Below are 57,671 nucleotides of genomic sequence, written 5' to 3'. Positions count from 1 at the left end.
TTGGGATAAGTTTACCACAGGATTGGTGACAGTTACAATTGTTCTAACAGTAATCATTGCTTTATTGATTTTACTGTGAAAAAGCTATATATCATAACAGGAGAAGCTTCGGGAGATTTGCATGCAGCAAATTTAATGAAGGCAATTCTTCAACAAGATAAGAATGTTGATTTTCGCTATTGGGGTGGAGATAACATGGCCGCAGTTGTTGGTGAGCCTGTCAAACACATTTCGGAACTTGCTTTTATGGGATTCATAGAAGTAGTTGCCAACCTGAAAACGATCTTAACGAATATCAAATTCTGTAAGAAAGATATTCTTAAATACAAACCTGATGCTTTAGTTTTAGTGGATTATCCTGGATTTAATTTAAGGATTGCTAAATGGGCAAAAGCGCAAGGAATTCCTGTAATTTATTATATATCACCACAAATTTGGGCATGGAAACAAAACCGTGTGCATACGATTAAGAAGGTGGTGGATAAAATGTTAGTCATTCTACCATTTGAAAAAGATTTCTATGCGAAATTTGGAATGGAAGTAACTTTCGTTGGACATCCATTATTAGATGCTGTTGAACAATTTATAGCTAAAACGGATAAAGTAGATTTATACGCAAAACACAATTTGGATAAACGTCCTGTGATTGCGCTTTTACCGGGAAGTAGAAAACAAGAAATCAATACGAAACTGCCAATTATGTTGGATAGTTTATCAGCGTTTGATGATTATCAATTTGTAATTGCGGGAGCTCCAGCTTTACCGGCTTCATTTTATGAGCCTTTTTTGAAACACTCAAAAAATGTTCATTTAATTCACGGAGAAACCTACGATTTATTGTCAATAGCAACTGCTGCATTGGTAACTTCTGGAACAGCTACTTTAGAAACAGCTTTGTTCGAAGTTCCTGAAGTGGTTTGTTATAAAGGTTCTTCGATTTCATATCAAATTGCCAAAAGATTAATTAAAGTCGATTACATCAGTTTAGTCAATTTAATTCTTCAGAAAGAAGCGGTTAAAGAATTGATTCAGCACGAATGCAATGCGAAGTTGATTGAGAAAGAGTTGAAGCTCATTTTGCCTGGTCAACCAAAGAATGCACAAATGAAGAAAGATTATGCGGATTTGTTGAAGATACTTGGACATGGCGGCGCTAGTGAGACAGCGGCTGCACAAGTGCTGCTGTCAATTGATAATTTATAATTGACAATTGACAATTGATAATTTATAATTGACAATTGATAATTTTGACTCGCAAAAAAAAAGGTTTAAAGTTCTAAAATGATAAGGTTTTTTTGGCTCCTTCTTAAAGGATAAATTGTTTAAAAATAAACGAATCGAGAGGGAGCGACGGAGAGGACTTTTGATAATTAACTGTTACTTTTTACAATTAACGATTATTTCAACACCTTTGCTAAATATCAATTGGTCATTATCAATTAACCTTTATTTGTTTCGTAATTTTTTAAGTATTGAAATGAGAAGCTTGAGTATTTCTGACAAATCTTTTGTTAAGGATTTATAATGCTTTTCATCTATATAATTTGATTGATAAAGTAATTCTAACCAATATTCAGATTCATTTGCTTCTTTTAATCCTATAGATAATTTATGAATAAAGTCAGCTTTACTTTCAGCATGTTCAGATTCTCTAACCATTGCTCCAACGGAAGTGGCAGAACGTAATAGTTGTTTTGACAAAACATATTCTCTTTTTGATTCTGTGAAGAACTGATAAAACTTTACAATTCGGAGAGCAAAAGCAAAACTTTTGTTTTTGATGATATTTTCTTTCATATTCAGATATTTAGGTGTATTAAATATAACAAATACTTTTAATTAATCCGATAAGTTTTTTTATTACATCAAAATCTATAAAGACCATTTTCCAACACCATCTGACCACTCCAAGAATTATCAATTGTGAATTATCAATTATCAATTATTTCTCCAATTAACAATTACGAATTGATAATTAATCCTCTCACTTAATTCTTCCATACTTACTTATCTTAAATTCGCAAGATGAAGTTTAAAGCCTTCCTTTTATTTCTATTTTTAACTTCATTTTCAGTACTTGGGAATGATATTCAAATTGGTGTATATCGTGGTCATAACATACAGCGCATTGACTTTTCTTACAATGAGGGAAGTTATATGATTTATGGTGATTCAACTGCTTTTGGTGCGTTATTGCCGAATGAATTTGTTTCACTGAATAAAGTTGGAAGTAAGATTGAATTGAAAAAAGGAGTTAGAGTGTTAGGGACTTTTAAAAAAGTGACTTTAAAGCCAACCTCAAATGAGAATGTTTTGCGTTTACGTCCAAGAGCTCCAGTTCTACATGAGAGGAAATACAACGATGGATTTATCATCTTTTCAGGAACAAAAGGTTTGACAATCGTCAATGATGTTTCTTACAAACACTACTTGGGAGGAGTGGTAGAGTCTGAAGGTGGAGGAGGAAAGCACATTGAATATTATAAAGCCCAAGCCGTAATCTCACGAACTTACGCTTTGAAATACTTGAAAAGACACCAAAAAGAAGGTTTTAATTTGTGTGATCAAGTGCATTGTCAAGCATATCACAACAAGTTAATTTACACAGACGATATTCGAAAAGCAGTGAATGCCGTTGATGGAATTTATATTATTGATACAGTTTCAAATAGCTTAGTTGAAGGTTTTTTTCATGCGAATTGCGGGGGACAAACCAGCAGTTCTGATTATGTTTGGAAGGAAGAGATTCCCTATTTACAGCCTTTTAAAGATACGTTTTGTATTTATACGCGTCAAGCTACTTGGGAAAAGCGGATTCCAAAGATTGAATGGAGAAAATTCTTAGTCAATAATTATTTCTATCCTATAGAAGACAGTTTGTACAGATCTATCATTTACACTTTCGATCAAGTGGATAGAAAGGCATTTTATTTGAGTCCGCATTTGGGAATTCCATTGCGTGATTTACGTTATCAGTTTAAATTACGTTCCACTTATTTCTCCTGTTCTCCCGATGGTCAAGATGTTCTTATCAAAGGAAAAGGATTTGGTCATGGAGTAGGACTTTGTCAAGAAGGAGCAATGGGAATGGCGAATCAGGGATTAAATTACCAACAAATTTTGTCTTTCTACTTCGAAGGGATTCAATTTAAGCATTATTTTGAGAAGCTGTTTTTTAATCAATTGCCTTATAAAGTCGGAGACCTTTGATCAATTACGAATTTTTAGATTTGAACTTTTCAGTATTTAGTTTAAAGAATTTTCCACTATTTTTTTGATTGACCAACTATTTTACCTTTCATCTTACTATTTCTAAAATTTAATTTTTAGAAATAGTAGGATCTCGTTACTTAATAATCATCTAAACATGTCTTTAGATTTAAGTTTTAAAGCAGAATTCGTAATTCGTAATTTAAAATTCGTAATTATTTTTTTATACATTAGAAAAAACTCCCTCCTTAAAGTTAACCAAATCCACATCCATCATCCAGTTTAAAACACCTACTAAATAATGTCTTTCAACTCCTTTTATTTCATCTTGTAGTTGATCTAGTGACATGTCTTTTTCATTTAACAAATTATCAATAATTCCTTGAAGTTCTTCGGCGCTGTAATTCGATTTGTTTTCTGCTAAACAAACATCGCATTTACCGCAAGGTTTTCCCTTCTGTCCAAAGTATTCTAGAAGTAGAATGGATCGACAAATTGGTTTTTGAACGAAATTCAGCATGCTTTCTAACTTCTTCTCTGCAACATCTTTCCTTGTTTGATAGACTTTTTTGTCAATCTGCATGTAATTGTCAGGTAAACGTTCATGTAATAAAGTGACTTGAGGAAGTTCAGATTGCCATGAAATATCGGCTAAACCTTGTTTTTCTAAGTATTGAAGTTGCTTGTGAATTAATGTTTTTGGCTTTTTCAATTTTTGTCCTACCCTTGTTTCATTGACTTCATAATAATTTTCAAAAATTCCAGGATGACTTCGGGATAAATAAGAAATCAACGGATCATAATCGTCATTCCTTAATTGAAAGTTGTAAAGTGTTTTGTTACTGACAATAAACTTAATTTTGGTTGGATGAAAAACAGCTTCGTTAAAGAGAATAGAACCATTCAACTCTAAAATCTTTAATGCGTTATATGTAGGCAATGGTTCAAAGCCATATTTTTTCACTAAATCTTTAATTGATAGACCATAGCTTTCATTTGCTCCAGATCCAATTGCAATTCCAAAGTGATTGCACAAAGCGCGATAAACGGTTTTTATTAAATCAATAGGAGGGAACTGCTGTTCTATTCTTTGGCGCATTCTTACTAAATCTATTTGCGAATAAAATGCCATGTTTCTAGATGCTTTCCCATCTCTTCCAGAGCGTCCTGCTTCTTGAAAATACGCTTCTAAATTATTCGGAATTTCATAATGTAAAACGAAACGTACATCAGGTTTGTCAATTCCCATTCCGAAAGCATTTGTGGCAACTACAATTCGTATTTCATTGTTCAGCCAAGCATCCAGCTTTTTATTTCTTTCATCACCCAACATTCCACCATGATAAACTCCAGCAGAAAAGCCATGAGCAATCAACATTCTTGCAATATCTTTGGTTTCTCGTCGGGTTTGACAATAAACAATTCCCGTAGAACCAATAAATCGCTGACATGCTTTTAAAATCGCATTTCTTTTATTTTCAACAGCATAAACTTCATATGAAATATTATCTCTGGCAAAACCTCCTTCAAAATAATTTGGATTTCGCATTTGAAGTTGCGTGATAATATCCGCTCGCACTTCATCAGTTGCAGTTGCCGTAACAGCTATGATAGGAACATCCGCATGAATTTCTCTTAGCTTATAAATTTCCATATACGGCGGACGAAAATCGTGTCCCCATTGAGAAACACAATGCGCTTCATCAATAGCGATGAGAGAGATTTTCATTTGCTTAAATCTTGCAATAAAAATATCCGTCTTCAATCGTTCAGGGGAAACATAAAGAAAATCTAGGCCACCAAATTTTGCATTATCAAGAATAATATCGATTTCTCTTCTTGACATTCCAGAAGTAATTGCCGCAGCTTTTAGTCCTCTAGATTTAAGATTCTTTACTTGATCTTGCATTAAAGCAATTAAGGGCGAGACCACTAAGCAAATCCCTTCGCGAGCAAGTCCAGGAACTTGAAAACAAATTGATTTTCCACCGCCAGTTGGCAACAATGCAAAGGTATCGTGTCCGTTTATAGCGCTTTGAACAATTTCTTCTTGCTGCTTACGAAAGCTATCAAAACCCCAATATTTTTTTAATATCTCGACTGCTGTCAATGGCTTGTTTCTTTAAAGAACAAATGTAATTAAAATAACACCAAATTTGCTGAGCGGTTGGTTTGTCTATCGAAAAATCAGTATATTCGCAACATATCAAAAAAACTATGGAAACATCAAAATATACAATTAAAGCTACGCGTACCAAAGAAAGTAAAATCAATGAAGTGGATTGGGATAACATTCCTTTTGGAAGAGTTTTTTCTGATCACATGTTGGTTATGGATTACAAAGATGGTAAGTGGGGAGAGCCTGAAATCATTCCTTTCGGAGATATGGGTTTACATCCAGCGACGTCAGCAATTCACTATGGACAATCAGTTTTTGAAGGAATGAAAGCCTACAGAACCGTTGATGGTGATGCAGTTACTTTTCGTCCAGAAATGAATGCTAAGCGTTTTAGAAAATCGGCACACCGCATGTGTATGGCAGATATTTCTGAAGATCTTTTCTTGTACTGTTTGGATGAATTATTGAAATTCGATGACGAATGGGTACCAAAGAAACATACTAATTCAATGTATGTTCGTCCATTTATGTTTGCTACTGACGGATACACAGGGATTAAGCCATCTGAGACTTATCGTTTCATGATTTTCACTTGTCCAGTTGGATCTTATTATACAGAAGCAATTAACTTGAAAATCGAAGAGGAATACTCTAGAGCAGCTGAAGGTGGAGTTGGTGCAGCAAAAGCAGCAGGAAACTATGCAGCTTCATTATATCCAGCAAAATTAGCACAAGACAATGGTTTCCACCAATTGATTTGGACGGATGCGCAAACTCATGAGTATGTAGAGGAAGCAGGAACAATGAATATCCTTTTTGTAATTGACGGAGTTTTGGTTACGCCAGCTGAGTCGGATACAATTTTAGCTGGAATCACTAAACGTTCGGTTATTGAAGTAGCGAAAGATTGGGGAATGCCAGTTGAAGAACGTAAAGTTACAGTGAAAGAAGTAATCAAGGCTATTGAAGAAGGTAGAATGTCAGAAGCTTTTGGTGCTGGAACAGCAGCGACAATTGCACCAATCAAAATGATTGGATTCAGAGGGAAAGAATACCACCTTCCAGGAGTAGAAAAACGTACTTTCTCTAAGAAAGTAGTGGAAGATCTTGATAATATGAAATACGGTAGAACAGAAGATAGATTTGATTGGGTTCACAAAGTCTAATCAACTAATATATAATTTTAAGGAACGACTCAATTTATTGGGTCGTTTTTTTTGTTTTATGGCTTTTTAATGAAAAGTTTTAAAAGGAATTCCTCTTCAATGTCCCCAAAAGAAATTGTTGACCTTTCTGTCGAGATGATTATCCATTGGATTTGCGATTCGTTTGAAATGATGCGGCGGAGCGGAATCATTTCAAACGACTTAACCAAAAAACCTCTGTCATTCCGACAGAGTGCAACGACGAGGAATCTCTTTTAAAAATGAAGGATATACTATATTTTTATTCGATTGTTTCATAGTTTTTGTTTATGCCATAAGCAGGTTTACATTCTCAAAAACCTAAATCCCAATATTATCATTTCGTTTTACTACAGTCATTTGCCAAACCAAAAACTTTCTTTACTTTTATTATGGAATAATTTGAGAATTGCATCTCAACTTTAAACGATATGAGAGTACTTACCTACATATTTATTTTCTTGACTTTTGGGACAACTGCCCAAGAGTTGAATTTGCAATTTAGTTTTGAGGATGGAATGACAAATACTCCAATAGATTCAGTAGAACTAAAAATAGCTACAACTTCTAATCAGATTTTAATAAATCAATGGACACAGAACAATGAAATAGTTAAAACTGCTATTCCAAATAATCAAATGATTAAAATTAGAGCGCAGAAGACGGGTTTCTTTACTTTGGATACCATTGTAAATTTGAGTTTGTATCAAAGAGAGATTAGAAAAGACAAGCCTGTTGTAATTCATTTGACATTCCGTTATGATGGTCAGATATCTGGAGGATATGATGTCAGAGCAACTTACCAACCTGAAATAGCTTTTTCTTCAGAATTAATTAGCGTGAGTGATTTTGTTGTAGTGGACGAAAACACGATGGTACTTTTGACTTATCCTAAAAGATTGAATGCAGGAAGCGAATTAATTTGGTATGTAAATGACAGTATTGTTTCTAGAAGAAATGTTCCTGAAATAGCGATTCGACTTGTAACCGATTATAGAAATAGAATTTATTTACGCTGTGAATACACAGATTATATGTTAAAAAATGAGGAGTTATTAAGTCTGGTAAAAGTGCCTCGTGAGGAATTAGACAATTATGTTCGACCGATCTTAGACACTTTGCAAAACGAACAGTTGTATTTCACAACATATAAATCTCATTATCCAGCTTTTGATTTTTTTAAAGTTCAAATGCATGATACAAGTCACGCGGTGCTGCACCATGTTGAAGATACAGAAATGATGGAGTTTTATCGTGCTGAATATAAGTGGGCAGATGTGAGAACAAAGCTTTGGGCTTGGGATATGGAAGCTGAAACTGGAATTGACCGTGAAATTTGGGTGGGCGCAAATGTTTTTACAAATTCTATTTATTATGAAGCACCTTACAGTGAGTTTTTCTTGGTTGGAGATGAGGTTTTTGTTTTTGACTTCTACAGAGATCATTTATACAAATACGATGCAAATTCTGGTGAGCAATTAGACAGTTCGTCAATTGTATTTCACAAAGATGCTAGGAAAACAGGGTGGGAGAGAAGAATGGTTCAAGATCCAATCACTAAGAAAATCTATACGATGTACGACGAAGCTGGTTATACGAATGTGTACGAAATCAATTTAAGTGATGGAACAAGAAAAGACAAATTCACTTTGTTTTATCGCTATGTTGAGAATGTTCAAGTCTACAACGAAGAGCTATTTTACATTTATCGTCCTTTTGAAAGTCTACAGAAAAAATATCTTTACAAAGAAGGGTATCAATTGATAATTAATAATTGACAATTGATAATTTTGTTGATGTAGATTCGTTACAATACAAAGAATCTACATCAACAAACAAACCATTATTAATTACGCAAATCGCGTTAACCATTAATAATTTACCATTAATAATTATCTAAATATTTCAATAAAAATCTCTCCATTCGGTTTCGCATACGCCCTAAACATTCCACTTGTATTAAACGGCATTGCTATATTTCCTTTGTTGTCTAGCGCAATTATTCCACCATCACCTTTAATTGTAGCCAAGTGTTCTATAGTTGCTTGGGCTGCTTCTTTTAGTGATGAATTTTTATATTTCATTCTTGCTGCAACATCGTAAGCTACTACGTTTCGCATAAAAAACTCACCATGTCCAGTTGCTGAAACTGCACACGTTGCATTGTCAGCATAAGTACCGGCTCCTATAATTGGGGAATCACCAATGCGACCATGTTTTTTATTGGCCATTCCACCAGTAGAAGTTCCTGCGGCTAGATTTCCTTGTTTGTCGAGTGCTACAGCACCGACAGTTCCCATTTTCAGACCTTTAATTTTTGAATCATAATAAGCACTTTGGGTATTTTCTTCCTCCAAAATTTTATTGATTCGTTTTAAATTATCGTTAGTAATAAAATAGGAGGGAACCACCATTTCTAAATTATTTGACTGAGCAAAACTTTCCGCTCCAGCTCCTGACAACATAACATGTGGAGATTTTTGCATGATAGTATAAGCCAATTCTATCGGACTTTTTACAGTACTAATTCCTGAAACTGCTCCTGCTTGACCTGTTGCACCATCCATAAATGAAGCATCCAATGAAACAGTTTTTTCATGTGTAAGAACTGCGCCAATTCCAGCATTAAAAAGTGAATCTTTTTCTAGAATTTGAATAGTTGTCAATACAGCTTCTGAACTTGAACCGCCATTTTCTAATATCGAATACCCAGTTTCTAGCGCTATTCTTAAAGCATTCTCGTAAGCTTCAATTTGAGCTTCCGTAAAGTTTTCTCGTAACATATATCCAGCGCCACCATGAATAACAAGAACTGGAGCTATAGTTTCTTTAAAATCCTTACTTAATGATTCTTGTTCAATTTTATTTTCATTGATGTTTTTAGAACTTTCCTCATTCGAACAAGAAAATAGGAATAAAAAAGGCAAGCATAAAGTGATTTTGGTAAGTATTCGTTGATTCATTTTATATTTTTTTATAAATGTAATAATGTTTTTATTATAGCTGACTTAAAAATTAGTTTAAGTATATGATTTTGAGTTTTTAACCATGTAACTCTTCACTCTAAAAAAAGAGACATCAACTAGATTTTCTGAAAAAAAAAGAATAAAATCAGAAATTAATAAAATCATATAAATACCCAGAATGACTTTTGTATAAAAAGCGACTTTATCCTTTAAGTAAAACCCACGTTAACCCTTAAACATTACTACACCCCATCTTAACGTTCACCACGAAAAAAAATAAACACATTAACCCAAATTTCTAAAAAGCTACTTTATCCTTTAAGTAAAACCCACGTTAACCATTAATAATTAACCCTTAAACATTACTACACCCCATCTAACCGTTCACCTCGAAAAAAAATAAACACATTAACCCAAATTTCTAGAAAGCTACTTTATCCTTTAAGTAAAACCCACGTTAACCATTAATAATTAACCATTAAAAAATATTCTCCTCCGCTATTTCCAACAAAGTCGTAACATCAACATCATGATTTCCATCAAACGTTTTAATTTTAGTTTTAAACTTTTGTTTTTCGAAAAAGGATTTTACTTCCTCCATTTTTCCTTGAAAGAACTCATCTGCATCACCAATTACAAAGTAATTGTTTGAATTTAGCATTCCTGATTTTCCATCTTCAATTGAAATGTCTGATGGGAAAACACTCGCCCAAAGTACAAAGTTGTCGGCGTTGAAATTTCCACTGTTGTGCCATCTTGATGCTGTTGCTCCACCTTGTGAAAAACCCAAAAGAAAACGTTGTTTGTAGTTTTTGTTTTTCAATAGTTGGTCTGCCAGCTGATTCAGATAATTATGGTTGTCTTCAATATCATCTAATCGTGCTTCCTTAGTCATCCAAGATGCGCCAACTCTTCCGCTAGTTCCTTTTCTATAAAACCGATGAAATCCTTCAGGTGCTACTACAAAGTTCTTTTCAGGATCTAATTGTTGAAACTTACGAATAAAGAATTCAGCTAATTGAGAATATCCATGAAGTACAATCCAGATGTTCTCTGCTGTTTCTGGATTTCCATGGGTAAAATAACGAACTGTTTTTGAAATTGTGATTTTATGTTCCAAACTAAAGTATAATTAAAAATAAACGAGGAATATTCCCTGAAATGGTGCGTATGATATTACTGGAGTTAGTCGATTTACCTTTGTAAAGATAAGTACTGTCTAGAGTAAAAAGTATATTACTTGAATTTGTAGACTTTCCTTTTAAAATATATTCGCCATCAAATGTGTTGAGGATTTTCGAGCTATTGGTGCTTTTTCCTTCGTAGAGATATTCACCATCAAACGTAAAAATTACATTACTACTGTTGGTAGAATTTCCTTTGAAAATATATTCTCCATCAAAAGTATAAAGTATATTACTGCTGTTAGTAGAGTTTCCATTAAACAAGTGCTTCCCATCCCATGTGAATAGAATATTACTGCTATTTGTCGATTGCCCTTTATAAATATGCGCTGCCATAGGAGTTGGTTTTGGTTAAAGATAATTGATTTTCTCAAATGATTCTTGAGCTAGTTACTTTAAGAAGGGATTCCTCAAATTTCTAAACCTTTGGTTTAGTAAATTTATTCGGAAGGTCAATGTGGGAGTGTTTTATTTAGGAAAAGGAAGATGTTGCTTTCGTCATCTTCCTTTTCCCAACGTCCACCAAAAAATCTACTGCGTTGCGCAGAGTGAAAAGACGTGGAATCTCTTTTTTATACTGAGATTAAATAAAATGGTAAACTACTATAAAGTTCAAAGACTACTTAATCTTCAAATTCATCAACTTTTCCTCGCCGATATATCCTTCTAATAAATCACCGATAGCCACTGGACCAACACCTTCTGGAGTTCCAGTAAAAATTAGATCACCAATTTTTAAAGTCATAAATGTTGAAACATAAGCAATGATTTGATCTACTGTGAAAATCATGTCTTTACTGTTACCTTTCTGAACCAGTTCACCATTCTTTTCCAAACGGAAATCGATGTCTTGAATTTTCTTTCCTTCTAATGGAACCCAATGAGTTCCTAAAGGTGCGCTGTGTTCAAAACCTTTTGCTATTTCCCAAGGATGACCTTTATCCTTACAAATTTTCTGTAAATCTCTAGCTGTAAAATCGATTCCTATACCCACATGATCGTAATATTCGTGTGCATATTTTTCAGAAATATTTTTACCCAGCTTATTGATTTTCACCACCAATTCACATTCGTAATGCAGGTCTTTGGTGAAGTTCGGATAATAGAAAGGATTCTTCTTTGGCAAAAGAGAAGTCTCAGGTTTCATAAAATACATTGGAACCTCAGGAATGGGAGATTTCATCTCTATTGCGTGGTTCGCATAATTTCTGCCGATGCAAATAATTTTCATACTTGACTATTTTCCAAATTTGCTTTTTAACGCCTCGATTTTATTCTCCATGCGTTTCTCTTCTTTCTCTTTTAACACCTTTTTATTCTCTTGGCGCTTAGATTTTATTTTATCTAACTCCTTTTTAAGAACTGCCTTTGTATAACGAGGGAAATTGCTGTTCATCATCCAACCATAATAGCCAGGCTCATTTTTATCCACTTCTTCAAGTGTTTTGCCTTTGTGCTTTCCGAAGTTGTAAACAGGATGACCTTCTTCATTTTCTGCTATTCTTCCAGCAAAGTCAATGATCTTAAATTTATTGTGAGTTGAAAATTCAGCTAAGAATTCCATGTCATTTTCAAGTTCTTCATAGCGTTCAACTTGTGCTTTTAAAACTTCATAAGTTGCAATTACATCCGCTTCTGCGCTGTGTGCATTTAGTAAGTCTTTATCACAGTAGAATCTATATGCTGCTACCAACGTACGTTGTTCCAATTTATGAAAGATATTTTGAGCATCGATAAATTTACGATCTCTCATATCAAATTCATGGTTCACTCTCAAGAATTCTTCTGCTAACATTGGTATATCAAATTTGTTGGAATTAAATCCCGCTAAATCTGAAGTTCCAATAAACGCAGCTATTTGATCAGCAGCTTCTTTAAAAGTTGGCTTATCTTTAATATCTTCTTGATAAATCCCATGAATTTCTGAGCTCTCTTTCGAAATCTCAATCTCTGGATTTATTCGTAATGTTAAGGTAGTCTCTTCTCCTTTAGGATCGATCTTTAACATTGAAATCTCTACAATTCTGTCTAGCGAAACATCTAATCCTGTTGATTCGATATCAAAAACGCAAAGGTCATTCTTTAAATTTAAGCTCATAAAAAATTAAATAAAAAAAGTGGATTAAGATAACCCACTTTAAAGTTACTGTTTGGCAAATATCAATTCTTTATATTTAAAATCCAAGCCGATTGAATAACTTCCTCACGTGCTTCATTTAATATTCTTATTGCATCTTCTCTCAAAGGACTTTTTCCAGCGGTAACAATATATAATCCAGTTTGTTTTTCAATGATTTCAGCGTCAAAACCTTTTTCTTTTGCTTTGGAAGATAGGTTTTTAGCAAAATCACTATTTTGGAATACACCAATTACAATATGAAAGTCATAATCGCCTTCAATCATTTCCCCACTCGTAAATAAATCTCCTTGTTGGTCAATATATTTATGTAATGTAGAAGTTCCATCTTCATTTTCCACCAATTTGGTAACGAAAATAGATTTTGGTCGCATTCCTTTAAAACTATTAAATCCAGCCAAACTCACTTCAACAAATTGGAAAGGTAAATATTTATCAAGATTTTTATAGTCAGCATCGTATTCCGGTCCATCAACTATTATGTTATTAACATTGATAGTAATTGAACTTGTCAATCCAATTTCTTCAAAGTAATTAGTCAAAAAGTCCTTAACACTATTCGCACGTTTCTCAGCTAATTCAGCATTGTTTTTATACGATTGAGTCGGTACTTTAGAGGCTGATGCATTAATTCGAATTTCCATTGTTGTTCTACCAATTTCAATTTGCTTATTCAATGAATCTAAAAACACCTTTAAAGCACCCTTGGCTGGATCTAATACATTTTTATTGTATCCAAAATAATGCTTAATTGAGATTGGATCATAAGCTTCCAATAGCGATCTAGGATCAACAAGGTTTTGAGTCAAGCTATCTAAAATAAATGATCTAAATATTTCTTCAGAAACATCTTCACAATGCGTTTTGATGATCTCTTTAGAAATTTCAGTTTCACCATTATTTCTAGAAAGAGTTAATTCGTATTCATGACATGATGTTAATGAAGTAAGAAAAGTTCCATTTGAAAGTTTTGGATAAACGCTAAATTCATAAGGAGTTTCACAGTCTAAGCATTTTAAATTCAATGAAATATCTTCACTAATTGCAGATCCATTGTTATTTGTGACTTCACCAAAGAATACACCTACTCCTTCAATTCTTTCATTTTCATTTATTACTTGATAGATATCCTTCTCACCAAAACCTTTTGGGCGATAAGATGAAAAATATCCAACTGTACCATCGAATATAGATGTGTAGTAAATTTCATCACTCGTCGTATTTAAAGGATAACCTAAGTTTTCAGGTGTTGACCAACTCCCTTTATTATCTCTCTTTGATTTGAAAATATCAAAACCACCCATACTTTTATCTCCATTATGAGAGAAATACATAGTTTTGTTGTCAATAGAAATAAAAGGCGAGTCTTCATCGTACTCAGTGTTAATCGTTGGACCTAAGTTTTCAGGATCGCTCCATAAGTTCTCTCCTATCTTTTTAATCATGTAAATATCTCTACCTCCATAACCACCTTCACGATCAGAAACAAAATACTTTCTCATTCCATCTGGAGATTCTGACATGTGTGTTTCCCAAGCGTCTGTATTGATTCCGTTGTCTTCTAAAATTTCTAAGTCTTGATAAAGGTTCGATTTTAATGTTGATGTGTATAGGTCGCCATTTCCAGTTTGGTCAATGTAAGCGAAAATTCTTCTTTCATCTCCACTCACAGCCACCGTTGCTTCGTTATATTCAGGTTTACAAAATTCTAAAACTTTAGGTTTTGACCATTCATCAGATTCATTTTTATAAGAAACAAAAATATCTTCCAGGTAAAGATTTGTGCCGGGCTCTTTAAAGTTCTTATTACTTGAGTCTTCTAATAATCTTCTAGATGTAAAATAAAGCGCTGTACCATCAATAGAAATAACTGGACTATATTCAGGATTGTTAGTATTTATTGTACTTCCAATGTTTTTAACTTTAAAGTTTTTAGGCGATTTAACTAAATCCTTAGCTATATTACATTGTTTAATACCTAAAACGGCATTTTTAAAATTTGCATTTTTGACATTAGTTACTTTGATAAAGTCTTCGTAGTATTTAATTGCCTTGTCAACTTCACCGGCCAAATGATACGCTCTTCCCATATAGAATAGTGCCTCGAGTGGAGCATCTTTTTCACGTGTTGAAACCATCTCAAATCTTTTAGTTGTGCTGCTTACAGCCTTTTCTAAATAGGGGATTGTTTTCGTGAAATCATCTGAGATACTCAATAATGCATATCCTATTCGGTAATTGTAGTTTGCACTTTGAGGGTTGAAAGTCAATAGCTTTTCGGCAGTTAAAAACGCATGATAATTACTTTCATTAAGCATTAAGCTTGTGTTCATTTCAAGTACTTCTTTTTCAGAACCAAGTTCTAATACTTCTTTTAATTTTGCTTCTGAGAGGTCTTGTGAGTTTCCAATAAAGGAAATAAAGAATAAAAAAACTATAAGTTTAGCACTAAGATTTACCGTTTTCATATTTAACTTTTAATTCAGTTTATGTTTATATTATGAATAGGAGTAGGAAGGAATATCTATTATCAATAATTGAAGATCTCAATGAAATGTGATTCAGATATTTTAGATAAAGGTACGAAAAAGCCCGATTAATATAGTATTAATCGGGCTGAATGATATTAACAATCGTTTCTTAATATTACAATTTTGTATTCACATCAAAAGCTTCTAAGTAATCAGCAACTCTTTTTACAAACATTCCTCCTAAAGAACCATCTACAACTCTGTGGTCATAAGCGTGGGATAAGAACATTTTGTAACGAATTCCGATGAAGTCTCCATCTGGTGTTTCAATAACAGCTGGTACTTTTCTAATTGCACCGATTGCCATAATAGCAACTTGTGGTTGATTGATAATAGGTGTTCCCATTACGTTTCCAAATGTTCCAACATTCGTTACAGTATATGTTCCTCCTTGAATATCATCAGCAGTCAGCTTGTTATCACGCGCGTTGTTTGCTAACTCGTTTACTTTTTTAGCTAAACCATAAAGATTCAATCTGTCCGCATTCTTAATTACTGGAACAATTAAGTTTCCAGAAGGAAGTGCTGCAGCCATTCCGATATTGATGTTTTTCTTTTTGATAATTCTATCTCCATCAACAGTAATGTTGATCATTGGGAAATCTTTAATTGCTTTCGCAATTGCTTCAATGAAAATTGGCGTGAAAGTGAAATTCTCTCCTTCTTTAGCCTTGAATTCATTTTTGATTTTATTTCTCCAGTTCCAAATATTAGTAACATCAGCTTCAACATAAGAAGTTACGTGAGGAGAGGTTTGTTTTGACATAACCATGTGTGCTGCGATCATTTTACGCATACGGTCCATTTCAATAATCTCATCACCTTCCATAAGTGGAGCACTTGATGGTTTTGGAGCTGGTTTAGCAGCCGCTTGTGGTGCAGAAGGTTGAGCAGTTGGTGCAGCAGCTTGTTGAGCTGGTGCATTTTTGCTTCCTCCGTTTTCTATGTAATCGAAAATATCTTTCTTAGTAACACGTCCACCTTGACCTGTTCCAGAGATATTCTCTAATTCATTCATTGCGATACCTTCTTTTTCAGCGATGCTTCTCACTAATGGAGAATAGAATTTTCCGCTTGGTCCATTCTTATCTAAATCAGACGCTCCGCTAACAGTTGCAATTGCTTCATTTACGCTATTGTCAACTTTATCAGCAGCAGCTGCAACTTCTTTCTTTTCAGGTGCTGCAACTTCTCCATTTGTTGAAATCAAAGCAATAACATCACCCACTTGGGCAACTTCATCAACCTCAAAAAATATTTTTGCAACAGTTCCAGATACTTCTGAAGGCAATTCATTGTCAACTTTGTCAGTTGCCACTTCTACAAGTGGTTCGTCCATTTCAATCGTGTCTCCTACACCTTTTAACCAGTTCGTAATGGTTGCTTCGGTAACACTTTCTCCCATTTTCGGAAGGCGAATTTCTACTTGTGACATATATTAGTTTATAGAATTATAATCAATTTAAGAAGCACAAAAGTAATCATTATTTCAGTTATAACAAACGAAAACCCCTCATTTATCGGTCTAGTCCTCTCCAATACTTTCTTATAATCAGTATGTCTGTGAAGGTTGAATAATCGCGTGCGTATATTAAATTGAGTTTAGATCGTAAAGAATTATTTTCATTATCAGCGCGTTCTTCTGCTGGTGTTAGAATCCCATTTTTAATTCTCGGAAGGTTTCTATGTGCTGGTTTTTCTTCATATGAATAGCCGACCCACGACTTTTTGCCTATTAAGACAGACCAGCAGTTCTTGATGAATTTCCCTTTGTTTTCAAAGAAATAAACTGATATTGGGAGTAGAATTAAAAGCATCAAAGCCAAGATGAAATCAAATGTTCGCTTATTTCTTTTACTCGCTGGTGTGGAAATATTGTCAATTTCCATGATGTACAAATCTCCCGCTGTGTCAATTGAATTACTTCCAATTAAATACATACTGTTGGGTTGAGCAATTTTAAATTCTACTTTATTGGTCGCTGTTCTTGACATCCAGTTTATAATAGACTCAGCTGTTGTGTTTTTAGCACAAAAAATCACCTCGTCAATTTCATGAATATCAATTATTTGATCCAGCTGATTGATTACTCCACTGTCATGTTCTGATTTAGATTGAGTAGGAGAAACACTATGGATGGTACTGACTTTATTAGCTGTGTTTTTAAGAATTTGCTTAACTCTTTCTACCTCATCTGGTTCTCCAACAATTGCGAAATTCTTATTTCTAACGCCTCGTAAATCGAATTTCTTTCCTAAAGTGAGGTGCAACAGTATTCTTGACAATAAATAATATGATAAAACCATTAATGCGCCAAGCAAAATGAATAACCTAGAAAATTGCAGTTCTTTTGGAAGTAGGGCATAGGCGACCAAAATAATTCCGGTTCCTAAAAGCGTTCCTGTAACGTAAGATTTTAATTTAATCGGTGTATCGTAAGCACCAGAGTATAAATTTGTAATCAACCAAGTGATTGCATACCCAGGAAGTGCATATTTTATAACATGCATAGGGAAATCAATACTTTCAATCGACCACAGTTGTTTAAGTGCATATAATCCTAAAACAATAATTGTAAAATCGAATGCAGGTAAAATGATGCGTTTGATGAATCGGTTTAAGAGTGCTAATCCGGCCCTAAAATATATTGCTAAATTGATGAAGAAGGAGAAGAGCTTAGCGTTTTTCTGTGAGAAATGCTTCTCTGCAAAAATAACCATAGCACGGTAGAAAACGAAAACATAGTTGATGCTGCTTTTCTTTGTACTTTCTCCTTTATAGTGTATAATTTGTGTTTCGGGGAAATAATAATTTTTGTATCCACCTTTTATAATTCTGTAAGATAGATCGATGTCTTCTCCGTACATGAAAAATGCTTCGTCCAATAAACCAACTTTGTCCAATGCTTCTTTTCGCATTAACATAAAAGCACCGCTTAAAATTTCGACTTCGTTGGTTTCATGTTCGTCTAAATAACCTAAATGGTATTGTCCGAAGGTTTTACTTTTTGGGAATAATCTTGAAAATCCGAAAATCTTATAAAATGCAACTGCCGGAGTAGGTAAACCTCTTTTACTTTCTGGTAAAAATTGTCCTTTTCCGTCAATCATTCTTACTCCTAAACCTCCGCCTTCTGGATGTTTGTCCATGAAGTCAACACATTTTTGAAATGTATCTTCTTCAACAACAGTATCAGGATTCAAAAGCACCACATAATCTCCTTTTGAGATGCGCATGGCTTGATTATTTGCTTTCGAAAAACCAACATTGTCTTTATTAGCAATGAGCGTGGCTTGCGGAAATTGTCGACGCACCATTTCCACGGAACCGTCAATTGAATTGTTATCAACCACAAAAACTTCTCCTTGAACATTCTTTAATGCGTCATATACTGAGTTAAGGCACTGTTCTAAAAAGTACTCAACATTATAGTTGACGATAATTACAGATATTCTGATAGCTTCTTTTTCCAAGGTTTTTCTGTCGTAAAGTGTAATTTAGAATAAGATTAACGTATAGCGATACAAGATATTTCAACGGGAACATCTAAAGGTAATTTAGATACTTCAACTGTTTCTCTTGCTGGAGGATCAACTTGAAAGTAAGAAGCATAAACTTCATTTACCTCAGCAAAATCACTCATTGATTTCAAAAATATTGAACATTTCACAACATCTGTCATCTTCAATCCTGATGTTTCAACCAAAGCTTTTACGTTTTCCATCACCTGTTTTGCTGCTTGTTGAATTGTTTCAATTTGCAATTCTCCAGTTTTAGGATCTAAAGGAATCTGACCGCTTACATACAAAGTGTCGTTCTTTAGAATTGCCTGACTATAAGGTCCAATTGGAGCAGGAGCATTGGGAATTGTAATGACTTTCTTCATTTACTTTTTGATTTGTACAAGTTTAAGGATTTTTTTTTAATAACCTCTCACCACTCTGTGGCTATGTATCTGGTTTTGGATTTTGCACTTAAAAAAACATTCACCATTAGAAATGTACTTTGATATTCGCCATAAAATTAATGGTTTTACAGTGATTTTAGGAGTGTACAATTAGTAGTTGAGATGTTTAGAAAAAATGATAAATTACAGTAAAAAAAAATAAGATGAGGGTGTTAGGTGTTGTAACTGTTTCCACGAGATAAAATCTCGCGGCAACAGTATAGGTATAGGGTTGGAAATCAAAAAAGAGAGATGAAAAATAATGGCGTTTTAACGCCATTATTTTTCATCTCTCTTTTTTGAACAGACTCTACTAAAAATCAGCTACCGCGAGATTTTATCTCGTGGTAGCTGATTTCACACCAATAAACTCCGATAAAAGCATAATTATAGAATTTTATCTCGTGGTCTGATTTTATCTCAACACTACAAATAAATCCAAAAAAAAAATGCGATCCCGAAGAACCGCATTTTTAAAATTTATTTTGAATTAGAAAATTACTCTACTTCAAACATTTTTTCATCCACTTTACCATTAAATTCAATTTCTTTAATTGTTGCAGTCATTCCAACTGATTCAACAACTTGTGATGTTTTCGTTGGGAACAAGAATCCTTTGTAATCAGTAAATTGACTATAAATAGATACAATACTTTGTGGACCTTCTTCTGTAACTTCTAACGTTTCAGAATAGGCTTTTAAAGAAGTTTCCTTGTTATAGTGTGTTGTTGTAGTTGTTTTACCAATCGTATATTTGATTACATACATATCCACTCCATCTCTACTTTCAATTCCTAATAATTCGAAATCTTCCTCGTGACATAGCAAGCTATATTCTGGGAAAATTGATGCTGTTTTGTTTTTATCAGCGATTTCTTCTTCAGTTAATTCAACTGTATCAAAACCTCCTTGCTGATTCATCATTTTTGTAACACCTTTAGAACCATCGAATTTTTCTTCTTGAAGAACCATTCCATTGAATTCCATTTTAGATGCCATCTTATTTGGAGCCATAAAGTATGTCGTCATTTTCAACTCCATTGGAGCTTGATTTGGAACAACAACTGCGTCTCTTTTCATTGATTTAACTTTACTGATTTTCTTGTTAGCTTTCTTCATTTTAGAAGTTTGCGTAACAGCCATCAAGTAGTTTTCAAAAACTTCTTTTTTAGAAATATCAGCTGGCTTTAAAGTGTTTTCAACTTTAGGATCTCCGAAAGCATCAAAAATTTCGATATTTCCATCAGCATCAAATTGTTTTAAGCTTTCCAAAACATCTTTATTCCCAACAACAATAATGTTTAAGTTGTTTGGAGTGATGTATGCAGTAGCCATTTTCATGATGTCATCTTCAGAAACTTTACTTAATTTTTGAAGATAAGTTTGGTAATAATCTGATGGTAATTCATTTCTGTAAGTGTTTAAAGCAAAGTTTGCAATTGTACGTGGAGATTCCAATGTACGTGCAAAACTACCTGCCATAGATGCTTTATTTAAAGTTAATTCCTCTGCTGTAACCATTTCCTCAGTAATTCTGTTGAATTCATATAGGAATTGAATGATTGCAGAATCAGAAACCTCATTTCTAAAACTTCCTTCTGCAGAAATGTAACTTCCTTTTCTGTCAACATCTAAACTAGAATATGCTCCATATGTGTAAGCTTTGTCTTCACGTAAGTTTTGCATCAAACGTGTTCCAAAACCTCCACCACCAAACAATTTGTTTAATGTAGATAATTTGATTTGGTTTTCATCACCTGGAATCATGTCTATTGGAAACGCAACACTAATTACCGACTGAACAGCACCTGGTTTTTCAACAAAAATCACACGGTTTCCTTTTGGAGAAATACCTTTGTTATAATCTTTCTCGAAAGGTACACCACCTTCCCATTCTCCAAAACGCTCATTTGCAATTTTCTTAGCTTGTGCTTCATTGATATCCCCAACAATCACTAAGTAACTTCCTGCTGGCGTATATTGTTGTTTGTAAAAATCAATAACGTCTTGACGTTTAATGTTGTTCAATGTTGCTTCTGTCATTACTTCACCATACGGATGATTGCTAGAAAAGATAGCTTTATTCATTGCATTTGAAATCATTGAACTTGGATCAGTTTTCACTGAGTACAAACCTGATTCATATTGCTTTTTGATGCGTTCGAATTCACTTTCTGGGAAGTTTGCATTTTTCATAACATCTGTCATCAAATCCAAACCTTTCTCCATGTGCTTTGTCAACACGCTCAAGTACATTCCAGAACTATTTGCTGATAAATATGCGCCAATGAAGTCTGTTTCATTATCGATATCATCTTTTGATCTTTTTGTAGTTCCAGACATTAATAAATCTCCAGCCATGTCAGAAAGACCTGCTTTTTTTCCTTCCAATCTTGGATCTGAACCCATTACTAAATTGAAAGAAACTTTTGGAATTTTATCGTTTGGTGAAAGAATTACTTTCATTCCATTGTCTAAATCAAAGACAATAGGTTCTGGGATATTAATTTCTGGAGCAGGACCTGGGACCGGTGCTTTTGAACGGTCAACTTGACCAAACGCAAATACAGATGTAAGAGCAAATGCTGTTCCTAATATTATATTTTTCATTTTCATTTTATTTTGAATATTGTTATATAACTAACTCTGTTATTGCTTTGGTAAATAGTACAATACCAAACGTGCATCTTTAGTGAAATACTTTTTCGCTACTTTCATTAAATCTTCACGTGTGATGTCGTCATAAACGCTCAACTGCTCATTAATCAAGTTTGTATTGTTGAAATACACATAATTATCAGCCAAAGATTCAGCTTTACCAGCTACAGAGCTATTTGCAGAATAAAAGTCATTCTCGAATTGATTTTTTACTTTTTGGAATTCAATTTCTGAAACCAATTCAGTTTTTGATCTATTGATTTCTAAATCTAAAGCATCTTTCAAATCATCAATTTCAACATCTTTTGCTGCAATTCCTGCGAAAAGAGCAATTCCTGGATCTTCTAATGGAAAAGCGAAAGAGAATGCTGCCATTGCTAATTCTTTTTCTTCAACAATGTTTTTGTTCATTCTTGCACTTGTTCCTCCTGAAATAATTGCATTCAACATTTCTAAAGCATAAGCCTCTTTTGTGTTTTGTTTTGGAGAATGGTAACCGATAAATACTGCTGGCAATTGAATGTTGTCATAAACTGTGTCTACGATCTCTTTTGTCATTTTTGGCTCAACAATGTTTGGACGAGGAATGATAGTTTCTTTTTTCTTGTACTCGTTAATCATGGCCATTCCATCTTTCGATGTAGTATTGAAAAAGTCATCTGAATTAAAAATGGCTTTTCCTTTTCCATATTGAGCTGTAAAAGCATCATTATCCAAATTCAAATAATCACGGTATAAGTTGATTGCTTGACCTTTTGGAATTGTAGCAAAATACTTATCGATTAATACTTTTGCTTCTTCAATGTTGATGTCTCCAGCAATTGAAAGCGTTGCATTTGAAGGAACATAGAAAGTTTTATAGAAATCAATAAAGTCTTCTTCCTGCGCTGCATCAAGGTGCTCCATGTAACCAATTGGTGTCCATTTATAAGGATGCTCTTGATATAAACGATCAAATGCGGAAGCCATAAAAGAGCCATAAGGCTGATTGTCGACACGCTGTCTTTTCTCTTCCTTAACAACTTCACGTTGTGTCTCAATACCTTTATTGTCTACTTTTGCGTGCAATAATCTTTCAGATTCTAACCAAAGGCCTAATTCTAAATTATTAGATGAAAAAATCTCATAATAGTAAGTTCTATCTTGAGAAGTGTTTGCATTTAGCGTTCCACCATTTTTCTCGATGTATTGATCAAATTCACCTCTTTCGATGTTTTTACTTCCTTCAAACATTAAATGTTCAAAGAAGTGAGCAAAACCAGTGCGGTCTGGATTTTCATTTTTTGAACCTACATGATAAAGTACAGAAACTGCTACAATAGGTGTGGAGTTATCTTCGTGAAGAATAACGTGCATCCCATTATCGAGATCGTATTCAACGAAGTCTATTTTACTTTTTTGAGCATGTAAACCAAACATAAATGTCGTAGCTAATGCTGCAGAAAATATTCTTTTCATTATATAATTTTTAGATAATTTGTTCAAAGTAACATAAATTTTATGATTTCATAAATTTCTAAATGATGAAATACTCAATTAGAAAGATGAATGGCAGTTATACTTTAAAAGTCAAGCTATTTTTTTTAGCTTTGTTAACATTATAACTTCATAAATTGAAAAATAAAATGCGTTTTACATTTTTATTATTGTCCGTATTTACATTGCTTATTGGACAAAACTCATTTGCTCAAGATTCGCTTAGAGTTGGATATGTAAATTCTGCACCTTTTATATATGAGGAAAATGACAAGCTCCAAGGTCCTATAAGTTGGCTGTGGTATAATGTTTCAGAAGACAATAATTTTCATTGCGAATATATTCGATTAGAATCTATTGAACTGCTCCAAGAATTAGAAAATGGAACTATAGATTTGGCACTTTACCCATTAACCATTACCAGTAATAGGACTAAAGTTATAGACTTTTCTGTTCCTTTTTATTTAGCCCATAGTGGATTGGTTACCAAAGAATCATCTTCATGGGACAGAACCATGCTGTTTCTAGAATCTTTCTTTTCATTTAACTTTTTTAGTGCTTTAGGTTCCTTGATTTTAATATTATTTATCTTCGGGTTCTTAACTTGGAGATTTGAAAGAATAGGTAATGAAGAAGAATTTGGGGATGGAATTAATGGATTATGGAGTGGGTTCTGGTGGGCAGCTGTTACCATGACCACGGTTGGATACGGTGATAAATCTCCAAAAACAACAGGTGGTAGAATAGTGGCTTTAATTTGGATGTTTACTGCAGTAATTATTATTTCTGGATTAACGGCAAGTATTGCTTCGTCTTTAACGGTTACGGAATTAGAGAGTCGTTCTAATGATATAGCAACTTTTAAGAAAAGAAAATTGGGGACAGTTCAAACTTCTAGTTCTCATGAATGGATGAAAGATAATTTTTATAATAATTCGAAACTCTATGAACGAAAAGAGGATCTTTTACCTGCCTTATTGAATGGAGAAGTAGAAGCTGTGGTTTATGATTTACCTCTTCTGCGTGAAATGGTGAAAAGTGATACCGCGAACAAATTTGATGTGCTCCCATTGACATTCAATCCGCAATATTATGCAATAGGAATGAAGCCAAACATAAATGATACTTTGAAGAAAAAAATCAATACCTTTTTATTGAAACATACCGAAAGCCTAGAATGGAAAGTTGTTTTGGGTGAGTATGATTTGATGGTTGAGTAATTCAAGGATTCGAAAAAATCAAAAATTCAAAATGAAAATACAATGTAAGGACGTTTTGCAAACGTTCTTTCCATTGTAGATAAATTGTAGAATTAGAAAAATCATCCCCAAAAAAAAAAGGACGTCCAATTTGAACGTCCTTCATTAATATATCTATAAATTCTTAATGACTTTGTAACTTCCCTAATAATGAGGATAAACTACTGATCATTTTTTTTGTTGCTCCACTAATTGCTTGTTCGATAGTATCGTCTTGACTTGATACTGCAACTGGTTTTAAACCTTGAGGACGTACTTCCAAAACACATTTTTTATCATTTGCTCCTCCTTTGTCGCCATTTTCATCAGAAAGATGAACTTCAACTCGCGTTACTTTGTCATCGAATCGACTTAAATCTTCTTTTATTTTTTTAGTAAAGTAAGCCTCGATTCTTTCTTTACCTTCAATGTTGTTGTCTGTGTTAAATAATACTTCCATGTTAATTATTTTATGAACGCTGCAAACGTTCGGTTAGTAATAAAAAGTAAAATAATTACCTTTAATTTGATAACACAATATAGGGTTTTTAAATTTACAAAATACGAATTGAGTAAGAATTTTATAAAACTTTGTGGATTCAAATTTTGAAAAAAGTTTTCATTAAAACTTCAAACATTTATATACAATAAATATAGAATTGTGAAGTTGTTTTTGAAAGGACGGTTCTACCCTGATTTTAATGGTTAAACCATTAACCTTTCCATTTGATCAAATCTAGTTTTATATAGATGTTTCCATTTTTGAGTTCAAATAACTGCAATACAAAGGTTTAATATTTTCAGTTCCAGAGGAACGACATATTAGTAGAGATGAATGAAATCCATCTCTATACAAACCCACCGAAATCGGCATAATTGCATGCAATTATGCCGATTTCGGTGGGTTTGTTTTTTGTTTATTAATAACCAAGTAAACTAGTGTACTTGGTTATTAATATGTCGCTCCTCTGGAGCTAGTTATTTAAGGAATGAATAATTATTGATAAATATTTTAGAATCCATATTGTATGAGTTCCCATTAAAATAGTGGTAGAACCGAAAAAACTATTTATGATTAAACGTCGATTCGAAAGGCAGTCTTTGGAGAATAGATCTTCCCAGAGTTAATTCATCGGCATAATGTAATTCTGAACCCACTGAGACTCCTCTTGATAAGGTTGTTACGGTTATATCTGAAGGTGATATTTTTTTGTAGATATAGAAGTTAGTCGTATCACCTTCCATTGTTGAGCTCAAAGCAAATATGATTTCATCAATTTTATCATCTTGAACTTTTTTCAACAAAGTAGGGATATTCAAATCTTCAGGGCCTTGTCCATCCATAGGAGAAATTACACCACCTAAAACATGATAGATTCCCCTATAACTTCTTGTCGCTTCAATAGCCATGATGTCGCGAATATCTTCAACTACACAAACTGTTCTGTGCTCTCGGGCAGGATTTAAACAAATCACACATACTTTGTTGTCCGAAATATTTCCACAACTTTCACAGTAAACAATATTCTCCTTTATACCTTTAATAGCATTAGAGAAACGATCGATTTCTTCTGGAGAACGCTTTAGAAGGTCAAGTACCAATCGCAAAGCACTTCTTTTTCCAATACTTGGCAAAGAAGCAAACTGTTCAACAGCTTCGTTTAAATATTTTGAAGGTAAATCCACAGCGACAAAGTTAGTTAGCTTTTCTTGAATTTGAATGTTTTTTGACGAAAATTGAGTGTTGGATTAATGAAAAAACAATGATTTGTCTCACAGAATTGTCTTAGAGTAATTATTTCAATTAGAATTGCTTATTTTTGCCGACTTATTGAAGAATATGGAAAATTTATGTGGCATTCCAGTTGAGAAATTACCCTTTGAATTTATGGGGTTATGTCTGCAGGAGCCAATGGCCTTGGTAACAAATATGTTGATTGCAATAACCTGTTTTATCATTTACTCAAAAATGAAAATAACGGAAACTAATTTTCAGAAGAATTGGAAATTGTTTTATTTGTTTTTTGGTTTGAGCACATTTTTTAGCGGATTCGGACACATGTTCTTTAATTATACTGGTGTTTATGGAAAATTTCCTACTTGGACTTTAGGATTGGTTTCAGCATTCTACGCAGGAAAAGCAATGATTAGCTTAAACGTAATTAATCCGAAATTATACAAAGGTTTAATTCGTTTACTTTATGTGAAGTTTATCGTGTTTACGTCTCTAGCGCTTTCATTACAGTCATTTGTCTTTGTAATGGCTGATGCAACAATTACCTATTTATTCTTTTGCATGGGATTCGGGATTTACTATTGGAGAAAAGGTTTAACATCATTTAAATATACTGTTTACGCAGTTTTAGTTCTTATTCCTTCCATTTTTATATTCACGATGCAACTCAATCCACATCTTTGGTTTAATAAGGAAGATTTAAGTCATGTTTTGATGACAACTACAATTATTTTCTTTTACTTTGGGGTAATACGATTAAATCAGATTGATTTAGATCATCTAGTTTCAACAAGAGAAGTTAAATATGTCAACAAATAAAAATCGAATAAATATAGTTAACAAACGTGCTCGTTTTGAATATCAGCTACTTGACAAGTACGTTGCGGGTATTCAATTGGGAGGAACGGAGATTAAAAGTATTCGCTTAGGTAAAGCGAGTATTCTTGAGGCATTTTGTGTGATTGAAAATAACGAAGTTTTTCTTCGAAATATGCACATTGCTGAATATGGAAACGCATCATTTTACCAACACAAAGCCAAAGCCGATAGAAAATTATTATTGAATCGAAAAGAAATCAATAAGCTGGATAAAAAAATGAAGACCAAAGGTTTTACCATCATTCCTCTCCGACTTTTTATCAATGAAACTGGATATGCAAAAGTAGAAATTGCTTTAGCACAAGGTAAAAAACTATTCGATAAGCGTCATGATTTGAAAGAAAAAGACGATCAAAGAGCAATGGACCGTATCAAAAAAGCTTACTAACCTTTTATGTAAATGCAGACATTCCTAGACTATTTATTGCCAGTTTCGATTGCTGTGATAATGTTTGGAATTGGTCTAGGACTCACCGTAAGTGATTTCAAGCGTGTTCTTATTTCCCCAAAAGCGGTTCTTTTTGGATTGTTTGGACAGTTGATTCTTATGCCACTTATTGGCTTTGGAATTGCTTTTGCATTTGATCTAGATCCCATTTATCAATTAGGAATTATTTTAATAGCAGCATGTCCCGGAGGAACTTCTTCTAATATTGTCACCTACATGTTGAACGGTAGAGTAGCGCTATCCGTTTCAATGACGGCTTTCAATAGCTTTCTAATCATCTTGACAATACCATTTATTCTTGATCTTGCATTTTCACTTTTTTGGACATCAAGTCGAGAGATTAACCTTTCCATGTTAGATACCTTTAGAGATGTAGCATTAACAGTGTTTATACCTGTTTTAACCGGATTGGCAGCGCGACATTATTTCCCAATTATTGTCGAAAAAATTAGAAAACCACTGCGCTTTATTTTGCCTGGAATTATGTTCGTTGTGTTTTTATTGGTCTTGATCAACGAAAAACAAAGTGGAGATAAATCTTTGGTTGAATATTGGGATTTATTGTTGCCAGCACTCTGTTTAAACGTCTTGGTTATGTTTGTTGGATTCTTCTCTTCTGGAGCCGCAGGAATAAATCACGAAGGAAAATATACGATAGCCATAGAAATGGGACTTCAGAACTCTGCATTGGCTATTTTCTTAGCAAATAATGTAATTCAAATCGATGGACTTTCATTGATCGCGGTGTTGTATGGAAGTTTTTCTTTCTTTACTACTTTGATAATTGCTTGGTTGATGAAGCGATTTATGAAGAAGAAAGAGGCGATTATTAATCCTTAATTGACTCATTCGACTTAATCTTTATTTTCATCCCATCCATCTTCCTCCCAGTTTTGATCTTCATTTTCACAATATAAATCTTCCCAATCTTCAATTTCAAATTCTGCTGATGTTTCATCAATCAACCCAGTATTAATCTGGATACTTAAACAAATAGAGAAAATCTTTTTCTTATCAGTTTTACCTTTTATTTCTTCTATAATTTTTAATATATGTGCTCCGATAGCCTCTTCTGAATAGGAGAAATAATTATCCAATGCTATTAATGCTTCATATTGTTCCTCTTGATTACTACTTTTCATTGATTCAACAAATACCTTTTTGATATTCGGAATATTGTAATGTGTTGAAATATTGCCCAATAGGCTCAGAGAACCACTCCTGCGAATTTCACTGGCCTTCGTTTTGTTATCTTCCAAAGCCAATATATCCATGGCTAGTCCTGCTACTCTGGAAATTAGCTTCTTAAACTCTTTATCATAATCAGTGTGAGAAAGTAACTCCTCATTCTCTTGAATATCCGTACCGTATTCCATCAATATTGCAATTGGAAGACGATCTATATAGCGCCAAAAGTTCTTTTCAATTTCTCTTAATTGCTTATTGGTTGTTACAGCAATTTTTAAAATTGTGTCACAAGTCATTACTATATCAGCATAAGAAATTTCTTTCGGAGATATCGAGTTTAATCTATTGAAAGTTAATTTATTATCAATAAAGTTCTGCTTTCCTGCAATAATCAAATCAACCTCTTGACTGATTTCTTTTATATTATTTAAAACTATTTTAGCCATTTTTGTTGTGTTGAGGAATGTATTCAAATTAAGCAAGCTTTTAATCTTGTTAAATCTACTGCATCCAAATATTATTACCAACTAGTTGTGTGAAGTTGGATGAATAATTTAACAACTATTAATGTATTGAATTTTCTTTCTTTAATGAATTCAGCTCATAAGTAATCAATACTCCGATTACAATAAATTCAAGTATGAAATAAATCCATCCAAGTACAGTCAGCGATTCAGAATGTTTAATTATTAATCCAATGGAAAGCAACAAATAAATGCTGTTGAAAATGATTAATATTCTCAAAAAGTGTTTCCAATTGGATTTTACAAAACGATTACAACTCAAAGAGTAAATAAATAGTCCGAACGCTATTCCGGCCAATAGATAAAGAACGTCTTTTGGCATTCCAAAATATTGTTCTAATTGTGCTAAAACACTAAATAATAATATTGTCGTCAGTAAAGCACCGAAAGCGTCAATCAGAAAAATGCGTTTTGGATTCAGCATAGATTGTTCAATAGTTTAAGTATGCATAAATCTATTCACACTTTTTACAAAGCGTATAAGTGGCTAATCCTTTTTTAGATTTCAAACAGCTGGTATTGTTTTTAACTTTCCATTTTGTAAGTACCTTCTTGTCATTTGACGAATCGATTAAATTGATTTCTTCATCAATCACAGACCATTTTCCAGTAACATCTGTTTTTTTGTCATTTATTACTCGAATATAATGAAAGGTTTGATCCTCATTTAAAATCAACTGATGAATGAAAGCTTCACCATAAGTGCCATTTAGGTTGTCTTTAGATTCTGTTTGAGCTATTGAAAGTGTCGAGATCATCAAAAGTCCAACTAAGCTTGTAATAATTTTTAAGGTTTTCATATTAATTGTTTTTTAGAGTCTGATTCTCGAAGCTTCAAGGTGCATTACTCTCGTTTTTATAGCGTTTAAACGATGAATTTACAATTAATTTTGTTAATGGTTTGAAAATGAGTTCGTTTAAATACTTTGGTTTAAGCTTTCAGTAAGGAGACATATTGTCTTCTATAGATATAAAGCATGATGATGTTAAAGCCTAAAAGGGTAAGTGCACCAAATATTTTAGGTAAATCCAAGGCAATATGAAAAAGTACAGCATTTACCGAAACACTCATTAAAATAACAGCCATCAGCGCGCCATATTTGTTTAAAATGAAGGCCAAAGCTGCTGCTATTTCAACTAATCCGACTAATTGCATAGCACCAGTTGAAGATAAATTCCCGAAATATGCCGTGGCTTCGGGTGCCATCTCTGGAAATGGGATGTAATTAAAGAAGTGATCGAATCCAAAAAAGAGCAGAAAAACTCCAAAGATGAATCGGATAACTATTGACATTTTTCTCTTCTTTTCTTTTAATTCAGACATAATATTTGATTCTAATTTTTCTAAATGTAGTTTTATTCTTTAGAAGAATGTTATTCAATTGGATATAGTTTGATTTTTAATGAGAAGCTCATTTAATGCGAATTCAAAATAGGCTAATTGTCCTGAAATGAAAACAAGAACAAAGAATTCTAATAACTCTTTCTAAACTTTTTCTCTACTGAAAAATTAATCAGATTCATAAAATTTTCATGAACTCCTAAAGTAATATCCAATTTAAGTTGTTCTATGAGTTTTAAAATCTGGTCGGACTTGAATTGTAAATCTGGAATAGAAACATATTTTTCGAAAAGTCCACCAATACTTTTATAGTACAATTGCTCAAAAGTATTCAGATTCTCAGGCATTTCTTCAACATATTCATAAGAGTTGATATTGAAAGATTCTAAAACATCTCCAACATAATCTTTGTGCAATATTTGTTTAGGATTTACGATGTTCAATTCCTTAATCTCTGGATTCAAGTAAGCATATAAAATTGCTTTGGAAACGAAATCTACCGGAACGATATTTAAACCACTCTTTTTGTCAATCCAAATTCTGAAATTGTCCACTTTTTTGCCTGCATATTTATCCAAAAATATAGCCCAAGAATAGAATACATCAAACTTTGGTGTTTCATAATATGGCTTGTCTAACAGTCGACCACAAATAATACTTGGTCTTAAAATTTGATATTGAATACTTTTCAATTCGCAAGTTTTCTTTACGTAATGCTCGCTTTCATATTTGGATTTCTCGTAAGCATTTCTAAAATCACTTACATCATAATTTCCAATTGAATCGTTTACTTTTCCATCTTGAATTCCAAATGAATAAGCAGTACTGATATAAAGAAAACGAGAAACAGATTTTGGTAACTGCTCCAAAAGTTGTTTTGTAACCAAGAAGTTTTGTGTATGAACCTTTTCTTTTGATTCTTTAGTGTCTAATAAACTCGTTGAACCTGCGCAATGAATAACAGTATCGAAATCGTAATTATCCAAAACTGATTGAGAAATTGTAGATAAGTCTTGAGAAAGAACGGTTACTTTTTCCAAGCATTCCTCCAAAGAAAACTGATCTAAAAAAACCGGACGAGATTTATCTTGTAGAATATCGATTAATCGTTGTTGAGCAGATTTCTCACTGTCTCTTATCACCACAAAAAGATGGTTAACAGTTTTCTCAACAAGTGCTTTGTGCACCCATTCAAAAATGATGTGACTTCCAACAATTCCAGCTCCTCCAGTTAATAGACAATTCATATAATTAGTAATTGTAATGTTTTAAAAAGTTGAATCTCGTTAATTCGAGATATAGGATTGATTTTTACATAAATCCAGTTCAACGCCGCAAAATTACGCTATTAAAATAAGGAAAAGATATATTAAAGGTTAAAAGTGGTTTAGGATGTTTAATTGAGTCAAATTCATTAGTTTTAATTCTAAAAACAAAAAATATGATCAAAGAATTCGAAAAAAACATATATCTAAAAATTAATTATGCTGAGAGGTATTTGAAAATTAGAGATAAGTACGTTAGCAGCGCAATTGAAAGTAAGGTTCATAAGGTACCTGAAATGAAAAAAATAATGAAAAAAATAGAAAATCATTCATACGAGTATAGAGGAGAAGGATCTCACTTAATCTCAAAAGAGGTTGAAGGCTTTATGGTCACTTATAATATAATTATGAGCCGTGGAATTTTACATTTTTTTATTTATGTATACGAAGACGGTAAGATAATTGGACCATCAGAATCGCATATAAGTTGGGTATTGCATGAAATTCCTTATGATAAAGAATTTAATCAAAAGATTCAAGCAAAATTTGGTCATGATACATTAGAAGATGTTGAGAATTATATTCATGACATTATCGCATTGTTAGATTCTTTTACAATAGAGTATTGTGCAGCATTGAAAGAACAAGGTAAATAGGATTTTGATGTTTTACAGAGTTATTCTTCTTGGATTGAGCTTCAATTATTCTGCCTCAAAAACTAGCAGATGATTACAAAATCAAGCTTGTTTTTGAAGCAGAATAATTAATATATCTAAAAACAAATTATATGATTAAAGAATTCGAAAAAAACATTTACCTAAAAATTAATTTTGCTGATAGGTATTTGAAAATAAAAGATAAATACGTCAGAACCGCACCTGAAAGGAAGGTTCATAAGGTGCCTGAAATGAAAAGCATAATGAAGAAAATAGAAGGGCATTCTTATAAGTATAGAGGAGAAGGATCTCATCTGATTTCAAAAGAGATTGATGGTTTTAAGGTTACTTATAATATAATTATGAGCCATGGAATTTTACATTTTTTTATTTATGTTTACGAAGACGATAAGATAATTGGACCATCAGAATCGCTTTTAGGCGGGGTATTACATCACATTCCATACGATAAAGAATTTAACCAAAGAATTCATGAAAAATTTGGTTACGACAGATTAGAAGATGTTGAGAATTATATTCACGACATTATTGATTTGTTAGATTCTTTTACAACAGAGTATTGTGCAGCATTGAAAGAACAAGGTGAATAGGATTTTCAAATATAAAATAAGGAAAAGATATATTAAAGGTTAAAGGTGGTTGGGGGTATTTAGGTATTGGATTTTTTCAAACTTTATTAATAGGGGAGATACAATTAATTAATCTTCTCAAAATCTTTAAATTCTTTTAGAATCTCTCTTGCTGTATCATATTCTCGGGCTTTATTTTTAATCAATTCTATGTTTTTATTAAATAGAACACCTACTTGAATCCATTTGTCGTTATGGTCTTTCCAATAGTCTACGTCGCTTGTCAAAACAGATTTCAGCAAATCGCCTTCATAAAAATCACCTTCGATTAATATGTTTTCTTGTAATGCTTCAATCGCTAATGGTATCAAATAAGGAAGCCCAATGTTTTGACCTATCATTATTCTTAAATCTTCAGTTTCAAAATCCTTTAATTGCTTTTTTCTTAATTGATGACAAGTTTTTACCAAGTGACTATCAGAATCAGGCGCTCCCCAATAATCCTTCTCCAAAGCTTCTAAGCTTTTTGTCATCCAATTCTTTTCAAGTATTGATTTACTTGAATTATTTTTCGGTTTGGCCATCTTGAATTTTAATATTTCGAAGGTTATTTAAGTAAAGTAAAAATATTTTTATTGTTGCACTTTAACAAGTGGAGTTTAAATAAAAGTTGATTTGAAGTGCTTAAAATAATTTAATTAATTCCCAATTTTCAAGAGTTCTTTATCTAAATCACTTTTCATCTCTTGAGGAATAAAATTCATGCCTATATAAAGTTACTTTCCATCTTTTGAAACAATTTTGTAAGCGCTTTTCTTTGAATTATTTCCTTTACATTATTGCGATTCATTATTGTTTTTTGCAAACCAGAATAAACAATTATTTGCTCATTCCTCTGTAGCAATGGTTTTATTATTTCTCGACCATTCACTCCAAGAACCTACATATAGTTTTGGGATTTCTAATCCTGCGTAATCTAATGCTAAAAGTGTGTGACAAGCTGTGACACCAGAACCACAGTGAACAATTACGTTTTCGGATTTAATATCGCCAAATAATTTCTGATATTTTTGCTTTAATAAATCAGGTGATAAAAACTGTCCATCTTCGGCTAGATTAGTGGAGAAAGGAACATTTATTGCGCCCGGAATATGACCAGCAATTAAATCAATTGGCTCACTAATTCCTTTGTACCGATTTGATTCTCGTACATCAATTATTATATGGTTTTCATTTAGGGAGTTACTTTCCACTTCGGCCATATCCGCAATCTTTAATTTCCAGTTTTCATAATTGTAATCTTCAACTACTTTTGGAGTTTCGGTTTTATCATTTATGGGGAAATTAACTTTTATAGCTTGTTGCAATCCGCCATTCAAAACTTGAACTTTCTCATGACCAATAGATTTTAACATCCACCAAAATCTCGCTGAAGCATTTGCTCCATTCTTGTCATCATAAACGACAATATGGCTCTCTTTCGTTATCCCGATATTCTTTAAAGTTTCAGCAAAATTTTCAATTTCGGGCAATGGATGTCTACCGCCAATAGCAAAGTCTTCTTTAATATCTGCTAAGTCAGAATTTAAGTCTACAAATACAGCAGTGTCTAAATGACTTTTTTGGTAAGCTTCTTCGTTTCTTGCATCAACGAGAATTAAATCTTTTGATGGGTATAGTTTCAATAATTCGTCTGCTTGAATTATTAGTGAGATTTTGTTTTCCATGGTTCGTTTCTTTTATAATAGGCTTATGACTTTTTAATCTGTCAAAGATTGTCATGTCTATTGCTAGAAATCTATTTCTATCCAATAAATTTACATTTTTTCTTAGTCTTTCATTGACTTTTTAAAATTTTGTAAATCTTTGATGAGAAGCATAAATGTTTTGAGTTTTCATAAATGTAAATTCGAAGTCTAAAACCCCACCCCGACGGAGACTGATAGCTTTATGCAGTTGTTTTTGATTGCAGACAAGCTAATTTGAGTAGAGACCTTGTGAAGCTCACTTAAATAGCATTGTTTGCCAAAAAGAACAAATAAACTAAAGGTTGCAGGCGGAAATGGTGGCCAAAAAAGAAAGTAAAACTCTTAGCTCATAATTCTTTTAAATATGGGTATCCAGTTGCAAAGTATGTAATTCCCCAATTCGTAATTATTTATACAATCCCTCAATTTCTTCCTTATATTTCTCAATTACCAATCGTCTTTTTAATTTTAAAGTTTGTGTCAATAATCCGTTCTCAACTGTAAAAGACTCATCTGTGAAAATGAATTTTTTTGGAATTTCATATCCACCGTATTTCTCTTTTAAACTTTTTCTTATTTCAGTTCCAATAAATTCTTGAACGTTAGGTAAGTGAATCAATTGAGCGACATCTGTTTTTACATTTAGATGTTGTGCTGTCTTGCGTAAAACGGCTTGGTCTGGAACGATAACACAAACATTAAATGCTCTTCCATCACCATAAATCATTGCTGTTTCCACATAAGGCAACAAAACAATGTCTTCTTCAATAGCTGATGGAAATACATATTTTCCGTTTTCAAGTTTGTATTGTTCTTTGAATCGACCTGTGACATACAAAAACCCATCCTTATCTAATTTTCCACGATCTCCAGTTCTTAACCAACCATCATCAGTGAAAACCTCCTTTGTTTCCTCTGGTTTATTGTGATAACCTACCATAAGATTTGGTCCTTTTACTTGTATTTCACCGTCTTCGCTATCATCGTCAACCATGGATTTGTCAATGCGGATATCAATAAATTCTAAAGCACTTCCAACACTTCCAATTCTATTTGTTTCTGGACTATTCATTGTAATTGCAGGAGAAGTTTCGCTTAATCCGTAGCAATTATAAACCCCAACACCAATGTCGGCAAAGAAACTCGTTACTTCATTATTCATTTGAGCACTTCCAGTAATACTTCCCTCTAATTTACCTCCAAAGCGGTCTCTTATTTTCGATAAAACAAGTTTATTTCCAATTCCATACATTAGTTTTGTACCCAATCCAACTTTACCTTCTTTAAGGCGATATGCTCTGGCTGCTTTTAATGTTTTATTGAATAGTTTTAGCTTAAAACCACCTTCTTCTTCCATTTTTTGATGAATTCCAGCATAGATTTTATTAAAAACACGTGGAACAGCAATGACGAATGTTGGCTTTACTTTTACAAAATCATCTGCAAGTGTATCCATGCTGTGCATAAATCCAATCGATCCTCCAAAATATAACCAGTTGTACAATTCAGCGGTTTGACCATAGCTGTGCGCCCAAGGTAAAATTGATAAACTTACTGAAGTTTGATTGAGCTGATTAATATAGCGTCTATATCCTGCTCTTGCATTGGAAGAAAAATTTCCATGTGTAAGCAAAACTCCTTTTGGATCTGAAGTGGTTCCCGATGTATAAATAAGTGAGGCAATATCGCTCGCTTTTGGAATTATGGAAGGAATAATATTCTTTTCACCTATAATTTCAAGGTGACTCATACTTTGTTCTCCAGTTGTTTCAATAATGAAGATATGTTCTAATGAATCTATTTTGTCTTTGAAATGTTTTATTTTCTCATAAATAGCAGGGGAGGAGACCAATAAAAATTTTACGCCTGCATCTTTAACAATATATTCCCAAGTACTTTGATTTTCACTTTCGTACATTGGAACAAATCGCGCAACTAATCCATAAGTTGCAAAAGCTGCTACTGCCCATTCTACTCGGTTATTCGAAATAATTCCAACAGCCTCACCACTTTTGATAGCTAAAGAAGCCAATGCACTTCTGAAATTATCGACACGTTTGGAAACATCGCTGTAGGTAATCCAATTAAATTCTCCGGACTTTATGTCTTTTGTACCAAAAAGTCTATTGTTAGCGAATTTTTCTGCAGCCGACTCAAAAAGTTCAACTAAATTATCAGGTTTTTCTATTGTCATTTTAGTGTTTTGTATTTTTATAATTGCTTATTCAGTTAAAAATAAGAGCAGTAGTATAATAAAAATTCAGCTCTTCATTTATCCTTAAGCGATGCGTAAATATTAGGATTACGTCCATTGATAAATATAATAAACTTTTGTAAGTATTGTGAGTGCTAGACTGATTTGTTGGTAGTTTAAGTTAATTTGTCACCTATTTATTTGAATATTATTAGATGGAAAGTTTAGATGTCCATAGCTTTAGTACAAATAGATGATAGTGATATTACTTTTGTTTCTAATTAAATCAATTAATTGTTTTATATTAAAACATTATCTATCTTTGATAAATATTATTAATATCAATGGAAAGAAGATTAAATCAAAAACTAATCGGCAAAAGACTTACTGAACTTAGAAAGTTGAAAGGGTTATCGCAAGAAGATTTATCAAAGAGTGTTGATATTTCACGACCCTCTTTAGCGCAAATAGAACTTGGAAATAGGAATGTGAGTATTCTTGAAATGCAGTTACTATCAATTGAATTAGAATTTTCATTAGATGATTTTATGTCCAAAGACTTTAAAATTAATCAGGAGATTTTGAATGAAAATAAAGAATTGCATAATGAAGTTGAAGAACGAGCTTCAGAACCTATTTTGAATGTTGGAAAATTAAAAAATGTCTTGTTGTATATTCTTGAAAAATGTGCTGGAAAACCCAATGTAGGTGAGACTGTACTTTATAAGTTATTGTATTTTTCAGATTTTAACTATTTTGAATTGTATGAAGAGCATTTAACTGGTGCTACTTATAAAAAGCTTCCTTTTGGACCTGTTCCGCAAAAACTAAATTCGATTATCAATCAAATGGTGGAGAGTGGACAATTGAAAAGGATCAAAACTAAATATCATGATTATCCGCAAATTCGCTATTTACCTTTAGTGAAAGCAGATTTAAGAAAGTTAAAAGCTAGTGAAAAAGAAGTTTTGGATAACGTGATTGAGCAAATGAGTGATTGGTCTGCCGCTTCAATTAGTAGTTATTCCCATAAAGATTTGCCTTGGTTGGCCTCAAAAGAAGGTGAGGAAATTAGTTATGAACTGACTTTTTATAGAGAATTACCTTTCTCAGTAAGAAATTACGGAGATGCAATGGAACAAGAATGATTTTCGAGGAACTATCAGAGTTTAAAAGGGACTTGAAAAAACTCCTAAAAAAATATAGAACCTTAAATAATGATTTGGATGTTTTGAAAAAGGTGTTAATGTTTTCTCCTAATGAAAGACCTCCTTTTAGTTTTCAAATTGATAATTTGGGTTTAACAACATGTGTAATAAAAGTAAAGAAAATTGCTTGTCGATCTTTAAAAGGTAAGGGAGTGAACTCGGGTTTACGATTAATTTATGCTCATTTTAAAGAAGAAAGTAAGATTGTATTTATTGAAATTTATCATAAAAATGACAAAGAAATTGAAGACCGAAAAAGAATTACTGATAATTTTGAATAGTGATTGAAAAATAAAATAGCTTGTTATTTTAACTCAAAAAAAAGCGTTCAACCTTTCGGCTAAACGCTTTTCAATATCAAAATCAATTATTTCTACTTCTTAAAAGTAGCGATAATTTTATCAGCTAATTCAGTTCCAATTCTTGCTTGTGCTTCTGCAGTTTGACCACCAATATGCGGAGTACTTGCAATTCCTGGATGATTCAATAAGTCAGTTCTTGGAGATGGTTCGTTTTCAAAAACGTCTAATGCTGCAGCTGCAACTTTTCCGCTGTTTAAAGCTTCAATTAAATCATCTTCATTGATAACACCACCACGTGCAACGTTAAATATACGTACGCCATCTTTCATTAATGCGAATTCAGCTTTTCCAATTACAGATTTGTTACCATCTTGTTTAGGTACATTCATTGAAATAAAATCTGCTTGTCCAAGTGCTTCTTTAACATTGGTTGTTGTTTTCACTTTCGCTATAACTTCACCTACACCTTCAATAGAAATTGGAATATCAACTTCTTCATCATAAAGAGAAAGTCCAATAACTTTCATTCCAGCTCCCAAAGCGTAGCTTGCCAATGTTTGTCCGATACGACCAAAACCATAAATCAAAAGTGTTTTTCCTCTTAACTCAATACCTTTACTGTATTTCTTTTTTAAGCTTTTAAAATCATTTGCACCAGTTTTTGGCATTTCTTTATACGAATCGTAAGTAGAACGTGCCAAAGAATACATTGTACCCATTGTTAATTCAGCAACAGATTGTGAAGAGGCTCCTGGTGTGTTTTCAACCGTTAAACCTTTCTCTCTTGCATATTCAACATCAATATTGTCCATTCCAACTCCACCACGACCGATGAATTTAAGATTTGGACAAGCATCAATTAGGTCTTTTCTTGCTGTTGTTGCAGAACGAACTAGTAAAGCAACATAATTTTCTTTGTTTATTGCATCTATTAGTTTGTCCTGAGGAACATTTTCTGTTACAACTGTAAATCCAGCTGCTTCCATTCTTTCTATTCCTTCTGGAGAAACTCCGTCATTTGCTAATATCTTCATTCTATAATTTTTCTACTATTAATTTTATAATGATTTCATAATGTCAACCAAAGCCTGAACGCTCTTTAACTCTAAAGCATTGTACATTGAGGCGCGGTATCCACCAACAGAACGGTGACCTTTCAATCCAATGATATTTCCATCATTCCAAAGTTTATCAAAACGCTCTTTTTTGCTATCATCTGTTAAACGGAAAGTAACATTCATTAATGAACGGTCTTTTACTTCTGTAGTTCCTTCGAAATTTGGATTGCTATCGATTTCTCCATAAAGTAAATCTGCTTTCGCCTTGTTCTTTCTTCCCATTTCCTCAACACCACCATTTTTCAACATGTGTTTCAAGTTTAAGTTTGAAACAAATACAGAAAATACAGGAGGAGTATTGAACATACTGTCTTTTTTAGCATGAATTGCTAAATCTAAGTAACTTGGGATATTCAAAGAAGATTTTCCTAATATGCTATCTTTTACGATGTATAACGTTGCTCCAGCAGGACCTAAGTTCTTCTGTGCACCAGCATAAATTAAATCAAATTTAGAAACGTCTATTGGTTGTGAAAATATATCAGATGACATATCACAAATCAATGGAACATTTGTCTCAGGAATTGATTTGAATTGTGTTCCTACGATTGTATTGTTTGAAGTATAATGCAAGAAGTCAATATCTTCTGGAATCTCATCAAATTCTGGAATATAATTGAATCCTTTGTCTTCTGAAGAAGCGATTGAAACAGCTTCTAATCCAGCATTAACACCTTCCTTGATAGCATTTGTTGCCCAAGTTCCAGTATTAATATAAGCTCCTCTTTTATGTTCTCCAGCTAAATTGTAAGCTGCAATTAAAAATCCTAAACTAGCACCTCCTTGTAAGAAAAGAACTGTGTATCCCTCAGGAACATTCAATGCTTTTTTTACGTTTTCGCGTGCTTCTTCCATTACTTTAACGAAGTCAGCACTTCTGTGCGAAACTTCAAGAATAGATAATCCATTAAAATCAAGAACTGCTGCTGCAGCTTCTTTAAATACCTCTTGAGGTAAAATACATGGTCCGGCTCCAAAATTATGTTTCATCTTGCTTCTTTTTTTTACAAATATGTTAATAAATATGCGTTTTCTTTTAGGATTTGATGTTTAAAACTGTGAAAAATCAAATAAAAAAAAGAGCCGACACGAATGACGACTCTAGGGATATATTTATGAAATTATTTCTCTTCTTTTTCTTTTTTATCAGCAGCTTTAGCTTTTGGCTTTTCCTCTTTTTTAGCTGTTGTTGCTTTTGCTTCAACTTTAGTTTCTGTTTTTTTAGCAGTTGCCTTTGGTGCAGTTGCTTTCTTTTTAGCAGGCGCTTTATCTTCAGCTTTCTTGGTTGTCGCTTTTTTTGCTGTAGTCGGTTTAGGAGTTGCTATTTTTGGTTCCTTAGTTTTCGTTACAGGTATGTTTACTCCTGTCCCTGCTTTTTTAGGTCTAGATTTACCAAATGAACTTCTAAATCGCTTTCCTTTTGCTGTTTTAACATCACCTCTTCCCATGGTATAATATTTTAATTAGTTCGATTGCTAAATATACGAAAAATATGATGTTAAAATCAATTTTAGTTTTTTTTAATTTACTCTGTTTTAAGGAAACTTTGGGTATGAAAAGAAAAAGCTAGTACAAAATGAATAGACCAATTTGAATTAGCTATTTCTTAATTGTTCATTATTACAATATTTTATGGAGCTTGCTATGATCTTTTAATCGAAATATTTGTAATCATTTTCTATATAAATGCTTGTACATAATATAGTAAGTGAGATATGGATGTTGAATGTTGTAAGAAGTTTTTATTTTTTGTTAAGTGTATATTTTTAATTCTAAATTCACATTAAATTTGATTTATAAGTTATGTTAATTTTAAAGTAATTTGACCCACTCTATAAAAAGTCAAGATTTAACCTGTTGAATTGATTAAAATATTTGTAACTTTATTACTATACCTAAAGTTTTAATCGTGAATGGTTATCGTTTTTATTTTTACAGTAATGAAAATGGGGAGCCAGTTCACATTCATATTTTAAAAGCTGAAGGGAATGCAAAATACTGGTTGAACCCGCTAGAAGAAGCTTATAGTTATGGTTTTACTTTACAACAAAGAAAAGATATTTTAAAATTGCTAAGTAAGCATAAAGAAACATTAATAAAAGCTTGGTATGAATACTTTAAATAAGGAAACCGATAAAAAATCGAATGACTCAATAGATCGTTTGATTTTTGAACAAAAGCTGCGAATCAAAACCTTACATATTGATAAGGACCTTGATTTACTATTGCTTATTTTTAATAATGGAAATGTTTTAAAGGTGAAATTGTCCGACTATCCTAGATTAAAAGAAGCAGATAATTCTCAACTTTTAGATTGGCAGTTAATTAATGGAGGAGTGGGGATACATTGGGGAAGTTTAGACGAAGACTTATCTCTCAAAGGTTTTATTAAGACTTCAGCTTTAAATAAAATGATGAGAAATTTGATGGGACAGGATAATGATGAAAGCTTTGTTGTTTAATTTAAGAGAAATAATCTGTTGAAATAGATTCAAGTTCTTATACTGTATTATTAAATTTATTTATACACATGTTGAGAATTTGAATAAAATTGATTAAACCTTAGTAATTAGGATGGTGATAAAGGTTTTAAATTTGACTAGAATCTATTAAATTACTCATCATAATCCTTCCCATCCTCTAAAATCCGCTTTCTTTCACTTTCAAAATTAGCATTAACAATACTGTTCCCTGGTTTCAGCAATGGCGTTTGTATTCTTGCCAAATCAATTAAGGTGTGAAGTAAATGGTCTGTAACATAAGGAGCGTTTTTTCTACTTTCAGCTACTTCCGAAAATTTAAAATTTGTATTTTTATATTCATCAGAAAACCAGATAAAAAATGGAATTTCAACATTAGATTTCGGTAATCTCCCAGCGTAATCATGACCCAAATTTCCTCCTTCATCATAAACATTTTCACCATGATCAGCAGTGTAAATAACAACTGCATTTTCTGTGTTTTGATTTATAATTTTTAAGAGAGAATCTAAAACATAATCATGGTATAAGATACTATTATGATATTCTGCAATCGTTTGCGATTTACCATCATTACCTTTGAATTTATTGAATTCTGATGGATATCTACTTTTGTATGAAGAGTGATTTCCCATTGTATGAATTATAATAAACTTTAAAGAATCCTCTTTTTGAAGGACTTTCTCGATTGGTTCAAAAAGCAATTCGTCATAAGAACTCATCAGCGTCGATTCCATAGAATTACTACTGGAAAGATTTACGAAAATCGGGTGATTGGCCTTTCTCGCAAATACGGTTACAAGATTTTCCCAAATTCCAATTGGCGATTGATTCGAAACCCAATAATTGGTATATCCAGCTGAAGAAAATACATCCATTATATCTGCTCCTTCATTTAAAGAAATAGTATTGTCTAAAGCTGTTTCGGATAAACTTGTTAAAACGGATGAAATAGTATTAGAGTAGGAGGAGATCACATTGTCAAAAACATATAAATCATCTCGGTTGCTCAATAATGGTGTCGTAGCATTTTCGTTACCATACAATTGCATGTGATTTCTATTGCAAGATTCTCCTAAAATCAAAATAACTGTTTGCTTTTTGACTACTGATTTTGCATCAACGATTTGAATGGCTTTACTTTCTTTTGCGGTTTTGAATTGATCTAATTGTTGCTCGAAGGTAATGGCAACTTTTATGAAATTTGGAACGCCCTTTCTAACTAGTCTATTATTCACTGCATTTTCTAATACGAATCCCAGAAAGATTAAAAGGAAAATCCCGTAAAAATATGGATTATTGGAATACTTTTTATGAATTGGTCTGTGTTTCCAAGCTAAAATACTAATCACCAATAAAGGGGCAATTAATAGCAGGTTTAAACCAATTTTTATACTTAAGAAATCGATACTTTCTTGGTAGTTTGTTGCAGAAATAACAAACAAGCTTGATGTAGATAAAGGACCTTTTAAAATTATCCAATGCAGGCTTTCAATAATTACTATTATGCTGATAATAAAAACTCCTGTTCTATAAATTGAATAACTTTTAGCGGTTCTGTATAGAATTACAAACAGGGTTTGCCATAGAAAATTGATTATAATTAATCGAAGAGAAACCAAGTCACTATTTATGAAAAGCCCTAAAATTATTGGGAAGTTAACAAGTAGTGTAAGGTAAAGTGGAAATATTTGATTGAGTGTAGTAAGTATTGCTCTCATATATTTAAATGAATTTCATAATCCTGTAATATAATGATATAATAACTTCTCTTTCTTCTTTCGAATAAATCATGTGTTGCCAACTCAAAGGTCGTTTTTCAATATTCCATTTAAATTGTTCAACACGTTCTTCTTTCTTATCAATATCCGAAATCGGGTAGACGATGCCTTCTGGATTTTCTCGATAGGTTGCTGTTTCAATATCTCCATCAACAAATCCTAAACTGATATTCGATGAGTAAATACGATTCATTCCTTGACGATTTACAACAATAACTGTATCATTTTCTTCTTCATCTTCTAAGAAATACAGTGTTTTTGCATTTCCCTCAATATCAACTCTCCGAATTTGTGTACTGTCAAAATACGCATTCATAAATGTTCCGGCTACTTGATTGTAATAATTTGTTGAATCTACAGGAGTAGCAACTAGTCCATTTTTACGTAAAAATGCACGATGAATGCGATTGTCTTTTTCAAAAATGGTAATTGTGTCGCTTGTCAATTGTGCATTTTGAGCCCATAAAGTTGGATCAGTATACATATTCATTTCTCCTTTTACTTTATCGTAAATTAGAGAATCACAAACTCCTTGCATATCTCCACGAAAAAGTTTTACATTCTTGTACGCTTGCATTAGCATTGGTTTTCCAGCAGAATCAGAATAATTGTACAATGTATCCGCGTGAATGTAAAGCGTGTCTTTATCTTCAAATCTTTTCGCTAAAGCATGACCAGTTATAAAAGCATAATTTTTACGTTCATCATTAACAGCATAATCTCCTTGAAACCCAATTTTATTGGTCGTATCAATAATGTGAACATTGTTTTTAGCAATGTAAATACTGTCTGCTGAGGAATAGTATAAACTATCTGAACTGATACGAAGCTCCTCTTTTTCTATGTAAGCGTTATTTTCTAATACACCAGCATCATTATTCAAATCGTACCAGCCTTTCTCACAATACATTTTAATGTCTTGATTTGTGATGTAAGTAGGACCGTAGAAGTATGCTTTTTTTGAATTAGCGTTAAATTGAAGCGTATCCGATTTAACAGTAAATTCATTGCTGGTATAAACAACGTTTTTTCTAAAATTAAACTGTTTAGAGTTAGGGTAGAAATAACCAATATCACTACTTAATCTATCACTTGAAGAAATACTGGTTATTACTCCTTTGTTTTTATAGATTCCTACGTTGTTTTTTAAGTCATAATCAATAGAATCTGTTGTGAGCTTGTATTCATTATCACGAATTCGAACATTTCCATATAGTTTTGCATAATCCTTCTTTGTATCGAAGAATAAAGAGTCACAAAACATATTTAAAGTATCTTCTTTGTTTAGGTGAATGTTTCCAAAAGCCCTGACAGTATTGCGGACTAAATTGTAATATGCAGAATCACAATACAGTTTGGTTTCTTCTTTCTTAAAAACAACATTTCCTTTAACGATATAGTTTCCCGTTTTCCCATCCAGTTGGATCTCTTCGGAACCTTCTAATAATTCAATATATTTCTGAGCAGACGATGTACCTGTAGACAAAAAAATTGCGCTACCGATTAGTAGCGCAATTTTTAATATGTTGAATTTTGTTTTCAATTATTTTCTATTGTTCAATGTTTGACTACGATCTGGACCTACAGAAACTGTTGCAATTGGAACTTCTAATTCTTTTTCCAAATAAGTAACATATTCTTTCAGTTCTTTCGGTGCATCAGCAAAAGAGGTCAACTTTGTTGTATCCGTATTCCATCCTTTAAATGACTTATAAACAGGTTCAATCTCGATATCTGTTATATCAAACGGAAGATAATCAACTTTCTTGCCATCAATGATGTAATGTGTACAAACTTTAATTTCTTTAAATTCGTCTAAAACATCAGATTTCATCATTGAAAGTTCAGAAGCACCATTAATCATGATTGCATATTTCAATGCTGGTAAATCAATCCATCCACAACGTCTTGGTCGACCTGTAGTTGCACCAAATTCACCACCAGCTCTCCTAATTTCCTCTCCAACTTCGTCAAATAACTCAGTAGGGAATGGTCCAGAACCAACGCGTGTACAATATGCTTTGAAAATTCCAATTACATCACCAATTTTTGTTGGAGGAACACCTAATCCAGTACAAGTTCCTGCTGTAATCGTGTTTGAAGACGTTACAAAAGGATAACTACCAAAGTCGATATCAAGTAAAGTTCCTTGCGCTCCTTCAGCCAAGATAGTTTTACCTTCTCTCATCGCTTGATTGATATAGTGCTCACTGTCAATAGTCGTCAATGATTTCAATAAGTCAATTCCTTCAAAGAAAGCAGGCTCTAATTCTTCAACATTGTATTCAAAACCTTCGTAATGATCTAACATTCCTTTGTGTTTCGCAACAAGATTGTCATACTTCTCTTTGAAAGTAGAGGTGAAAATATCACCCACTCTTATTCCATTACGACCTGTTTTGTCCATGTAAGTTGGTCCAATTCCTTTCAGTGTTGATCCAATTTTCGATTTACCTTTTGCTTGCTCAGAAGCAGCATCTAATAAACGGTGAGTAGGCAAAATCAAGTGTGCTTTATTAGAGATCAATAAAGTTTCTTTGATTGGGAGATTGAATTTCGCTAAGTTTTCAATTTCTCTTTGAAAAATAACTGGGTCAATTACTACACCGTTACCAACGATATTTAAAGTATCCTTTCTAAAAATTCCAGATGGAATAGTATGTAAAACATGTTTAATTCCGTCAAATTCTAAGGTATGTCCTGCATTTGGTCCTCCTTGAAAACGCGCAATGATATCATATTTGGGAGTCAAAACATCGACAATTTTCCCTTTTCCTTCATCACCCCATTGTAATCCTAATAATACGTCTACTTTACTCATGCCTCTGGTGCATTTAATTGGTTAATGGCAGTTTGTTTATCCGCCGAAATATTAAAAACTGTATTTAACTTAGATATTTTAAAAAGTTCGCTAACCGTTTTGTTAGCCTGAACGAGAATCAATTCTCCTCCTTTATTTCGAATGTGTGTAAATATCCGCAATATTAAATTCAAACCACTGCTATTGATTTGTTTTAATGCTTTTAAATCAATTATGAATTTTCTTTGACCTTCCGCCAATTCATGATCCACCATTTCTAGTGTTTCATCCACTTTATCTTTCGTCAGAATTGTTCCTGAAAAAGAAAGAATGCAAATTGATGATTGTATTTCTGAATTGATAGAAAAGCTCACTGCTTATGATTTATCAGATGTTTTTTTTGTTGCGTTTTCGTCTCTTACTCCATAGAAGTAGAGTGAGTGGTGATTGATTTTTACACCAAAAACTTCCTCGATAGTAGATTTAATGTTTTGAATACGTGGATCACAAAACTCAATCAATTCACCAGTATCTGTTAAAACTAAATGGTCGTGTTGTTTAAATCCATGAGATTTTTCAAATTGAGCAATATTCTTTCCAAATTGATGCTTTCGTACAAGACTACAAGCCAATAATAAATCAATTGTGTTGTACAATGTAGCACGTGATACACGATAATTTTTATTTTTCATTTTGATATAAAGTGATTCTATATCAAAGTGACCTTCGTAATTGTAAATTTCCTCAAGTATGGCAAAACGCTCAGGAGTTTTCCTGTGTCCATTCTTTTCCAAATACGCCGAAAAAATATTCTTAACTGTTTCTTGTACGCTTTCCATGCATTCAATTCATTAAAAGACAAAAGTAAGGAAATTGTAAGACTGTCCCATTCTTTTCATGAGATTTATAATTAAGTTATGCACAGCTTTCAAGGATTTTACCTGAATTCAATTTTAAATCAATTTATTTTTAATTTACCTTACTGGTATTTAGTATTGTAATGTCTTATTTTTTGTAGAATAGATTCAGATTTTAATTCCAATATAATCTAGACTCTATATGACTTATAGAGGTTACTAAAGATTAATAATCAGATTGATTTATAAAAGTATAATTTATAAACGCTTGATTATAAGTTAAAAATATTTGGTTTGGTTTTATATATTGTTAACTTAGTTATCTAAATTTATATGAAACCAGTTTAGAACACTATTTACTCACTACTGAATTATCTCCAAATAAATCAGACAAAACGCATAAAATATGAAATGTAGAATGACCTATTTTTTCATTGTTATCATGTCGATTTCAATGTCAATTACTTCCTCTTTAAGTGCTCAAGAAGCAAAAGAAGGAATGAATATCAAAAAGAACAACTATCAAACACTTTCCGAACAAAAGAGAGAAAACATTCAGTTTTGGAAAGACCAAAATGATGAGGAGTTTTACATTCACCCAGAATTTGGTTTACTTCCCTCAAATTCTCCAAACGGAAATATTGTAGAGGACTTATCCAAAAGAACAATTGATACACGTTATTTTATAGATGTAGACAATCCATCTGAGTTTCATGTTCAGAAAGGATATTTCCCGATTAATTATTTAGATTCTAATAACCATTGGAGAGCAATAGAGACAGAACTGGCTTCAATTGGAAATAGTATTTATGAATCTAAGTATTATTACGAACCAGCTGGTTTTGATGTGAATTCTAACAATTCTTATATAAAAACAAGAACTGGAAAGATTGATTTTAATCAATGGACATTGTACAAAAAGGTTGGGAATGAAATAAAATTCCTAGCTAAACCAGATTGGTCGGATTATTCAGCAGGATCAGATGGCATACTAATAAAGAATGTCTTTCCTGGAATAGATGCAGAAATGCAAGTAAGAAAAGGATCAATTAAAACAGACTTTATTATGAAAAGTAATGAGTTTGGAACATTTGATGAATTGATTTTTAGAGAGAATTTTAAATCAGATCAAGATTTAGACCTCTCTTTCTTTACAAACCCCAAAGATGATTTTGGAAGTGATGATATTGACATTAAAAAAGATGGGAAGTCTATTTTGAAAATGCATCAAGGCGTTGGATTTTTAGTTTCAAATCCTGAAGTAAGAAATTCATTATTATATGCTATTAATGGGCAACAGGTTGATGTTATTGTCCCTTTCAAATGGATTGCTGACAATATTGGTGAATCGGCGTTGGTTATTGATCCACTTGTAACAGGAGTAGAAACGACATTGTTGGCAAATATAATTGGTTCAATGTACAGCGCAACCTGTACTTTTAATACTTCATGTGATTATGATATGGATCTTACATTTCCACCTTTTGCAACGATAATAAATACCACAACTGATTTTAGTTTTGAGACGCTTGGAACTTGTTTGCTTAATGATGGTGCTACTCGCTATTTATCAGGAACCTGTGTTAGTCCTCCTCTAGCAAACTATTACTGGTTTTGTAATTCACCCCAAACAGGAGATTGTACAGGAAATCAAATCCCTATTTATAACGATGTAGCGGCTTGTCTTCCACCTCCTTCCTGTAACGCACAAATTATTCCATTTCAACTTCAATTTTTTAGAACTTGCGATGGAGCAGTTGGATGTTCTGATGATTGTATAGCTGCAACAACTGATTGGGTAGTAACAGTAACTGGAAAAACAGTAGAATTTAATAATCTTTCAAGCAGTATAAATTTATCTGAAACACAAATATGCTTAGGAGATACAATTACAGCATCTACTTTAGGTAAATTTGGAGTCCCGACTTATACTTATAATTGGAGTTTTTCACCAAATGGAATCCCGTCTGTAGGTTCTTTAAGTACCGAAGAAATTATATTTACTAGCGCAGGAACTCAATGGTTATATGGAACTGTTACTGATTTTTGTAATCAAATTGTATATGATTCTATACAGGTTGTTGTTAGTGATACAATAGTTCCTGTTTTCCCTACGCTTGGACCTTATTGTATGGGCGAACAAGTTACTTTACCTACTGTTTCCGACAATGGAATTACTGGAACATGGTCTCCAGCATTAAGTACGAATACTTTAGGATCGAAGACTTATACATTTAGTTCTGGTGTTTGTAATCCAAAAGTCTTAGTAGATATTATTGTTCTCAAATCGCCTTATGCTGAAATGTCTGCAAATGTTGAAGCGTGTGAAGGCGATACAATATTACCAGAAATAATATTCACAGGACAAAATACGTATGCACCTTATACTTTTGTTTATGTAGTGGACGGTGATACTTTGCAAATTTCTTCATCTAATAATGAGAATACCGCAACAATTACATTTCCAACAGATGTGAGTGGAGTTTTTAATGTTGAATTAATTCAAGTTTTAGATACTTTGTGTTCGAGAGATTTGAATAGTTCTGCAACGGTAACAATCTATGATACACCATTTGCTGATTTTACTGCAAGTACCTATGAAGGACAATCTGGAGATGAAATTTTCATGCAAAACAATTCAAGTGGTGAAAACGCTATTGAGTGGTATCACTTTAAAGACTCTTCATCCTTCTGGGGAGATTTATATGATATTTCACACGTATTTACTGAGGTTGGTGAGCATCAAGTTACATTGATAGCAAAAAATGATCATTGTGAAAGTTCGATTACAAAGATAATTACAATTATTCCTAATGTAGCTTCCTATGAGTTACCCAATGTTTTCACGCCTAACGGAGATGGTATTAATGACTTCCTAGATTTTCATTTTGAAAATGTACAAGAATTAGATTTTGTATTGTTGAATAGATGGGGGAACGTTATTTTTGAATCAAATAATCCAGCAGAACCATGGAACGGAAAAAATAAAAATTCAGGAACCGAATGTTCTGAAGGTACTTATTTCTACAAATTTACAGTTAAAGGACTTTCTGGTGATGAAAGCATAGAACATGGTTTTGTTCATTTACATAGGAAATAAATCTTCAAATAACGAAAGTTAATTATTGATCAAAACATAAATACTTCTGAATATCCTTCAATCGATAAAACTTCTGGTTTTGTAGATTGAAGGATTTTTTGTTTAATGTATTTCTAGCGATGTATCGGATTGTAAAACTCGTTTTTCAAGATTTCAAAAATACCTTGTCGAATTATTAAAATTCAATTGGTTGTTTTTAGTGAGTTCATTGCTAACATAGCTTAAAACTGATTTATGTCAGTGTTGTAAGTACAAGTATCGGGGATATAAGGATTATCTTTATTAGAAATGATTTAGGATAGATTATTAATTTAAAATAATTAGTTATGGGAAAGAAAGTAATGTTAATAACTGGTGGAGCAGGAGGTTTAGGTGTTGCCACAGGAAATAAATTAAAAGATTATAAAATTGTTGTTGCTGATTATTCAGATGAGGTAGTGAATAAAGCGGTAGAAGAATATAAAAACAATGGTTTTGACGCTGTCGGATTCAAGAGTGATATCACTTCTAAAGATGAGGTGAAAAGCCTGATAGAATTCACCAAAAAACAAGGTGAATTTGGTGGACTTGTTCATACTGCCGGAGTGAGTGAAACTGTTCATGATGTAGATAAGATTTTCAACATCAATCTTAAAGGTACTGCCTTGATTGTTGATGCAGTTTATGAAATTGCTGAAAAAGATTCTTCTATCGTATTGTTTTCTTCAATGATGGGGCACACAATTCCTCCAAATGACAAATATGATGAAGCGCTTAGAAACTCACTTGCGAGTAATTCTTTGGATATCGTGAAAGAGTTTGTGAAAGACGATTCAAGTATTATGTATAATTTCACTAAACGTGGCGTTATGTTAATTGTAGCAGATAATGTGATGCGCTTTGGTAAAAAAGGAAGTCGAATCAATTCCATTTCTCCTGGTGTTATAATGACAAAAATGGGATTAAAAGCAGCTGAGGAACATCCAGAAATTATTAATCAAATGTTAAGCATGACTGCCTTGGGAAGAACAGGAGAGCCTGATGATATTGCGGACGTTGTAAAATTTATGGTGAGTAAAGAGTCAAGGTTTATGACAGGAACTGATATTTTGGTTGATGGAGGATTGATACCCTCAATTAAAAAACAAGCAAAAAAGTAAATTTCATTAATCGGTGGCAGTGAAGGGATGTGTAGGGAAATAGTAACTTTAAATATTAATCCTTTATAACACCGAATTTTAGTAAAGATAAAAGCATCTTCACTAAAGCTATTTTATATGAAATAGTTTTAATAAGGATGCTTTTTTATTGGGCTCCATATGAAATACTGTGGGTAATCAATTTTAATCCTTCGAAAAATTAATGGTTCTACTACGAATTTAACTGTAACCTACACGAGTTGTATTTTAAAGTATTTATCAGAATTATCATTTCATTTTTACAAGAAAGCACATGGTGGTCTGTATTTCAATTGATTAGTCCCGGCGGGACGGCATATTAATAGCCAAGGACGTAAGTCCATGGTTTAAAACAAATAGATATAATAAAAATCCCCACAAAATCGACCTAATTGCATGCAATTAGGTCGATTTTGTGGGGATTTGTTTCGGTTTGTATCGTTTGGCGGATGGACTTACGTCCATCCCTATTAATATGCCGTCCCTCTGGGACTTCGAATAATAAATACTTAAATAACAGGGTCTTATAAAGTTAAGCGAATTAAGTTTTTAATAGAAAGTTTCCATTTAATTAAAAGTAGAACCAAATTAACAATCGTTTAGCTTCAATTAAAACAATAGATTTTAAAACTACCCACACAAAATCATATAGAACCTTTTATTGTTGTTAAGAAGTATACTTTTGAGAGATTGATTTAATCTTTCCGTAAGTTATTCTTGTTAATCTCATTTTGTAACTCTCTGCGCACCTTTTGTTCACGCTCAAGCGATCTCTTTCTTAAGCTTTCTAATTCATTTTGTGTTTCTTCCAACTTTTCCTTTGCATTCTTTGTATTTCTATGCCCTTTTTTAAATATGACAAACATAATAAGTGAAATAGCAAGTAATACAAAGATGATAGTCCACATTATAAAAGTGTAGGAAGACTTATGGGTTGGCATACCTAAGAAATCAATATTATCTACACTATTTTTAGATTTGTCTAAAGCAGTATTTAATTCTTGAATTTTTTGTTCATTGCTGTCAATCTTTGCTTTTTGATCTAAAATTTGGATTTCAGACTTGCCAATTTTTGTTTTTAGTGACGAAATTGAATCTTGAATGTTACTTTGTATAACTCCAAGTTTCGATTTATCTATTACTTTGAAGGACTGATAACTATTGGAATTTTCTATTAAATTATTAAACTGAGATTCAATAGAGTTACTTTCTTCCTCTTGACTTATACCGTTGAGGCTTAAACTAATAAATAATGCGCTTAAATAAAATATCTTTTTCTTCATTTGGGAAATTTGTTCTAAAGTAGTCGTTTTAAATAGTGAATTTTTAAATATAATACTAAAAATCTATAAAAGTAGGTACCCGCAAAGATTAATAAATATTTATAGAGAATCGCACCATTCTAGAGAGCAATCAAAAGATGATAAAATCAAAGCGAGTTTAATATTTGAATTTCAAAAAATACCACCAAGAACAAATACGAAAAAAGAAAAAACTTAAGCTTCGCTATGTAATTTAAAACTGATTACTTCTGGTGACATTCCAATTCGACCAGGAAAACCTAAAAATCCAAATCCTTTACTTACGAAAAGATGCTGATCGTTTTCTGTATAATGTCCCAACCATCTTTTATAGCGGTATTTTACTGGACTCCATTGGAATCCGGGGATGTCAACGCCAACTTGTGAACCGTGTGTATGTCCGCTCAATGTTAAATCAAAATGCTTAGGATGCTGTCTTACTATATTTTCCCAATGGTCAGGATCATGACTCATTAAAATATTGAATCTTCCATCTGGAGTTGATTGAGAAGCTAAATCGATATCGCCATATTGTGGAAAAGGACCTTGACCCCAGTTTTCAACTCCAATAATATCAATTTTATCTATTCCATTGTCAATCTGAATATTTTCATTTTTAAGTAAAATAAATCCTGCTTCTTCAAAAATAGCGTCTAACTCATCTAAATTTTTTTGTCTGGCTTCGTTACTTTCAAACTTAATATAATCTCCATAATCATGATTTCCTAAAATGGCGTATTTTCCATATTTCGCTGATAAATTCTTTAATGAATCAACATAAGGGATCATTTCTGCAGCTCGATTATTTACTAAATCGCCAGTAAACATGATAAGATCTGGATTCGCATCATTGATAAGAGATAATCCTTGTTGTACAGCTTCAATATCATCGAAGCTTCCAGCATGAAAATCTGAAAACTGAACCACTTTTAATCCATCAAATGATTTAGGCAATCTTTTCATTGATAAATCTAAACGCTTCACATGAAAATTGTACTTTCCTTTCGTGACAGCATAAATAGTCCCCAAAACTGGAATAGCTGCTATTCCTAAAGAAATACTTCTCACAAAATTTCTTCTACTTGCGAATTGTTTTGACTTGTCTTTTCTGAAAAATAATTTATTTTTAACAAGTGCCAAAATCCTAATAATATCCTCTGAGAATAGAAATATAGCGGAAAATAGTTTAGCAATAAAGAATCCTAGGGAAATTCCAAATAATACATTTATTATAGCATTGGCATTGTAAATTCCATTTGATCCGCGGTAAAGATTAATAGCAAATCCAGATAAAAAGACTACAGAAGACAAAGGAATTAACCATTTGAAATACTTATAATATTTTTCTTTAATTGTTTTACGATAACCTTTCCAGATATAAATATCAAGAATTAGAAAGGAAACCAATATGATCGAAAAGAAAATTATGTAACGATAGCTCATGTTTACGAATAAGAATAACTACTGTTAAACAAAGAAAAGACAATAAAGTTCTTTCAATTTACACTTCCTCATCAGAATAATCTTCTTGATTTTCCATAGTAATATCGTCCCATCTTTCAACACGTTGAATACCTTCAGTCATTTCAAATTTCTCAATTAACTCATCTAAATGATACTTGTCCATTACATAAACCTGAATTTTCCCTTCGAAAATACCATCTTTTGATTCAAAACTAATGGAGCGCATATTGACACTTTGTTGGTAAGAAACTATCTCGGTAATTTTATTTACAATTCCGATATCATCAATTCCAATCAATTTCAGTTTCGCCAAATGTTCTTTAACCGCTTGGTTCTTCCATTTTGCAGAAATACAACGGTAATTCATTTTACCCATTAAATTCTCCGCATTTGGACAATCATTTCGGTGAATCTTGATACCGTTACTCACTGTTATAAATCCAAATACATGATCTCCTGGCAAAGGATTACAGCATTTTGCAAAATCATAATCGATATCTTTAAAGTCATCTCCAATTACTAAAGTGTCTTTTTTACTATCAATTCGCTTGCTAATGTCTGTTGCATGCTTGATTTTATTCGTTTTAACCTCTTTTTCAACTTTTAGAACTCCACCAACATTTTTAATTCTGCGGAGTTTCGTTAAATCTACTTTTCCTTTGGCTATTCGAATGTATAATTCGGTTCCTGTTGAAACGTTATAATATTTCTCTAAAATTGAAATGTTTTCGCTAATAAAACGAATATTGTGCTGTTTAAATTTGCGTTCTAATATTTCTTTACCGTCTTCAGCAATTTTATTTCGCTCATCATTTAAAGCGGCTTTTATCTTTTGCTTTGCACGACCAGTAATGGCAAATTTCAACCATTCTTCGTTTGGCTTTTGCTTACTTGAAGTGATGATTTCTACTTGGTGACCACTTTTCAGTTGATGACTTAATGGAACCAATTTTTTATTCACTTTAGCACCAATGCAAGTCAGACCAATATCTGTGTGAATATCAAAAGCGAAATCTAAAGTTGTAGCACCAGTTGGAAGTACACGTAATTCTCCGTTTGGAGTAAATACATAAATTTCGTCGTTAAACAAATTCAATTTGAATTCATCAACGAAGTCCATTGCATCTTCAGAATGATTTCCAATTAACTCACGAATTTCACCAATCCAACGGTCAAATTTATTTTCACCATTTTTAGATTCCTTATAGTTATAATGTGCTGCCAAACCTTTCTCAGCAATTTGATCCATTCTTTCAGAACGAATTTGGACTTCAACCCATTTCCCTTGTGGACTCATCACAGTTGTATGCAATGATTCATATCCGTTGGCACGTGGTGTAGAAACCCAATCTCTTAATCTGTCTGGATTTGGCTGGTAAAAATCGGTAACAATACTGTAAACTCTCCAACAATCTGGTTTCTCTAGTTCTTCTGGAGTATCGAGTGTAATTCTAATGGCAAATAAGTCAAAAACTTCCTCAAAAGGAATTTCCTTGCTTTTCATCTTGCGATAAATAGAAGCGATGGATTTTGTTCTTGCTTTTAAGTCAAAAATATATCCTTCGTTGGTCAAAGCTTCCTTAATAGGATGTGTAAATCTTCGAATGAATCTTTGACGAACTGCATGCGTTGACTTTAGTTTACCGCTTATTTCACGATAAGCTTGTGGATTCATATAACGTAAACATAAATCTTCTAGTTCGCTTTTTATCGTGTACAAACCCAAACGGTGGGCGAGTGGTGCGTACAAGAAATTGGTTTCTGATGCAATTTTCAATTGTTTATCAGGACGCATACTGTCCAAAGTACGCATGTTGTGCAATCGATCCGCCAATTTAATTAAAACAACCCTTAAATCATCTGAGATGGTAAGGATCATTTTTCTAAAATTCTCTGCTTGAATAGAAATATTTTCATCAAATACTTCAGGAATTTTTGTCAATCCGTCGATTACTTTTCGAACAGTTTTTCCAAACGATTCTTCAATATCATCTAAGGTAATGTAGGTATCTTCAACTGTATCGTGCAATAATGCAGCAATAATCGCAGTTGTACCCAATTCCATTTCTTCGGCACATATTTTTGCAACAGCAATCGGGTGATAAATATAAGGTTCACCCGATTTGCGTCGCATATCTTTATGAGCTTCAACAGCTACGTCAAATGCTTTACGAATTTGTTTAGTTTCTTCTCGTGTTCTGTCATTCTTCGTAACACGCAATAAACTTCTGAACGCATTTAAAATCTCTTTGCGTTCTTTTTCTAAATCAATTTCCGGCTTGTTTTCCACTCAGTTCTTGTAATATAATTATTGTGCTGGTAACACTTTTGTAGACACTTCTCCAAATCCAATACGTACACCATTTGCATTACAATGTCCACGCATAATCACGGTATCATTGTCATTGATGAATTTACGCTCTGAACCATCTTTCATTTTGATAGGCTTTGAACCTCTCCATGATAACTCTAACATTGAACCGAAAGAGCTGTGGTCATCTCCTGAAATTGTTCCTGAAGCCATCATGTCTCCACAACGAATATTGCATCCATTTATGGTGTGGTGAGCTAATTGCTGCGCCATATTCCAGTACATGTACTTGTAGTTTGAATTACAAACTGTAGTTTCCTCGCTATTTTCTGGTTTAATTCCAACTTCTAAGTTGATGTCATAATGGAAATCACCTTCATACTCTAAATAAGGAAGAACTTTCGGATCTTGTTTTGGACCTTCTGTTTTAAATGGTTCCAAAGCATCCATTGTTACAATCCAAGGAGAAATAGAAGAAGCAAAACTTTTTGCTAAGAACGGTCCTAGTGGAACATATTCCCATTTTTGAATATCACGTGCAGACCAATCGTTCATGATGCACATTCCAAAAATA

The 57,671-nt window shown here is 32.7% G+C and carries 52 protein-coding genes (2 of these 52 running past the window's edge); 17 read left to right on the top strand and 35 right to left on the bottom strand.

Annotation, left to right across the window (positions count from 1 at the left end; genetic code table 11):
- Both ERX46_RS16000 and lpxB read left to right on the top strand, forming a co-directional pair.
- Positions 1-79, top strand: partial view of a hypothetical protein gene (locus ERX46_RS16000; RefSeq protein ID WP_130094874.1) — the 3' end only. 236 nt of this gene lie to the left of the window's left edge; only the last 79 of its 315 coding nucleotides appear in the window; the start codon falls outside the window, past its left edge; it ends in the stop codon at positions 77-79.
- Positions 76-1,203, top strand: coding sequence for a lipid-A-disaccharide synthase (gene lpxB / locus ERX46_RS15995; protein WP_130094873.1), 1,128 nt, complete (start codon positions 76-78; stop codon positions 1,201-1,203). The genes ERX46_RS16000 and lpxB overlap by 4 nt, the downstream gene beginning before the upstream one ends.
- A gap of 243 nt (positions 1,204-1,446) precedes the next feature.
- Here the strand turns inward: lpxB and ERX46_RS15990 are convergent, their stop codons facing one another.
- Complete coding sequence (locus ERX46_RS15990; protein ID WP_130094872.1) at positions 1,447-1,797, bottom strand: four helix bundle protein; 351 nt, start codon at positions 1,795-1,797, stop codon at positions 1,447-1,449.
- Between the two features lie 228 nt (positions 1,798-2,025).
- On the opposite strand from ERX46_RS15990, the gene ERX46_RS15985 reads away from it, so the two are divergent.
- A complete protein-coding gene (locus ERX46_RS15985) occupies positions 2,026-3,210 on the top strand; it encodes a SpoIID/LytB domain-containing protein (RefSeq protein WP_130094871.1) in 1,185 nt (394 codons plus the stop codon).
- Between the two features lie 223 nt (positions 3,211-3,433).
- Here ERX46_RS15985 and ERX46_RS15980 read toward each other — a convergent pair whose 3' ends face one another.
- On the bottom strand, positions 3,434-5,320 hold the full coding sequence (locus ERX46_RS15980; protein WP_130094870.1) for a RecQ family ATP-dependent DNA helicase: 1,887 nt from the start codon (positions 5,318-5,320) through the stop codon (positions 3,434-3,436).
- Positions 5,321-5,427: 107 nt separating this feature from the next.
- On the opposite strand from ERX46_RS15980, the gene ERX46_RS15975 reads away from it, so the two are divergent.
- Both ERX46_RS15975 and ERX46_RS15970 read left to right on the top strand, forming a co-directional pair.
- Positions 5,428-6,495, top strand: a complete 1,068-nt coding sequence (locus ERX46_RS15975; RefSeq protein WP_130094869.1) for a branched-chain amino acid aminotransferase — start codon at positions 5,428-5,430, stop codon at positions 6,493-6,495.
- A gap of 449 nt (positions 6,496-6,944) precedes the next feature.
- The gene (locus ERX46_RS15970; RefSeq protein WP_130094868.1) at positions 6,945-8,291 is read left to right on the top strand and encodes a hypothetical protein; all 1,347 of its coding nucleotides are present in this window, start codon (positions 6,945-6,947) and stop codon (positions 8,289-8,291) included.
- A gap of 114 nt (positions 8,292-8,405) precedes the next feature.
- Here ERX46_RS15970 and ERX46_RS15965 read toward each other — a convergent pair whose 3' ends face one another.
- The 11 genes from ERX46_RS15965 to ERX46_RS15915 all read right to left on the bottom strand — a co-directional run bounded on the left by ERX46_RS15965 (position 8,406) and on the right by ERX46_RS15915 (position 23,393).
- Positions 8,406-9,476, bottom strand: coding sequence for an isoaspartyl peptidase/L-asparaginase family protein (locus tag ERX46_RS15965; protein WP_130094867.1), 1,071 nt, complete (start codon positions 9,474-9,476; stop codon positions 8,406-8,408).
- A 481-nt stretch (positions 9,477-9,957) separates the two neighbouring features.
- Complete coding sequence (locus ERX46_RS15960) at positions 9,958-10,599, bottom strand: alpha/beta hydrolase (RefSeq protein ID WP_130094866.1); 642 nt, start codon at positions 10,597-10,599, stop codon at positions 9,958-9,960.
- Between the two features lies 1 nt (position 10,600).
- Entirely contained in the window at positions 10,601-10,999 is a 399-nt protein-coding gene (locus ERX46_RS15955) for a hypothetical protein (RefSeq protein ID WP_130094865.1), read from the bottom strand.
- Between the two features lie 283 nt (positions 11,000-11,282).
- Positions 11,283-11,894: a fumarylacetoacetate hydrolase family protein gene (locus tag ERX46_RS15950; RefSeq protein WP_130094864.1), complete on the bottom strand. Its 612-nt coding sequence runs from the start codon at positions 11,892-11,894 to the stop codon at positions 11,283-11,285.
- A gap of 6 nt (positions 11,895-11,900) precedes the next feature.
- Positions 11,901-12,761: a 3'-5' exonuclease gene (locus ERX46_RS15945; protein WP_130094863.1), complete on the bottom strand. Its 861-nt coding sequence runs from the start codon at positions 12,759-12,761 to the stop codon at positions 11,901-11,903.
- Positions 12,762-12,823: 62 nt separating this feature from the next.
- The gene (locus ERX46_RS15940; RefSeq protein WP_130094862.1) at positions 12,824-15,268 is read right to left on the bottom strand and encodes an SPOR domain-containing protein; all 2,445 of its coding nucleotides are present in this window, start codon (positions 15,266-15,268) and stop codon (positions 12,824-12,826) included.
- 178 nt (positions 15,269-15,446) lie between these two features.
- Positions 15,447-16,766, bottom strand: a complete 1,320-nt coding sequence (locus ERX46_RS15935) for a dihydrolipoamide acetyltransferase family protein (protein ID WP_130094861.1) — start codon at positions 16,764-16,766, stop codon at positions 15,447-15,449.
- Positions 16,767-16,848: 82 nt separating this feature from the next.
- The gene (locus ERX46_RS15930; RefSeq protein WP_207214188.1) at positions 16,849-18,804 is read right to left on the bottom strand and encodes a glycosyltransferase family 2 protein; all 1,956 of its coding nucleotides are present in this window, start codon (positions 18,802-18,804) and stop codon (positions 16,849-16,851) included.
- A gap of 35 nt (positions 18,805-18,839) precedes the next feature.
- Positions 18,840-19,217, bottom strand: coding sequence for a RidA family protein (locus ERX46_RS15925; protein WP_130094860.1), 378 nt, complete (start codon positions 19,215-19,217; stop codon positions 18,840-18,842).
- 558 nt (positions 19,218-19,775) lie between these two features.
- On the bottom strand, positions 19,776-21,887 hold the full coding sequence (locus ERX46_RS15920; RefSeq protein ID WP_165366258.1) for a M16 family metallopeptidase: 2,112 nt from the start codon (positions 21,885-21,887) through the stop codon (positions 19,776-19,778).
- 39 nt (positions 21,888-21,926) lie between these two features.
- Positions 21,927-23,393 carry a M16 family metallopeptidase gene (locus tag ERX46_RS15915; RefSeq protein ID WP_130094858.1) on the bottom strand — a complete coding sequence of 489 codons (1,467 nt, stop codon included), beginning with the start codon at positions 23,391-23,393 and terminating at the stop codon, positions 21,927-21,929.
- 155 nt (positions 23,394-23,548) lie between these two features.
- On the opposite strand from ERX46_RS15915, the gene ERX46_RS15910 reads away from it, so the two are divergent.
- Positions 23,549-24,631 (top strand): transporter substrate-binding domain-containing protein, encoded by a 1,083-nt coding sequence (locus tag ERX46_RS15910; protein ID WP_207214187.1) that lies wholly within the window; start codon positions 23,549-23,551, stop codon positions 24,629-24,631.
- 163 nt (positions 24,632-24,794) lie between these two features.
- Here the strand turns inward: ERX46_RS15910 and ERX46_RS15905 are convergent, their stop codons facing one another.
- Positions 24,795-25,109 (bottom strand): HPF/RaiA family ribosome-associated protein, encoded by a 315-nt coding sequence (locus ERX46_RS15905; RefSeq protein WP_130094856.1) that lies wholly within the window; start codon positions 25,107-25,109, stop codon positions 24,795-24,797.
- 605 nt (positions 25,110-25,714) lie between these two features.
- Complete coding sequence (gene recR / locus ERX46_RS15900) at positions 25,715-26,335, bottom strand: recombination mediator RecR (RefSeq protein ID WP_130094855.1); 621 nt, start codon at positions 26,333-26,335, stop codon at positions 25,715-25,717.
- A gap of 154 nt (positions 26,336-26,489) precedes the next feature.
- Between recR and ERX46_RS15895 the strand changes: the two genes are divergently transcribed.
- Genes ERX46_RS15895 through ERX46_RS15885 form a run of 3 tightly spaced genes read left to right on the top strand, consistent with a single transcriptional unit; the run spans position 26,490 to position 28,551 of the window.
- Positions 26,490-27,203 (top strand): DUF6962 family protein, encoded by a 714-nt coding sequence (locus ERX46_RS15895; protein ID WP_394345123.1) that lies wholly within the window; start codon positions 26,490-26,492, stop codon positions 27,201-27,203.
- Positions 27,190-27,651, top strand: coding sequence for an SsrA-binding protein SmpB (gene smpB / locus ERX46_RS15890; protein ID WP_130094853.1), 462 nt, complete (start codon positions 27,190-27,192; stop codon positions 27,649-27,651). Before ERX46_RS15895 ends, smpB begins: the two co-directional genes overlap by 14 nt.
- Before the next feature lie 12 nt (positions 27,652-27,663).
- Entirely contained in the window at positions 27,664-28,551 is an 888-nt protein-coding gene (locus ERX46_RS15885) for a bile acid:sodium symporter family protein (RefSeq protein ID WP_130094852.1), read from the top strand.
- Positions 28,552-28,565: 14 nt separating this feature from the next.
- Here ERX46_RS15885 and ERX46_RS15880 read toward each other — a convergent pair whose 3' ends face one another.
- From ERX46_RS15880 to ERX46_RS15860, 5 genes are all read right to left on the bottom strand, one after another.
- The gene (locus ERX46_RS15880) at positions 28,566-29,345 is read right to left on the bottom strand and encodes a hypothetical protein (protein ID WP_130094851.1); all 780 of its coding nucleotides are present in this window, start codon (positions 29,343-29,345) and stop codon (positions 28,566-28,568) included.
- A gap of 118 nt (positions 29,346-29,463) precedes the next feature.
- Positions 29,464-29,847, bottom strand: a complete 384-nt coding sequence (locus ERX46_RS15875; protein WP_130094850.1) for a hypothetical protein — start codon at positions 29,845-29,847, stop codon at positions 29,464-29,466.
- Between the two features lie 31 nt (positions 29,848-29,878).
- The gene (locus ERX46_RS15870) at positions 29,879-30,223 is read right to left on the bottom strand and encodes a hypothetical protein (protein ID WP_130094849.1); all 345 of its coding nucleotides are present in this window, start codon (positions 30,221-30,223) and stop codon (positions 29,879-29,881) included.
- Positions 30,224-30,354: 131 nt separating this feature from the next.
- On the bottom strand, positions 30,355-30,747 hold the full coding sequence (locus ERX46_RS15865; RefSeq protein WP_130094848.1) for a DoxX family membrane protein: 393 nt from the start codon (positions 30,745-30,747) through the stop codon (positions 30,355-30,357).
- Positions 30,748-30,896: 149 nt separating this feature from the next.
- Complete coding sequence (locus tag ERX46_RS15860; RefSeq protein ID WP_130094847.1) at positions 30,897-32,012, bottom strand: SDR family oxidoreductase; 1,116 nt, start codon at positions 32,010-32,012, stop codon at positions 30,897-30,899.
- Between the two features lie 194 nt (positions 32,013-32,206).
- Between ERX46_RS15860 and ERX46_RS15855 the strand changes: the two genes are divergently transcribed.
- Positions 32,207-32,686, top strand: coding sequence for a hypothetical protein (locus ERX46_RS15855; RefSeq protein ID WP_130094846.1), 480 nt, complete (start codon positions 32,207-32,209; stop codon positions 32,684-32,686).
- A 131-nt stretch (positions 32,687-32,817) separates the two neighbouring features.
- Positions 32,818-33,297 (top strand): hypothetical protein, encoded by a 480-nt coding sequence (locus tag ERX46_RS15850; RefSeq protein ID WP_130094845.1) that lies wholly within the window; start codon positions 32,818-32,820, stop codon positions 33,295-33,297.
- Positions 33,298-33,401: 104 nt separating this feature from the next.
- Here the strand turns inward: ERX46_RS15850 and ERX46_RS15845 are convergent, their stop codons facing one another.
- The 3 genes from ERX46_RS15845 to ERX46_RS15835 form a co-directional block, all read right to left on the bottom strand.
- On the bottom strand, positions 33,402-33,860 hold the full coding sequence (locus ERX46_RS15845; protein WP_130094844.1) for a contact-dependent growth inhibition system immunity protein: 459 nt from the start codon (positions 33,858-33,860) through the stop codon (positions 33,402-33,404).
- Positions 33,861-34,163: 303 nt separating this feature from the next.
- Complete coding sequence (locus ERX46_RS15840; protein ID WP_130094843.1) at positions 34,164-35,003, bottom strand: sulfurtransferase; 840 nt, start codon at positions 35,001-35,003, stop codon at positions 34,164-34,166.
- A gap of 427 nt (positions 35,004-35,430) precedes the next feature.
- Complete coding sequence (locus ERX46_RS15835; protein ID WP_130094842.1) at positions 35,431-37,218, bottom strand: AMP-dependent synthetase/ligase; 1,788 nt, start codon at positions 37,216-37,218, stop codon at positions 35,431-35,433.
- A gap of 344 nt (positions 37,219-37,562) precedes the next feature.
- Here ERX46_RS15835 and ERX46_RS15830 point away from each other — a divergent pair, with 344 nt between their 5' ends.
- On the top strand, positions 37,563-38,366 hold the full coding sequence (locus ERX46_RS15830; protein WP_130094841.1) for a type II toxin-antitoxin system antitoxin SocA domain-containing protein: 804 nt from the start codon (positions 37,563-37,565) through the stop codon (positions 38,364-38,366).
- Positions 38,367-38,398: 32 nt separating this feature from the next.
- Positions 38,399-38,707: a hypothetical protein gene (locus ERX46_RS15825; protein ID WP_130094840.1), complete on the top strand. Its 309-nt coding sequence runs from the start codon at positions 38,399-38,401 to the stop codon at positions 38,705-38,707.
- Positions 38,708-38,799: 92 nt separating this feature from the next.
- Here the strand turns inward: ERX46_RS15825 and ERX46_RS15820 are convergent, their stop codons facing one another.
- From ERX46_RS15820 to ERX46_RS15810, 3 genes are all read right to left on the bottom strand, one after another.
- The gene (locus ERX46_RS15820) at positions 38,800-39,762 is read right to left on the bottom strand and encodes a D-2-hydroxyacid dehydrogenase (RefSeq protein WP_130094839.1); all 963 of its coding nucleotides are present in this window, start codon (positions 39,760-39,762) and stop codon (positions 38,800-38,802) included.
- A 24-nt stretch (positions 39,763-39,786) separates the two neighbouring features.
- Positions 39,787-40,836, bottom strand: coding sequence for a 3-phosphoserine/phosphohydroxythreonine transaminase (serC, locus tag ERX46_RS15815; protein ID WP_130094838.1), 1,050 nt, complete (start codon positions 40,834-40,836; stop codon positions 39,787-39,789).
- Positions 40,837-40,967: 131 nt separating this feature from the next.
- Positions 40,968-41,294 carry a 30S ribosomal protein THX gene (locus tag ERX46_RS15810; protein WP_130094837.1) on the bottom strand — a complete coding sequence of 109 codons (327 nt, stop codon included), beginning with the start codon at positions 41,292-41,294 and terminating at the stop codon, positions 40,968-40,970.
- Between the two features lie 461 nt (positions 41,295-41,755).
- Between ERX46_RS15810 and ERX46_RS15805 the strand changes: the two genes are divergently transcribed.
- Both ERX46_RS15805 and ERX46_RS15800 read left to right on the top strand, forming a co-directional pair.
- Positions 41,756-41,971, top strand: coding sequence for a DUF4160 domain-containing protein (locus tag ERX46_RS15805; RefSeq protein ID WP_165366257.1), 216 nt, complete (start codon positions 41,756-41,758; stop codon positions 41,969-41,971).
- Positions 41,955-42,308, top strand: coding sequence for a DUF2442 domain-containing protein (locus ERX46_RS15800; RefSeq protein ID WP_130094835.1), 354 nt, complete (start codon positions 41,955-41,957; stop codon positions 42,306-42,308). Before ERX46_RS15805 ends, ERX46_RS15800 begins: the two co-directional genes overlap by 17 nt.
- Before the next feature lie 152 nt (positions 42,309-42,460).
- Here ERX46_RS15800 and ERX46_RS15795 read toward each other — a convergent pair whose 3' ends face one another.
- The 5 genes from ERX46_RS15795 to ERX46_RS15775 are packed head-to-tail and all read right to left on the bottom strand — an operon-like array spanning position 42,461 to position 47,746.
- Positions 42,461-44,047, bottom strand: a complete 1,587-nt coding sequence (locus ERX46_RS15795) for a phosphoethanolamine transferase (RefSeq protein WP_130094834.1) — start codon at positions 44,045-44,047, stop codon at positions 42,461-42,463.
- 4 nt (positions 44,048-44,051) lie between these two features.
- On the bottom strand, positions 44,052-45,650 hold the full coding sequence (locus ERX46_RS15790) for an OstA-like protein (protein WP_130094833.1): 1,599 nt from the start codon (positions 45,648-45,650) through the stop codon (positions 44,052-44,054).
- The gene (locus ERX46_RS15785; RefSeq protein ID WP_130094832.1) at positions 45,651-46,928 is read right to left on the bottom strand and encodes an adenylosuccinate synthase; all 1,278 of its coding nucleotides are present in this window, start codon (positions 46,926-46,928) and stop codon (positions 45,651-45,653) included.
- A complete protein-coding gene (locus tag ERX46_RS15780) occupies positions 46,925-47,281 on the bottom strand; it encodes an STAS domain-containing protein (RefSeq protein ID WP_130094831.1) in 357 nt (118 codons plus the stop codon). The genes ERX46_RS15785 and ERX46_RS15780 overlap by 4 nt, the downstream gene beginning before the upstream one ends.
- A gap of 3 nt (positions 47,282-47,284) precedes the next feature.
- Positions 47,285-47,746: a Fur family transcriptional regulator gene (locus tag ERX46_RS15775; RefSeq protein WP_130094830.1), complete on the bottom strand. Its 462-nt coding sequence runs from the start codon at positions 47,744-47,746 to the stop codon at positions 47,285-47,287.
- 424 nt (positions 47,747-48,170) lie between these two features.
- On the opposite strand from ERX46_RS15775, the gene ERX46_RS15770 reads away from it, so the two are divergent.
- Positions 48,171-50,864: a T9SS type B sorting domain-containing protein gene (locus tag ERX46_RS15770; RefSeq protein ID WP_130094829.1), complete on the top strand. Its 2,694-nt coding sequence runs from the start codon at positions 48,171-48,173 to the stop codon at positions 50,862-50,864.
- A 326-nt stretch (positions 50,865-51,190) separates the two neighbouring features.
- Entirely contained in the window at positions 51,191-52,003 is an 813-nt protein-coding gene (locus ERX46_RS15765) for an SDR family oxidoreductase (protein ID WP_130094828.1), read from the top strand.
- Between the two features lie 713 nt (positions 52,004-52,716).
- On the opposite strand, the gene ERX46_RS15760 is transcribed toward ERX46_RS15765, so the two are convergent.
- From ERX46_RS15760 to fahA, 4 genes are all read right to left on the bottom strand, one after another.
- Positions 52,717-53,304 carry a hypothetical protein gene (locus ERX46_RS15760; protein ID WP_130094827.1) on the bottom strand — a complete coding sequence of 196 codons (588 nt, stop codon included), beginning with the start codon at positions 53,302-53,304 and terminating at the stop codon, positions 52,717-52,719.
- 213 nt (positions 53,305-53,517) lie between these two features.
- Positions 53,518-54,765 (bottom strand): metallophosphoesterase, encoded by a 1,248-nt coding sequence (locus ERX46_RS15755; protein ID WP_130094826.1) that lies wholly within the window; start codon positions 54,763-54,765, stop codon positions 53,518-53,520.
- Positions 54,766-54,823: 58 nt separating this feature from the next.
- Positions 54,824-57,076, bottom strand: a complete 2,253-nt coding sequence (locus tag ERX46_RS15750; RefSeq protein ID WP_130094825.1) for a RelA/SpoT family protein — start codon at positions 57,074-57,076, stop codon at positions 54,824-54,826.
- A gap of 18 nt (positions 57,077-57,094) precedes the next feature.
- Positions 57,095-57,671, bottom strand: the end of a protein-coding gene (fahA, locus tag ERX46_RS15745; protein WP_130094824.1) for a fumarylacetoacetase. It continues 695 nt past the right edge of the window; only the last 577 of its 1,272 coding nucleotides appear in the window; its start codon lies off the right edge, out of view; its stop codon occupies positions 57,095-57,097.

The organism is Brumimicrobium glaciale, assembly GCF_004152935.1.
Lineage (GTDB): Bacteria > Bacteroidota > Bacteroidia > Flavobacteriales_D > Crocinitomicaceae > Brumimicrobium > Brumimicrobium glaciale.
This window is presented reverse-complemented; position numbering and strand designations above follow the sequence as displayed.

What these genes read in the sequence shown, in the direction of transcription:
- ERX46_RS15990 (WP_130094872.1), bottom strand. Translation starts at nt 1,797, where the DNA reads ATGAAAGAAAATATCATCAAAAACAAAAGTTTTGCTTTTGCTCTCCGA.
- ERX46_RS15985 (WP_130094871.1), top strand. Translation starts at nt 2,026, where the DNA reads ATGAAGTTTAAAGCCTTCCTTTTATTTCTATTTTTAACTTCATTTTCA.
- ERX46_RS15975 (WP_130094869.1), top strand. Translation starts at nt 5,428, where the DNA reads ATGGAAACATCAAAATATACAATTAAAGCTACGCGTACCAAAGAAAGT.
- ERX46_RS15970 (WP_130094868.1), top strand. Translation starts at nt 6,945, where the DNA reads ATGAGAGTACTTACCTACATATTTATTTTCTTGACTTTTGGGACAACT.
- ERX46_RS15965 (WP_130094867.1), bottom strand. Translation starts at nt 9,476, where the DNA reads ATGAATCAACGAATACTTACCAAAATCACTTTATGCTTGCCTTTTTTA.
- ERX46_RS15955 (WP_130094865.1), bottom strand. Translation starts at nt 10,999, where the DNA reads ATGGCAGCGCATATTTATAAAGGGCAATCGACAAATAGCAGTAATATT.
- ERX46_RS15950 (WP_130094864.1), bottom strand. Translation starts at nt 11,894, where the DNA reads ATGAAAATTATTTGCATCGGCAGAAATTATGCGAACCACGCAATAGAG.
- ERX46_RS15945 (WP_130094863.1), bottom strand. Translation starts at nt 12,761, where the DNA reads ATGAGCTTAAATTTAAAGAATGACCTTTGCGTTTTTGATATCGAATCA.
- ERX46_RS15940 (WP_130094862.1), bottom strand. Translation starts at nt 15,268, where the DNA reads ATGAAAACGGTAAATCTTAGTGCTAAACTTATAGTTTTTTTATTCTTT.
- ERX46_RS15935 (WP_130094861.1), bottom strand. Translation starts at nt 16,766, where the DNA reads ATGTCACAAGTAGAAATTCGCCTTCCGAAAATGGGAGAAAGTGTTACC.
- ERX46_RS15925 (WP_130094860.1), bottom strand. Translation starts at nt 19,217, where the DNA reads ATGAAGAAAGTCATTACAATTCCCAATGCTCCTGCTCCAATTGGACCT.
- ERX46_RS15920 (WP_165366258.1), bottom strand. Translation starts at nt 21,887, where the DNA reads ATGAAAAATATAATATTAGGAACAGCATTTGCTCTTACATCTGTATTT.
- ERX46_RS15915 (WP_130094858.1), bottom strand. Translation starts at nt 23,393, where the DNA reads ATGAAAAGAATATTTTCTGCAGCATTAGCTACGACATTTATGTTTGGT.
- ERX46_RS15905 (WP_130094856.1), bottom strand. Translation starts at nt 25,109, where the DNA reads ATGGAAGTATTATTTAACACAGACAACAACATTGAAGGTAAAGAAAGA.
- ERX46_RS15895 (WP_394345123.1), top strand. Translation starts at nt 26,490, where the DNA reads ATGGAAAATTTATGTGGCATTCCAGTTGAGAAATTACCCTTTGAATTT.
- smpB (WP_130094853.1), top strand. Translation starts at nt 27,190, where the DNA reads ATGTCAACAAATAAAAATCGAATAAATATAGTTAACAAACGTGCTCGT.
- ERX46_RS15885 (WP_130094852.1), top strand. Translation starts at nt 27,664, where the DNA reads ATGCAGACATTCCTAGACTATTTATTGCCAGTTTCGATTGCTGTGATA.
- ERX46_RS15880 (WP_130094851.1), bottom strand. Translation starts at nt 29,345, where the DNA reads ATGGCTAAAATAGTTTTAAATAATATAAAAGAAATCAGTCAAGAGGTT.
- ERX46_RS15875 (WP_130094850.1), bottom strand. Translation starts at nt 29,847, where the DNA reads ATGCTGAATCCAAAACGCATTTTTCTGATTGACGCTTTCGGTGCTTTA.
- ERX46_RS15870 (WP_130094849.1), bottom strand. Translation starts at nt 30,223, where the DNA reads ATGAAAACCTTAAAAATTATTACAAGCTTAGTTGGACTTTTGATGATC.
- ERX46_RS15865 (WP_130094848.1), bottom strand. Translation starts at nt 30,747, where the DNA reads ATGTCTGAATTAAAAGAAAAGAAGAGAAAAATGTCAATAGTTATCCGA.
- ERX46_RS15860 (WP_130094847.1), bottom strand. Translation starts at nt 32,012, where the DNA reads ATGAATTGTCTATTAACTGGAGGAGCTGGAATTGTTGGAAGTCACATC.
- ERX46_RS15855 (WP_130094846.1), top strand. Translation starts at nt 32,207, where the DNA reads ATGATCAAAGAATTCGAAAAAAACATATATCTAAAAATTAATTATGCT.
- ERX46_RS15850 (WP_130094845.1), top strand. Translation starts at nt 32,818, where the DNA reads ATGATTAAAGAATTCGAAAAAAACATTTACCTAAAAATTAATTTTGCT.
- ERX46_RS15845 (WP_130094844.1), bottom strand. Translation starts at nt 33,860, where the DNA reads ATGGCCAAACCGAAAAATAATTCAAGTAAATCAATACTTGAAAAGAAT.
- ERX46_RS15840 (WP_130094843.1), bottom strand. Translation starts at nt 35,003, where the DNA reads ATGGAAAACAAAATCTCACTAATAATTCAAGCAGACGAATTATTGAAA.
- ERX46_RS15835 (WP_130094842.1), bottom strand. Translation starts at nt 37,218, where the DNA reads ATGACAATAGAAAAACCTGATAATTTAGTTGAACTTTTTGAGTCGGCT.
- ERX46_RS15830 (WP_130094841.1), top strand. Translation starts at nt 37,563, where the DNA reads ATGGAAAGAAGATTAAATCAAAAACTAATCGGCAAAAGACTTACTGAA.
- ERX46_RS15820 (WP_130094839.1), bottom strand. Translation starts at nt 39,762, where the DNA reads ATGAAGATATTAGCAAATGACGGAGTTTCTCCAGAAGGAATAGAAAGA.
- serC (WP_130094838.1), bottom strand. Translation starts at nt 40,836, where the DNA reads ATGAAACATAATTTTGGAGCCGGACCATGTATTTTACCTCAAGAGGTA.
- ERX46_RS15810 (WP_130094837.1), bottom strand. Translation starts at nt 41,294, where the DNA reads ATGGGAAGAGGTGATGTTAAAACAGCAAAAGGAAAGCGATTTAGAAGT.
- ERX46_RS15800 (WP_130094835.1), top strand. Translation starts at nt 41,955, where the DNA reads ATGAATACTTTAAATAAGGAAACCGATAAAAAATCGAATGACTCAATA.
- ERX46_RS15795 (WP_130094834.1), bottom strand. Translation starts at nt 44,047, where the DNA reads ATGAGAGCAATACTTACTACACTCAATCAAATATTTCCACTTTACCTT.
- ERX46_RS15785 (WP_130094832.1), bottom strand. Translation starts at nt 46,928, where the DNA reads ATGAGTAAAGTAGACGTATTATTAGGATTACAATGGGGTGATGAAGGA.
- ERX46_RS15775 (WP_130094830.1), bottom strand. Translation starts at nt 47,746, where the DNA reads ATGGAAAGCGTACAAGAAACAGTTAAGAATATTTTTTCGGCGTATTTG.
- ERX46_RS15770 (WP_130094829.1), top strand. Translation starts at nt 48,171, where the DNA reads ATGAAATGTAGAATGACCTATTTTTTCATTGTTATCATGTCGATTTCA.
- ERX46_RS15765 (WP_130094828.1), top strand. Translation starts at nt 51,191, where the DNA reads ATGGGAAAGAAAGTAATGTTAATAACTGGTGGAGCAGGAGGTTTAGGT.
- ERX46_RS15760 (WP_130094827.1), bottom strand. Translation starts at nt 53,304, where the DNA reads ATGAAGAAAAAGATATTTTATTTAAGCGCATTATTTATTAGTTTAAGC.
- ERX46_RS15755 (WP_130094826.1), bottom strand. Translation starts at nt 54,765, where the DNA reads ATGAGCTATCGTTACATAATTTTCTTTTCGATCATATTGGTTTCCTTT.